This window comes from Melioribacter sulfuriphilus (assembly GCF_052656625.1).
In genome coordinates this window covers 1-57,671 of record NZ_JBQXXK010000009.1, presented here as the reverse complement: position 1 = coordinate 57,671, position 57,671 = coordinate 1, and the positions used below count along the sequence as shown (strand labels likewise).

47 protein-coding genes (1 of these 47 running past the window's edge) are annotated in these 57,671 nt (G+C 37.0%); 13 read left to right on the top strand and 34 right to left on the bottom strand.

Features of this window, described 5'->3' with window-relative positions:
* A protein-coding gene (locus tag ACUN8G_RS12315; RefSeq protein ID WP_437345286.1) for a Dps family protein crosses the window boundary here: on the bottom strand, positions 1-280 show its 5' portion. Its footprint begins 191 nt before the window's first position; 280 of the gene's 471 nt are visible here — the first part of the coding sequence; its start codon is at positions 278-280; its stop codon lies off the left edge, out of view.
* A gap of 186 nt (positions 281-466) precedes the next feature.
* On the opposite strand from ACUN8G_RS12315, the gene ACUN8G_RS12310 reads away from it, so the two are divergent.
* Positions 467-1,951 (top strand): sigma-54-dependent Fis family transcriptional regulator, encoded by a 1,485-nt coding sequence (locus tag ACUN8G_RS12310; RefSeq protein ID WP_437345784.1) that lies wholly within the window; start codon positions 467-469, stop codon positions 1,949-1,951.
* Here ACUN8G_RS12310 and ACUN8G_RS12305 read toward each other — a convergent pair.
* The 9 genes from ACUN8G_RS12305 to ACUN8G_RS12265 form a co-directional block, all read right to left on the bottom strand.
* Positions 1,948-2,418, bottom strand: a complete 471-nt coding sequence (locus ACUN8G_RS12305; RefSeq protein ID WP_437345287.1) for a YciI family protein — start codon at positions 2,416-2,418, stop codon at positions 1,948-1,950. The genes ACUN8G_RS12310 and ACUN8G_RS12305 overlap by 4 nt on opposite strands.
* Positions 2,415-3,464: a UDP-glucose--hexose-1-phosphate uridylyltransferase gene (locus ACUN8G_RS12300; protein WP_437345288.1), complete on the bottom strand. Its 1,050-nt coding sequence runs from the start codon at positions 3,462-3,464 to the stop codon at positions 2,415-2,417. Before ACUN8G_RS12300 ends, ACUN8G_RS12305 begins: the two co-directional genes overlap by 4 nt.
* Complete coding sequence (locus ACUN8G_RS12295) at positions 3,461-4,612, bottom strand: galactokinase (RefSeq protein ID WP_437345289.1); 1,152 nt, start codon at positions 4,610-4,612, stop codon at positions 3,461-3,463. The genes ACUN8G_RS12300 and ACUN8G_RS12295 overlap by 4 nt, the downstream gene beginning before the upstream one ends.
* A 2-nt stretch (positions 4,613-4,614) precedes the next feature.
* On the bottom strand, positions 4,615-4,815 hold the full coding sequence (locus tag ACUN8G_RS12290) for a hypothetical protein (RefSeq protein WP_437345290.1): 201 nt from the start codon (positions 4,813-4,815) through the stop codon (positions 4,615-4,617).
* A gap of 18 nt (positions 4,816-4,833) precedes the next feature.
* Positions 4,834-6,495, bottom strand: a complete 1,662-nt coding sequence (locus tag ACUN8G_RS12285) for a sodium:solute symporter family protein (protein ID WP_437345291.1) — start codon at positions 6,493-6,495, stop codon at positions 4,834-4,836.
* 129 nt (positions 6,496-6,624) lie between these two features.
* Entirely contained in the window at positions 6,625-7,632 is a 1,008-nt protein-coding gene (locus ACUN8G_RS12280; protein WP_437345292.1) for a LacI family DNA-binding transcriptional regulator, read from the bottom strand.
* 116 nt (positions 7,633-7,748) lie between these two features.
* A complete protein-coding gene (locus tag ACUN8G_RS12275) occupies positions 7,749-8,870 on the bottom strand; it encodes a C-GCAxxG-C-C family (seleno)protein (RefSeq protein WP_437345293.1) in 1,122 nt (373 codons plus the stop codon).
* Positions 8,871-8,882: 12 nt separating this feature from the next.
* On the bottom strand, positions 8,883-9,323 hold the full coding sequence (locus ACUN8G_RS12270) for a tetratricopeptide repeat protein (protein WP_437345294.1): 441 nt from the start codon (positions 9,321-9,323) through the stop codon (positions 8,883-8,885).
* A gap of 163 nt (positions 9,324-9,486) precedes the next feature.
* A complete protein-coding gene (locus ACUN8G_RS12265; RefSeq protein WP_437345295.1) occupies positions 9,487-10,785 on the bottom strand; it encodes a sigma-54 interaction domain-containing protein in 1,299 nt (432 codons plus the stop codon).
* Between the two features lie 191 nt (positions 10,786-10,976).
* Between ACUN8G_RS12265 and ACUN8G_RS12260 the strand changes: the two genes are divergently transcribed.
* From ACUN8G_RS12260 to ACUN8G_RS12245, 4 genes are all read left to right on the top strand, one after another.
* Positions 10,977-13,379, top strand: a complete 2,403-nt coding sequence (locus tag ACUN8G_RS12260; RefSeq protein WP_437345296.1) for a TonB-dependent receptor — start codon at positions 10,977-10,979, stop codon at positions 13,377-13,379.
* Positions 13,380-14,417: 1,038 nt separating this feature from the next.
* Positions 14,418-15,113, top strand: a complete 696-nt coding sequence (locus tag ACUN8G_RS12255; RefSeq protein ID WP_437345297.1) for a rhomboid family intramembrane serine protease — start codon at positions 14,418-14,420, stop codon at positions 15,111-15,113.
* A gap of 13 nt (positions 15,114-15,126) precedes the next feature.
* Entirely contained in the window at positions 15,127-15,951 is an 825-nt protein-coding gene (locus ACUN8G_RS12250; RefSeq protein WP_437345298.1) for an SDH family Clp fold serine proteinase, read from the top strand.
* A gap of 66 nt (positions 15,952-16,017) precedes the next feature.
* A complete protein-coding gene (locus ACUN8G_RS12245) occupies positions 16,018-19,269 on the top strand; it encodes a S41 family peptidase (protein WP_437345299.1) in 3,252 nt (1,083 codons plus the stop codon).
* A 16-nt stretch (positions 19,270-19,285) separates the two neighbouring features.
* Here the strand turns inward: ACUN8G_RS12245 and ACUN8G_RS12240 are convergent, their stop codons facing one another.
* Genes ACUN8G_RS12240 through ACUN8G_RS12230 form a run of 3 tightly spaced genes read right to left on the bottom strand, consistent with a single transcriptional unit; the run spans position 19,286 to position 24,865 of the window.
* Entirely contained in the window at positions 19,286-22,387 is a 3,102-nt protein-coding gene (locus ACUN8G_RS12240) for an efflux RND transporter permease subunit (RefSeq protein WP_437345300.1), read from the bottom strand.
* A gap of 9 nt (positions 22,388-22,396) precedes the next feature.
* Positions 22,397-23,503 (bottom strand): efflux RND transporter periplasmic adaptor subunit, encoded by a 1,107-nt coding sequence (locus ACUN8G_RS12235; protein WP_437345301.1) that lies wholly within the window; start codon positions 23,501-23,503, stop codon positions 22,397-22,399.
* Positions 23,504-23,515: 12 nt separating this feature from the next.
* Positions 23,516-24,865 (bottom strand): TolC family protein, encoded by a 1,350-nt coding sequence (locus ACUN8G_RS12230; RefSeq protein WP_437345302.1) that lies wholly within the window; start codon positions 24,863-24,865, stop codon positions 23,516-23,518.
* Positions 24,866-25,260: 395 nt separating this feature from the next.
* Here ACUN8G_RS12230 and ACUN8G_RS12225 point away from each other — a divergent pair, with 395 nt between their 5' ends.
* Positions 25,261-25,863 (top strand): TetR/AcrR family transcriptional regulator, encoded by a 603-nt coding sequence (locus tag ACUN8G_RS12225; protein ID WP_437345303.1) that lies wholly within the window; start codon positions 25,261-25,263, stop codon positions 25,861-25,863.
* Here ACUN8G_RS12225 and ACUN8G_RS12220 read toward each other — a convergent pair.
* Genes ACUN8G_RS12220 through ACUN8G_RS12200 form a run of 5 tightly spaced genes read right to left on the bottom strand, consistent with a single transcriptional unit; the run spans position 25,860 to position 30,326 of the window.
* A complete protein-coding gene (locus ACUN8G_RS12220) occupies positions 25,860-26,165 on the bottom strand; it encodes a thioredoxin family protein (RefSeq protein ID WP_437345304.1) in 306 nt (101 codons plus the stop codon). The two genes, ACUN8G_RS12225 and ACUN8G_RS12220, sit on opposite strands and share 4 nt — an antisense overlap.
* Positions 26,166-26,183: 18 nt before the next feature.
* Positions 26,184-26,666, bottom strand: coding sequence for a hypothetical protein (locus tag ACUN8G_RS12215; protein ID WP_437345305.1), 483 nt, complete (start codon positions 26,664-26,666; stop codon positions 26,184-26,186).
* Between the two features lie 31 nt (positions 26,667-26,697).
* Positions 26,698-27,147 carry an alanyl-tRNA editing protein gene (locus ACUN8G_RS12210; protein WP_437345306.1) on the bottom strand — a complete coding sequence of 150 codons (450 nt, stop codon included), beginning with the start codon at positions 27,145-27,147 and terminating at the stop codon, positions 26,698-26,700.
* Between the two features lie 14 nt (positions 27,148-27,161).
* A complete protein-coding gene (locus ACUN8G_RS12205) occupies positions 27,162-29,327 on the bottom strand; it encodes a S9 family peptidase (RefSeq protein ID WP_437345307.1) in 2,166 nt (721 codons plus the stop codon).
* Between the two features lie 27 nt (positions 29,328-29,354).
* Entirely contained in the window at positions 29,355-30,326 is a 972-nt protein-coding gene (locus ACUN8G_RS12200; RefSeq protein ID WP_437345308.1) for an aldo/keto reductase, read from the bottom strand.
* 103 nt (positions 30,327-30,429) lie between these two features.
* Between ACUN8G_RS12200 and ACUN8G_RS12195 the strand changes: the two genes are divergently transcribed.
* The 5 genes from ACUN8G_RS12195 to ACUN8G_RS12175 all read left to right on the top strand — a co-directional run bounded on the left by ACUN8G_RS12195 (position 30,430) and on the right by ACUN8G_RS12175 (position 34,911).
* Positions 30,430-30,618, top strand: coding sequence for a hypothetical protein (locus ACUN8G_RS12195; protein ID WP_437345309.1), 189 nt, complete (start codon positions 30,430-30,432; stop codon positions 30,616-30,618).
* Positions 30,619-31,063: 445 nt separating this feature from the next.
* The gene (locus tag ACUN8G_RS12190; protein ID WP_437345310.1) at positions 31,064-31,495 is read left to right on the top strand and encodes a DUF5362 family protein; all 432 of its coding nucleotides are present in this window, start codon (positions 31,064-31,066) and stop codon (positions 31,493-31,495) included.
* A gap of 53 nt (positions 31,496-31,548) precedes the next feature.
* Positions 31,549-32,172: a cation diffusion facilitator family transporter gene (locus ACUN8G_RS12185; protein ID WP_437345311.1), complete on the top strand. Its 624-nt coding sequence runs from the start codon at positions 31,549-31,551 to the stop codon at positions 32,170-32,172.
* A gap of 48 nt (positions 32,173-32,220) precedes the next feature.
* On the top strand, positions 32,221-32,733 hold the full coding sequence (locus ACUN8G_RS12180) for a hypothetical protein (protein WP_437345312.1): 513 nt from the start codon (positions 32,221-32,223) through the stop codon (positions 32,731-32,733).
* A 12-nt stretch (positions 32,734-32,745) separates the two neighbouring features.
* The gene (locus ACUN8G_RS12175; RefSeq protein ID WP_437345313.1) at positions 32,746-34,911 is read left to right on the top strand and encodes a TonB-dependent receptor; all 2,166 of its coding nucleotides are present in this window, start codon (positions 32,746-32,748) and stop codon (positions 34,909-34,911) included.
* A gap of 3 nt (positions 34,912-34,914) precedes the next feature.
* Here the strand turns inward: ACUN8G_RS12175 and ACUN8G_RS12170 are convergent, their stop codons facing one another.
* The 8 genes from ACUN8G_RS12170 to ACUN8G_RS12135 all read right to left on the bottom strand — a co-directional run bounded on the left by ACUN8G_RS12170 (position 34,915) and on the right by ACUN8G_RS12135 (position 43,440).
* Positions 34,915-35,307 carry a NifB/NifX family molybdenum-iron cluster-binding protein gene (locus ACUN8G_RS12170; RefSeq protein ID WP_437345314.1) on the bottom strand — a complete coding sequence of 131 codons (393 nt, stop codon included), beginning with the start codon at positions 35,305-35,307 and terminating at the stop codon, positions 34,915-34,917.
* A gap of 1 nt (position 35,308) precedes the next feature.
* Positions 35,309-35,611 (bottom strand): DUF134 domain-containing protein, encoded by a 303-nt coding sequence (locus tag ACUN8G_RS12165; protein WP_437345315.1) that lies wholly within the window; start codon positions 35,609-35,611, stop codon positions 35,309-35,311.
* Positions 35,612-35,725: 114 nt separating this feature from the next.
* Positions 35,726-35,977: a DUF4342 domain-containing protein gene (locus tag ACUN8G_RS12160; protein WP_437345316.1), complete on the bottom strand. Its 252-nt coding sequence runs from the start codon at positions 35,975-35,977 to the stop codon at positions 35,726-35,728.
* 54 nt (positions 35,978-36,031) lie between these two features.
* Positions 36,032-37,486: a sigma-54-dependent transcriptional regulator gene (locus ACUN8G_RS12155; protein WP_437345317.1), complete on the bottom strand. Its 1,455-nt coding sequence runs from the start codon at positions 37,484-37,486 to the stop codon at positions 36,032-36,034.
* 12 nt (positions 37,487-37,498) lie between these two features.
* Positions 37,499-38,980: a sensor histidine kinase gene (locus ACUN8G_RS12150; RefSeq protein ID WP_437345318.1), complete on the bottom strand. Its 1,482-nt coding sequence runs from the start codon at positions 38,978-38,980 to the stop codon at positions 37,499-37,501.
* A gap of 9 nt (positions 38,981-38,989) precedes the next feature.
* A complete protein-coding gene (locus tag ACUN8G_RS12145; RefSeq protein ID WP_437345319.1) occupies positions 38,990-40,297 on the bottom strand; it encodes an extracellular solute-binding protein in 1,308 nt (435 codons plus the stop codon).
* 59 nt (positions 40,298-40,356) lie between these two features.
* A complete protein-coding gene (locus tag ACUN8G_RS12140) occupies positions 40,357-41,415 on the bottom strand; it encodes a glycoside hydrolase family 5 protein (RefSeq protein WP_437345320.1) in 1,059 nt (352 codons plus the stop codon).
* A gap of 15 nt (positions 41,416-41,430) precedes the next feature.
* Entirely contained in the window at positions 41,431-43,440 is a 2,010-nt protein-coding gene (locus ACUN8G_RS12135) for a sialate O-acetylesterase (protein WP_437345321.1), read from the bottom strand.
* A gap of 259 nt (positions 43,441-43,699) precedes the next feature.
* On the opposite strand from ACUN8G_RS12135, the gene ACUN8G_RS12130 reads away from it, so the two are divergent.
* Positions 43,700-45,082 carry an AGE family epimerase/isomerase gene (locus tag ACUN8G_RS12130; RefSeq protein WP_437345322.1) on the top strand — a complete coding sequence of 461 codons (1,383 nt, stop codon included), beginning with the start codon at positions 43,700-43,702 and terminating at the stop codon, positions 45,080-45,082.
* A gap of 63 nt (positions 45,083-45,145) precedes the next feature.
* Here ACUN8G_RS12130 and ACUN8G_RS12125 read toward each other — a convergent pair whose 3' ends face one another.
* The 5 genes from ACUN8G_RS12125 to ACUN8G_RS12105 form a co-directional block, all read right to left on the bottom strand.
* A complete protein-coding gene (locus ACUN8G_RS12125) occupies positions 45,146-46,339 on the bottom strand; it encodes a glycoside hydrolase family 130 protein (protein WP_437345323.1) in 1,194 nt (397 codons plus the stop codon).
* Positions 46,336-47,748 carry an MFS transporter gene (locus ACUN8G_RS12120; protein ID WP_437345324.1) on the bottom strand — a complete coding sequence of 471 codons (1,413 nt, stop codon included), beginning with the start codon at positions 47,746-47,748 and terminating at the stop codon, positions 46,336-46,338. The genes ACUN8G_RS12125 and ACUN8G_RS12120 overlap by 4 nt, the downstream gene beginning before the upstream one ends.
* A 15-nt stretch (positions 47,749-47,763) precedes the next feature.
* On the bottom strand, positions 47,764-49,608 hold the full coding sequence (locus ACUN8G_RS12115) for a sodium:solute symporter family protein (RefSeq protein ID WP_437345325.1): 1,845 nt from the start codon (positions 49,606-49,608) through the stop codon (positions 47,764-47,766).
* A 76-nt stretch (positions 49,609-49,684) separates the two neighbouring features.
* Complete coding sequence (locus tag ACUN8G_RS12110; RefSeq protein WP_437345326.1) at positions 49,685-50,896, bottom strand: glycoside hydrolase family 26 protein; 1,212 nt, start codon at positions 50,894-50,896, stop codon at positions 49,685-49,687.
* Positions 50,897-50,907: 11 nt separating this feature from the next.
* Positions 50,908-52,245 carry a glycoside hydrolase 5 family protein gene (locus ACUN8G_RS12105; protein ID WP_437345327.1) on the bottom strand — a complete coding sequence of 446 codons (1,338 nt, stop codon included), beginning with the start codon at positions 52,243-52,245 and terminating at the stop codon, positions 50,908-50,910.
* A 231-nt stretch (positions 52,246-52,476) separates the two neighbouring features.
* Here ACUN8G_RS12105 and ACUN8G_RS12100 point away from each other — a divergent pair, with 231 nt between their 5' ends.
* Entirely contained in the window at positions 52,477-53,787 is a 1,311-nt protein-coding gene (locus ACUN8G_RS12100) for an MptA/MptB family glycosyltransferase (RefSeq protein ID WP_437345328.1), read from the top strand.
* Here the strand turns inward: ACUN8G_RS12100 and ACUN8G_RS12095 are convergent.
* Genes ACUN8G_RS12095 through ACUN8G_RS12085 form a run of 3 tightly spaced genes read right to left on the bottom strand, consistent with a single transcriptional unit; the run spans position 53,746 to position 56,970 of the window.
* Positions 53,746-55,806 (bottom strand): sensor histidine kinase, encoded by a 2,061-nt coding sequence (locus ACUN8G_RS12095; RefSeq protein WP_437345329.1) that lies wholly within the window; start codon positions 55,804-55,806, stop codon positions 53,746-53,748. The genes ACUN8G_RS12100 and ACUN8G_RS12095 overlap by 42 nt on opposite strands.
* Positions 55,806-56,657 carry an HDOD domain-containing protein gene (locus tag ACUN8G_RS12090; protein WP_437345330.1) on the bottom strand — a complete coding sequence of 284 codons (852 nt, stop codon included), beginning with the start codon at positions 56,655-56,657 and terminating at the stop codon, positions 55,806-55,808. Before ACUN8G_RS12090 ends, ACUN8G_RS12095 begins: the two co-directional genes overlap by 1 nt.
* The gene (locus tag ACUN8G_RS12085; RefSeq protein WP_437345331.1) at positions 56,632-56,970 is read right to left on the bottom strand and encodes a hypothetical protein; all 339 of its coding nucleotides are present in this window, start codon (positions 56,968-56,970) and stop codon (positions 56,632-56,634) included. Before ACUN8G_RS12085 ends, ACUN8G_RS12090 begins: the two co-directional genes overlap by 26 nt.
* Positions 56,971-57,671 lie beyond the last annotated feature (701 nt).

Below are 57,671 nucleotides of genomic sequence, written 5' to 3'. Positions count from 1 at the left end.
AATTTTCAGTTTCGCCGATTTGAGAAAGTCTTAGAAATTCGCTTAATGTCCCGGGCGCATTAACTCCAAGGGCCCGAATTCTTTCAGCCACTTCATCAATATCTTCAGCCAGTTCATCGTACAATTTTTCAAATATTTCATGCAAGCGATAAAAATGTCCGCCGGTTACATTCCAGTGATAGTTTCTCGCTTTTGTGTAAAGCACAAATTGATCCGCCAGAACTGTTTTAAGAAGTTCAGCGGTCTCAACATTAACGCTATTTGATACTTGAGTTTTCATCTTCTTCTCCTTTTGTTTAATTAAAACTAACATTATTAAGTCAATTTGTGTGCCAGAATAATTATCATATTAACTCATTTATTAACAATATCTTAGAATATTTTATTTTCCAGCATTGATGTTGCAACTATATTTAGTTATATTTTGCAACGATTATTCGTAAAACAACTATTATTCGGTGCAATGATGAACGATTTGAAACTAAATACAATCAGTTATTTAACTCCTGCAGTTACGATGGATATCTTGCTTGATGCTATCCAGGAAATAGTCCCTTATGAACTTGCTGTAATTCTAAGTCGTGAAGGAGATGATAAATTGAAGGTCCGTTATGCAAAAGGGCTGCTGGTAACCGATGAAATCTACAATTTTGCAGTTGACCTGAAAAAAAGAACTGACATACGTGATGTACTTATTTCAGGTAATGTTAAATTAGTAGAAGAATCGAAAGATCCCCATCACGAAGACACTTACAAAGGAGTAATCGATCTCCCTTTGGGACATTCGTGTATGTTAGCTCCTCTGAAGATCCATGGAGATATCCTCGGCTTGATGACGCTCGACCACCGTCAGTGCGACATGTTTACTCCTATGAGGGTAAATTTAACAAGCACATTATCCAAATTAATTTCTCTTGCACTTGCTCAATCAATTATGAACGATTCGTTATTGAGTGAAAAACAAACTTTGATTTATGAACGCAATTCTTTATTGGGTGACATTTCATCGGTTCTCAAAGGTCTGGTTGGTAAATCTCAAAAGTGGACTCAGGTAATAGAAAAGATTAAGCTGGTTGCCCCTACGGAATCGCACGTAATGATATTGGGCGAAACTGGTACTGGAAAAGAACAGGTCGCAAAAGCAATCCATGCTCTATCAAATCGTTCTGACAAACCATTTATTACACTCAATTGTTCAGCATTGAATTATAATTTAGCTGAAAGCGAATTATTTGGACACGAAAAAGGAGCTTTTACAGGAGCAATCTCTCAAAGACGCGGAAGGTTTGAACTTGCCGATGGCGGCACTTTGTTCCTGGACGAAATTGCTGACCTGCCTTTCGAAATACAACCGAAATTATTACGTGCAATCCAGGAAGGCACATTCGAAAGACTTGGCGGCGAAATAACTATTAAATCCGATGTTAGAATCATTTGTGCTACCAACGTAGATTTATTCGAAAAAGTAAAAGAAGGAAAATTTCGGGAGGATTTATATTATCGATTGAATGTATTTCCAATAAAACTTCCACCACTGAGAGAACGCAAAGATGATATTTTCTTACTGGCAAATTATTTTATTGAGAAATTAGGAGAAAAATTAAATAAACCAAATATAGCTCTTTCAGAAGCTGCATTAAATAGACTCACAGACTATAGCTGGCACGGAAATGTTCGTGAACTGCAAAATACTCTCGAACGAGCAATTATTTTGTGCAATTACGGAATTATCAAACCCGAGCATATTATTTTTGAATATGAAGAAATTAAAAACAATTCAAATGACGAAGACAACACGGTAGCGCCTTTTGACGAAGAAATCAAAAAAATTATACTCAAAGCTCTCAAAAAATCGAAAGGGAAAATTTATGGTCCAGATGGTGCAGCCTCCCTATTAAAACTTAAACCAACAACTTTGCAAAGCAAGATGAAAAAACTCGGTATATCTTAATCGGCAATGTTGACCTTACTTAACTTCGAATGAATTTCAGGTATCATCATTAGGGCGGCAGATCCATACCATGGCTTTATTTCCATCCTGAGAACCCCTGCTTTAACAGCAGGATCGGATTCGGTGAGTTGTTTCGCTTCCTCCATCGACTCGACATCAAAAATGAAAATTCCTCTCAAATCTCCGTTGTCCAGAAAAGATCCTGCTAAAATTAATTTCTTGTCTTCTCCAAGTTTTGTGATATTTTTCAGGTGAGCTCTTTGAATTTCATTTCGTTTTGCCTCATCTTCAATTTTGACGTCACCTCGAAAGAGAAACACCATAAAATATTGCTTCATACCGTACTGATCGGCACCAACCTGTTTTGCTAATGTTGAATCATAGCTGCCACTTTGAGCTGAAGTCTTTGCCGTTATCATTAATAAAATAATTGCTATAATAACCGGTGAAAGATTTAAGTTTGTCATTGTATTTCCTTGTAATGTTTCACCGGCAAATTACGTAAAATTTCTGAGCTATACTCAGGCGTAATATCTCTTTGTGGTTCTGCAAGCATTTCGTAACCTACCATAAATTTTTTGACCGTTGCTGACCTCAATAATGGTGGATAAAAGTGCATGTGAAAATGCCATTCTTTATGGTCTTTACCATCTGTCTGCGCCTGATGTAATCCTGCCGAATACGGGAACGATATCTTAAATAAGTTATCATACTTGGTTGTAATTGTTTTTAGAATATCGGCAAAGTCTTTTTTTTCCTTTTTTCTGAATTGCAAAATATTTGCAATTGGTCGGCGTGATACAATCAAAGTTTCGTACGGCCATACAGCCCAAAAAGGGACAAGCGCTACGAAGGATTCGTTGCTATAAACCAAACGTTCCTTTTTGCGTAACTCAAGTTTTATATAATCCTGGAGTAAAGTTCTTTTATTTTTATGAAAATACTTCTTGAATTGTTTTAATTCTTTGAGAGGTTCATTGGGAATTTCTTCCTGCGCCCAAATCTGGCAATGAGGATGTGGATTACTATTCCCCATAATTTTCCCTTTGTTTTCGAATATTTGAACGTATTTAATAAAAGGTTTACTTCCAAGAAGTTCAAATTCATTCTGCCAGACAGTTATAACATTTTCAATTTCTTCAATATTCATCTCCGCCAGAGTTAAATCGTGTCGTGGAGAAAAATTAACCACTCTACAAATTCCCTTCTGGCCTCTGGCTACGAGTAAATCTTTTTCATTGAAATTGAATTCAGGAGTTTCTTCAAGGAGTGCAGAAAAATCGTTAGTGAATACAAAAGTTGTTTTATAATCAGGATTTCGCTCGCCATTGGCTCTTACATTACCGGGGCATAGATAACATTCTGGATCATATTCGGGTCTTTTTTCCTCCTGTGTTTCTGATTGTTCACCCTGCCAGGGTCTTTTTGTCCTGTGAGGAGAGCAAAGCACCCATTCACCAGTTAAAATATTCAATCTTCTGTGCGGGTAATCCGTTAAATTTGAATTCTTCATAACTCGACAATTTCCGTTCCGTTGTTTATTGATGTTACATAAACTTCGACGTCAATACCGAATTTTTTTCTATAATTTTCTTTTACCTTTTGAGCGACCGAATCAACATATTTATTTTCTATCAAATTAATAGTGCAACCACCGAAACCGCCGCCCATCATCCTTGCACCGTAGACACCGTTCTGATCTGAAACCAGCTCGACAAGATAATCGAGTTCAGGACAACTTACTTCATATTCTTCACTAAGACCTTTATGAGAATAATACATATACTTGCCGAATTCCTGAAGATTATTTTCACTTAATGCACTGCATGCATTTAACAGCCGTTCGTTTTCTTCAATTACATATTTACATCTCTTATAGATTACACCATCAAGTTTATCGCGGCAATCTTCAAGCATATCGAGAGTAACGTCTCTGAGCGAATTAACATTTTCATATTTTTGTTTAATTATATCGACGCCGGTCGTACATTCTTTCCTTCTTTGATTATACTCGGAAGAGGCCAAAGAGTGTGAAACGTTTGAATTAAAAAGCACAACTGAAACATTGTCAAATTCGAAAGGGAAATAGTCGTAGTCGAGACTTCGACAATCGATTCTCAATACATTTCCTTTTTTGCCGAAAATGTTGATATACTGATCCATGATTCCGCATTGAACTCCGACGAATTGATTTTCAGCTCTTTGCGCCAGTTTAACCAATTCGATTTTTTCGAATCCAAGATTAAATAATTTATCCAGTGCAAAAGCCAGTCCTGCTTCTATTGCAGCCGAAGACGAAAGTCCCGCTCCGATCGGTATATCCCCCCCAAATACACAATCGAATCCCTTAATTTCTTTGCCAGCTTTTTTAATCTGGTCGACAACGCCGATTAAATAGTTTGCCCAACTTTTTTCCGATTTATTTATATCATCCACACTAAATTTCCATTCATCATTTAAATCGTAAGCAAATAGGTTTATCCTTTTATCATTTCTCGGCTTAATTGCGAAATAAATTGCTTTGTCGATAGCTGCAGGGAGTACATATCCCAAGTTATAATCCGTATGCTCGCCAATAAGATTAACTCTGCCGGGCGATCTAATTATGACGGGTTCACCCTTAAAAAGCTCGCTGAATTTTTCTTTAATCGACTCGATCATTTTCAGACACTCTGATTTTTAGTTTTGAAAAACATAACAGCGCCGAATATAATCATCACTGCACCCCACCACAAAGACGGATGAGTTTCTTTCAAAACCGTCTTTACACTTTCCGGATGAAGAGCTTGATAGATGCCGTTTAGAAAAATAATCCCACCCATTATTAATAGTATTAGTCCTACAAAATACCATATCGGTTTCATAATCTTTCTCCTTGGTTTTTACCAAAAGATTACATTTAGAATAATTAAAACGATTAATGAAATGACGGCATAAAACTCAGGTTTTTTTGTAAGAGGAATATTCTGCTCGATTTTTTCATTAGTCAGTCCCTTAACCAAGCCGACTAGTTGTTCTTTTGGTTTCTTTTTTGTAAATAAACTAATAATTACCGTAAGCACTGCGCAAATAAGCCATGCCCACCAGGCTCTCCAGAAATTTGCAGCCATATCGCTCTGAACACTTGACATTGTAATAATACTTTCATTAAACCAATCGAATTTCACTCCCATATACATGAAAAATGAAGAGAGCATTCCGACTACAAGCCCCCAGAATGCACCGTTTGGAGTAATCCACCAGATAAACATGCCGAGCAGCATTGTTGCAAACAGAGGCGCATTGACCCATGAGAAGATTGCCTGCATATAATCCATAATGCTCGGAAAACTTTTTGCCCAATAAGCAGTTCCTAAAGAAATTATCACTCCAACAACGGTAGATACTCTACCCATCCAGAGGAGGTGATTTTCGGAAGCATTTTTGTTAAGTACTGATTTATAAATATCGTAAGTCCATACGGTATTAAAAGCACTGATATTGCCCGCCTGACCAGCCATAAAACCAGCAAGCAAAGCCGTAACTCCAAGTCCCACCAGGCCACTCGGATAGTATCTGGCAATTAAAAGTGGCAGTGCCGAGTCATAGTTTACCTGACCACCGTCTTCAAGCAATTTAAATCCACTTGCTGGATCATTCGACAATGCGATGGCTACAAGTCCAGCTAAAATGACTATGAATGGAAGAGCCATTTTGAAGAATGATGCAAGAATTGGTGTCATACGAGCTGATCTTAAATCTTTAGCCGAAAATGCACGCTGTATAACAAGAAAGTCTGTAGTCCAGTAACCAAACGAAAGGACAAAACCAAGTCCCAAGACAATACCGGCCCAGTGAATAAGCATCCCATTTTGTGTTGGATCACTTGAAGTTGACCAGAGTGTATTCATCGATTCGGGGAGTCTGTTTAAAATGTCGTTCACACTGCCGATTTCAATTATACCCATAACTGAAACAAGGAACAGGCCGAACCAGATTAAGAAGAATTGGATAATCTCCGTGAAGATAGCGGACATTAATCCGCTCAAAGTTACATAAGCTGCCACTGTTGCAGCCGAAGCCCACATACTAACATCCCAATTCCATCCTAAAAATGTATGAAGTACAAGAGCCATTGCGTAGAGATTAATTCCGGAGACAAGGAGAGTCATAATTGCAAAAGAGATGCCGTTAAGAACTCTCGTTTTTTCATCGAAGCGTAATTTAAGATAACCCGGGATCGATTTAATTTTACTACTATAGTAGAAAGGCATCATATAAATACCGAGGAAAAGCATTGCTGGAATTGCACCAATCCAGTAAAAATGAGCGACATACATTCCGTATTTGAAAGTATTTCCAGTCATGCCCATCAATTCGAGAGCGCCAAGATTTGCCGATAAGAAGGCCAGGCCGGCAACCCAGGAAGAATTTTTTCGTCCTGCAAGGAAGAAATCCTCTTCACTCGTGGTAAATTTTTTCAGGTAGAAACCGATACCGATAACAAAGAGGAAATAGATAAGGATAATAAGCCAGTCGATAAAGGAGAGACCAATAGCTTCCATATTATTACCTTTTATTTATTCAATTATTAAATGTAGGTACAGCAAAATATGGAGAAAGAACAAATTCACAAGTCAAAATAAAGTAATAAAATCGAATTATGCAAACGTTTGCAGAAAATGATAAAAATTTTATGTCGATTTTCTCACTATTAATTCGGCATCAAGAACTACTACCGAAGGTTTAATCTCTTTTTCTGGATTTTCGATCAAATCAATCAGTATCTCCGTTGCTTTCTTCCCCATTTCAAAGGAAGGCTGGTCAACCGTTGTCAACGGCGGGTCCACCAGTGTGGTTATTTTGTTGTTCGAAAATCCAACAATCCCAACCTCTTCAGGAATTTTCATTCCCGCCTCTTTAATCCTTTGAAATGCTCCAACTGCCACAGGATCATTGACTGCAAATATTGCATCTGGTACAGTACCTTTTTTTATTAGTTTATCCATCGATGCATAACCGTCATTTTCGTGCATTCCACCGTACATTACAAAATCTTCTTTGAAAGGAATTCCTGCATAAGTTAACGCCTCTTTATATCCTTCCAGACGAGCTTTACAAATCTCAAGAGTTCTGGGCCCTGCCAGATGAGCTATGTTCCTGTAACCCCTCTCGATTAAATGCATAACAGCTTTAAATGCACTCTGTTTGTCATCGATTATAACTTTAAATACATTTAACTCATTTATTACGCGATCGAAAAATACCAATGGTATTCCTCTGTCAATCAATGCCTGAAAATGCTCGCCTGACTTTGTGCTCTGGGATATTGATACAATTAAACCGGCTACCCGCTGCTGTACCAGTGCGGTTGTATTAACCACCTCCCTTTCAAAGCTTTCGTTCGACTGCGAAACAATTATTGTATAGCCCGAATGATAGGCAACTTCTTCGATGCCGCTAATAGCCGACGAGAAAAAGTCGTGCTTGATTTCAGGCACAATTACACCAATTGCATTTGTTCGTTTAGTTTTAAGGCTTTGAGCTATTTGATTTGGTGTATAATTTAACTCGTTGGCAACCTTTCTTACTTTTTTCTTTGTTTCTTCTTTAACGTCGGGATGGTTGCTCAAAGCTCTTGAAACTGTCGAAGGAGAGATTCCTAATTTTCGAGCAATATCGTTAATAGTAGTATGTTTCATTGAAAAGTGATTCAATCATTTTTACAATAATATGTGTTATCGACTTTATTATCAAATGAGAAATAAATTTAGAAATGGAGGCTGCAGACACAATTATCTGCAGCCTGCTGTAATGATTATTTTGCGAGATTCATTTTGCGGGTAAATTGATACTGTCCTGCAGTCATTCGTGCAAAGTAGATACCGCTTGTAACTTTCCTTCCATAATTATCAGTACCATTCCATTCTACTGTATACTTGCCGGGGTTTAGCATTTCATGATCAATTAGTCTTTTAACTTCCTGTCCCATTATGTCATAAACAATAACTGATACTTTTTCATTCTTAGGGATAGCAAATTGAATTTTGGTAGTAGGATTAAAAGGATTAGGATAGTTTTGTGATAATTCATAATCCGAAGGAATTGAACCGTCAGTTTCGACTAATCCAGTTACTTCGTGGGGGTCGCCGTGACATGGTTCGCAATCCATTTGAGTCATTACTGTATTGAAAGCTGCTGGACCGTGGCATGTCTGACACCGAGTGACATAGTCGTCAGTAACGTAAGTAGACGTAAATGTACCTGCGAAATATGCATTCAATATTTCTGCTGTCTTTGCAGCGATATCTCCAGCTAATCTGGCGCATCTTTCTTTTCTTTCAACATCGCTGACTTTTTTCTTTGCTATCATACACCATTGAGATACTGAGGAGTGACATAAGACGCTGCCACTAATTGATTGAGGAAGAACATCGTTATACTTTTTATCGATATATTTACCGTCAACCGCTGCCTGGTTGGCTGCATTAGTAGGAAGTGTCTCAGTAGTGTACCAGCCCCACAATTCATTAATTAATTTTCCCGAATCAGCTTTGGAGACAACAAGACTTATAAGAGCAGCACCACCGTTTGTAACACCGCATAGAGTACCCCATCCAGCACCACCGCCACGACCGTATAGCATGACTTCAATCGGCATATAGTTCCAGGGATCCCCTATTTTTTCTCTCAGTGCTTCTACAAGCCCACCAAATACTCCTGAACTACAGTCCTTGTCGTCCCAGTATAGATGATGTGCCCGGATACGAACGTCTTCTGGATCCAGAGTTACGTAAGGCCAGGGCCATGTTGCTTCTTTGGAATTTGCTAAAATCTTTCCCCCCGATAATGCATTCAATCCAGCCACGCCTGCTATTGCGCCGATTGCATATTTAGACGTGTTCGATAAAAATTCTTTCCTTGTAAGTTCTTTTGGCATATTGGTTCTCCCTTAATTGTTATGTTTATTATATGGTTCAATTAGTTTAATAACATGTAGTATTTTTTCATCGGAGCGATATTTAAGAGCATTTTTGAAATTTTTAATCGATTCCTTTGCATCGCAGTAAAGCCAGAGCATTCCAAGTTGTAAATATTTTTCATACTGATTTTTTACGGGGATTTCATCCTTTTCAATTTTATTTACTAAATGAGGACAAGGGCAATCTTCCCAATCAGGTTTCGTATTTATTATTATTCCGATATCCTCATTTATCAAAGAATAAAAATGGTCAAATGCCTCCTCGACCTTTCCAGCTTGAGTCATGCATATAATCAGTTTTTTTCTGATCAATTTATTTCCGGGATCTTTATCTAAGGCATTTTCCAGTTCACCTAAGGCCGAGTAATAATCCCGAATCAGAAAATGATAATTTCCAAGCATTTCACTCATGCAATAATTCTAACAAACACCATGCCAAAAAAAAATTTTATATAAAACGATAAAAAGGTATTTTTATTTTTAGTATAATTGCTGCATATGCAACAATTATTGATAACTCCTTATTTTATCGTAAATTAAAGAAGTGCAACAAAATGTTGCATTTGCAGCAGCTTTAGATAAGATTACTCTCCTTCATCCAGCGCCATAAGGTTGTACGATTAATACCAAGGAGACGTGCAACTTTCGATTTATTCCAGTGGTTTTCTTCCAGTATCTGAAGTAAACGGGCGGGACTGATACTTTGATGTTGTTTTTTAATGCAGGTCGTCTTTCCCTCGAAAATAAATTCAGGCAGAGCACAAATTTTTATCGCCTCTTGACTTTTCGTTCTGATTACTGCATATTCGATCACATTTTCGAGTTCACGAATATTACCAGGCCAGTGATATGCTGTTAAAACTTCGAGTGCATCTTTGTCGATTTTTTTTATTTCTTTTTTATAAATGAAATCATATTTATTAAGAAAATGAGTAATAAGGAAAGGAATATCCTCCTTACGTTCTCTCAAAGGCGGCACTTCAATTGGAATTACATTTAATCTATAGTAAAGATCTTCCCGAAATTTACCGGCTCTTATCGCTTCTTTGATATCAACATTTGTAGCAGCAATAATTCGTACGTCGACTTTTCGTGTAATCGACTCTCCGAGTCGTTCAAATGTACCTTCCTGAATAACGCGTAGCAGTTGAGCCTGCATTTGAATTGGCATTTCGGCAATTTCATCCAGAAATATGGTTCCTCCGTCGGCTAATTCGAATCTGCCTATTCTATCCTTTACTGCATCTGTAAAAGCGCCTTTGGCGTGACCAAACAATTCGCTCGCCAGTAATGAGGGTGGTAATACAGCACAATTCACTTTTATGTATTTTTCATTTTTTCTTTTGCTTGTAGCTTGTATAGCATTGGCAATCATCTCTTTGCCGGTGCCTGTTTCACCAGTAATCAATACACTTGCATCAGTATATGCAATTTCCTGAATCAAATTAAAAATATTCATCATTACACGGCTACTTCCAACTATTCCGTAAAAATGATCTGAATTTTCGTATTCATTATCGAGAAAATAAGATAAGTCTCTGATTGTAATTACCCCTCCAACGGGATTTTGATTTTCATCTCTCAATATCCCAACATTCAACTTGACATTAACAAAAGAGCCGTCCTTCCTCTTTATTCTCGATCTTAAATCGAACAAATTTTTTCCCTTCGATAAAGCTTCCGCAATGGGACAGTTCCCCATACAAAGGTCAGACTGAAAAATTTGTTTACAAATTCTTCCTTTTACCTCAGCCGTATCGAATCCCGTAATTCTTTCAGCTGCTTTATTGAAGTAATTTACAACAAAGTTTTTATCGACAGTGAAAATCCCTTCTGCAAGAAAATCAAGAATTTCTTCATTCTTTTTAAGCATTATTGACTCAATTAATACTTATAGATAATAAGTGTCTTTTATCTTTTTTTTACAAAAATATAAAATTATTCTATGTAAGTAAATAAAAATCTAAAATGATAATTCATTGCATTAAACTCATAAGAACACTCCTCTGTCAAATGAACGAATATTTTCTGATCAATGTTTTTAATTTCTCGAAAGGAGTTAAAATGAAGAAGTTATTTATTGTGATAATTTTTTTTATTTCTCAAGTTTTTGCACAAAGCGGAGGGAAGTTAACAGGTCGAGTACTCGATGCATCGACGAGAATTCCTCTGGAATTTGCAAATTTAGTTTTATTCAACGCTTCTGATTCCACTCAGTATACTGGGACGGTTACGGATAAAAACGGTAATTTTGTTATCGAAAAAATTAAACCCGGCAAATATTATTTAAGAATTAGTTTTATCGGATACGACAACAGTTTCATAAAAGACCTTAATATCAAGCCGAACACTACTCTTGATCTTGGAATTATTGAACTATCACCCCATTCTGTGGGAATCAACGACGTGGTAGTTAGCGGAGAACGTGCACCCATTTCTTATGAAATTGATAAAAAGGTTATTAATGTGGGTCAGAATATTGTTGCCGCTTCTGGTACAGCAGTCGATATTCTCGAGAACGTTCCTTCAATCACTGTAGACGTCGAAGGTAATGTCAGTTTAAGAGGAAGCACGAACTTTCGCGTTCTAATTGACGGTAGACCCTCGATATTAGACCCTAATGAAACGCTTCAGCAAATACCTGCAAGTGAAATTGAGAACATCGAAATTATTACCAATCCTTCGGCAAAATACGACCCGGAAGGGACAGCTGGAATTATTAATATCGTTATGAAAAAAAATAAGAACATCGGTCTGAGCGGACTAGTTGAACTCAACGGCGGTTTGAAAGATAAATACGGCGGCGAAATTATTACTGACCTCAAAAGCGATAATCTCGATATAAATTTCGGATTAAACTATAATAAAAGAAATTTCGGTATGGATCAGAACCAAAACAACTGGACTAATCGCAACGATATATTTACTTATTATAATTCGATTGGAACATCTAAAAACAACAGAGAATTTTATGGAATACGAGGTTCAATTTCTTACGACTTTGGCAACAAAAAAATTTTAACCCTCGGTGGCAGAGCCGGTAGTCGTTCGTTCGGAGGCAATTCTAATCTTTATTATACTCAATGGAACTCATTGAACACGCTTCCTGAAAGTTACATAAGTAGTTCTACGAGAAAAAGGAGCGGCGATTATTATTCGCTCTCTTTAAATTACATTCACAACTTTGCAGAGAAAGGGCACCAACTTACTGCCGACCTCAGCTTCGACAGCGATAATTCCGAAGAAGAATCGCTAAATAACCTTCTACTAAGTAATACTATTGTGGAAGGAAAAATTAATACAGAATCCGGTCCAGGTAAAGAATTTATTGCTAAAATCGACTACACACTCCCCTTGGGCGGCGACAGAAAATTCGAAGCTGGCTATCAGGGACAAATCGATCTTTCTGACGAAATAATTGGTTTACTTAATTACAATCCCGTTACATACGAATATGATTTTATTGACGAATACAGTCATACAACAAAATATAGCCGAAACGAGTCGGCCATTTATACTTTGTTCCAGGATAAAATCGGAACGTTCGGCTATCAATTGGGACTCAGAGGAGAATATACAGGTAGGTCTGTTGAAATTCCCGACAGCAGCCTTGAGTTTACTCTTTACAGATGGGACTTTTTCCCATCGCTCCATATTTCCTATGAAATTTTCGAAGGCAACGAAATTATGACAAGTTACACGCGTCGTATCAATCGTCCTCGTGGTTGGGAATTCGAACCATTTTATACCTGGATGGACGCATATAACGTAAGAATTGGAAATCCATCACTTCTGCCGGAATATATCGATTCTTATGAACTCGGTTATCAAACACTGATCGGCAATACGATATTTTCGTTCGAAACTTATTACCGCGTCGTAAAAAATAAGATAGAACACGTGCGATCGGCATTCTCCGATAATGTTACTTTAATGAGCGTACAAAATGTTGGTACAGATTATTCACTGGGAACAGAACTCTTTCTGAACTTTGACTTGATTAAAAATTGGAATATTAATCTGATGGGTAATCTTTACGACTACAGAATTAAAGGGCATTTAAACGATATTCCATTCGAAAGAAAAAGTTTTAACTGGAACGTACGATTCAATAATTCAATTAAATTGACAACGAACACAACGCTTCAATTTAATTTGATTTATAACAGTCCAAGCGTTTCTTCGCAAGGCCGACGCGAAGCTTTCATGTTTACAAACCTCGCACTAAAGCAAGAATTTCTCAATAAAATGTTGAGTGTTACACTTCAGGTAAGAGACTTATTCGGCACAGCTGAATTTGAAATGCTGGAGGAATCCCACGATTTTTATAATTACAGTCATTTCAAACGCGAATCCCCAATCGTAATGCTCAATCTCCGATTCAACATAAACAACTACAAAAATAATCGTCGCGAAAATCAAGGCGAAGACATGCCACCTAATGGAGAAGTGTCCGACGAATTTTAATGCTCAGGCTGTCCTGTTAATTCAGGACAGCCTTTTATAATTCTTCCCATTCAATTAGTAGATCAGGTTAGTTGTCGTTAATTTTTTCTATTTGATCTATGATTTTATTTCCCTGAGTAATTCGATACACAAATAGTAAATAAACACTGTTTTCAATTATTTCGTAGATTCGATGTCTCTCTAACTGTGTGCTAAAAAAAGGGGACTCGATATGAGTAGGATTTGCCAACAGGATTTAATGAATATAGATTTTTCCCAAATTTTTGTGAGATGTCCCGTATACCCATCCAGTTTTAAGAAATAATTGATCTCAGCATAACGAATCTGTGGGCAATATCTTTCGTAAAAGTAGCTTCTACTTTTGTCGGGGCAAAAAGGAACCAAGATAAAATTGAAACTACTTTTGATAGCAATTCAACTTAGTTATCGAAATTCTACGCATAACAAAATTGGGCCGAAATCAATAATGCACACTCGTCATTAGCTGAAATATTCTTTGACAAAATTGATAATTTACCTTTAAGAGTGGCACGGTATTCAGACTATTGTCTCCCACATTACTTCACCTGAATCAGTCGTAAATATTTCAGTTTTTTCTATAACGTGTTTCAATAAATTCGCTTCTACATTTTCCTTTTATTTTGACTGAATTAATTTATCCCAGTATCGCCGTAATTTTCTTTTCTCGCATTAAAAATCTGAAAAATTTCTTTAGCAGCATTTACAATTTGAAAATAAATATCGAGCTTTGTTTTCATTGAGTAAAAAAACAATCTTTTTGATTTTCTTCTTCTTTGCTTCTATAATATTATCCGATCTGAATTCTTTCGGCAAAACCCTTAGATTTTCGATGGTATTAAATATTCCCTTGCTTTCCTGCTCTATTAAAATATTTCATAGTATTATTAATTCACTAATATTACAATGCAGACTATCGTCAATTATTAGTTCTTCGCTTGCAGTATGTCATTTCATTTTGTTTAATTTTGTTTTGTAATTTAAAATAATTATAATGCAAATAAAATCAGGACCACTTAAATGATTCCAATATCTGACAATATTCCTTCACGACACTTTCCCATAATTAACTGGACATTAATAACACTCAACATTATAAGTTTTTTTTTCACGTTAAGTTTAGGTGATGAAGCCGAATTATTTGTAAAACTCTTTGGTGTGGTGCCGTATCGTTTTATTAATGACTTTGACATTTACGAAATTTCTACGATATATACATCAATGTTTTTACACGGGGGCTGGGCACACATTTTTAGCAATATGCTGGCTCTTTATATTTTTGGAGACAATGTTGAGGACCGACTCGGTTCGTTCCGATATTTAATCTTTTACTTGTTAAGCGGTACAGCAGCGGCTCTTCTTCACATTTACTTAAATCAGGATTCAGTTATACCAACTGTTGGAGCAAGCGGCGCCATCAGCGGTGTTATGGCCGCATATATATTTCTCTATCCTCACGCAAAAATTATTACTCTCATCCCGATTTTATTCATCCCATTTTTCATTGACATACCTGCATTTGTTTATACGGGCGTCTGGTTTATAACACAATTCTTCAATGGACTGTTATCGATAGTTTCGAACACTGCAACTTTCGGAGGAGTGGCTTATTGGGCACATGTAGGAGGGTTTGTAACTGGTGCTCTATTGTTGCCTTTTATGCTAAAAAACAGGAAAAAAAGAAGAGTTTATATAGACGAATTTTATCCATGGTAAAAAGGAGGGGTAAATGGAGTTCCTTGCACTTTTTTGGCTGTTCATTATTATTTCCTCAATACAACCACTGATAAGGAAAAAGATGCTCGATTCGGCTCGTATAAAATTACTGGAATTAATTGAGAAACGGCGTGGTAGTCGTGTTATAGCACTTATTCATCGCCAAGAAACTTTGAGCATGCTCGGGTTTCCGCTTATGAAATATATCGACATAAATGATTCAGAACAAATTTTACGTGCAATAAAGTTAACTGATAAAGACGTTCCAATCGATATTATACTCCACACGCCGGGTGGACTTGTGCTTGCAACGGAACAGATAGCCAACGCATTGAAAAAACATCCCGCCAAAGTGACAGTTTTCATACCACACTATGCTATGTCAGGTGGCACTATGATTGCTCTTGCTGCAGATGAAATTGTCATGGACGAAAATGCAGTACTTGGACCTCTTGATCCACAAATTGGGACAAAACCCGCAGCTTCAATCTTGAAAATATTGAGTAAAAAACCAATTGATAAGATTGACGACGAAACATTGATACTGGCAGACATTTCTCAAAAAGCAATAAGTCAAGTTAAAAATGTTATTCTCAAATTAATTCAGGACAAAATTAATAATGCTGATGAAGTTGCAGAAAAATTAACTTCGGGAGTTTGGACGCACGATTATCCTATCACTGTGGAGGAAGCAATCAGCCTTGGTCTGCCCGTTACGACTGATATGCCCAATGAAATTTATCAACTAATGGCTCTCTATCCTCAAACTCAACAAAGACGTCCCTCGGTAGAATATATCCCTCTTCCCAGGACAAAGAATGAAAAAACTTCTGAATAGAAAATTCATGAGGACTTCTTCAACATAAAACGTCTAATAAGCCACACAAATTAATAAAGAGGTTCTATGAAAAAAATAATTATTACACTCTCTTTAATGTGCGTTTTTTCAATGGTCGTCTTAGCACAGGTCGACGCACGCATGTTTCAAAATCCCGACGTATCGGAGACGCAGATTGTTTTTTCTTACGGCGATGATCTTTGGATAGTCGATAAAATAGGAGGGACAGCACATAAACTAACTTCACCCAAAGGGTCAGAAATGTTTCCGCGATTTTCTCCCGACGGAAAATCAATTGCATTTATCGCCAACTACTTTGGCAACATCGACATTTTTATAATTCCTTCGACGGGAGGTACTCCAAACAGAATTACTAATCATGGTTATACCGATCGACTGATCGACTGGTATCCGGATGGAAAAAATTTGATTTTTGCTTCGATGATGCACAGTGGGCGGGAAAGGTTCAGTCAATTTTTCAAAGTAAGCAACGAGGGAGGTTTGCCCGAACAACTTCCAATACCATACGGTGAAATGGCTTCAATCTCTCCCGACGGTAAAAAAATTGCTTATACTCCTCGTACTCGTGCATTTAGAACTTGGAAAAGATACAGAGGCGGAATGAATGCTGACATCTGGATTTTCGACCTCGAAAAAAACTCTGCTGAATTGATTATCAAAGGGGATTCGAACGATGAGTTCCCGATGTGGCATGGCGACAAAATTTATTTCCTATCCGATCGAGGAAGCGAAAATAGATTCAACATCTGGCAATATGACATCCCGACCAGAGAATTAAAACAGATAACTTCATTCAAAGAATACGACATTCACTTTCCTGCACTCGGTAAAGACGAAATTGTATTCGAAGCAGGAGGCGCAATCTATCTGCTGAATTTGAAAGACGAATCAACACGAGAAATAAAAATTAAAGTAGTAACCGACAACATAACACTTTTACCCAAAGAAGAAAATGTATCGAAATATTTGAGTAACGGCGATATCGCTCCTGACGGCAGTAGATTACTTTTAGAAGCACGTGGCGAAATTTTTTCTGTACCTGTAAAAGAAGGTGTCACTTACAATCTTTCCAATTCCTCTGCCTCCGCTGAAAGATACCCTGCATGGTCACCCGATGGCAAATATGCAGCATACTGGAGCGATGCTAAAGGCGAGTATAATCTTACTGTTTATGATTTTGTAAATCCTGCTAAAACAAAAATTTTGACCGACTTTCAAGATGGCTACAGATACAATATTTACTGGTCGCCCGACTCTAAAAAATTAGCTTTCATCGACAAAGCTATGCAGATTTATATTTACGATATGGAGAAGGATAAAACTATCAAAGTCGATCAGTGCAACTATCTTTATCAGGGTGAACTCGATAATTTCAAAATAAACTGGTCGCCCGACAGTAAATGGATAGTTTATTCAAAAGATTTGACCAATCGCAGCAGCGCACTGTTCTTATTCAATTTGGAAAACGGAACTGCTTACCAATTAACCTCCGGTTATTATTCCGATTTCAATCCAGTGTTTGATGTAGATGGAAAATATCTTTTCTTTACGACAAACAGGGAGTTAAATCCAATATATTCAGACCTGGACAACACCTGGATTTATTCAAATACCACAAAGCTGGCTGTAGCGACTCTATCGAAGGATACAAAATCTTTAATGCTTCCAAAGAACGATACTACTGCCATTAAAAAAGAAGAAAAAGATAAAAACGACGAAGTAAAAGAGGAAAAGAAGAAAGAGGAGAAGAAAGATGAAAAGCCAAAAGAAGTGAAGATAGACCTACAAAATTTTGAAAACCGTGTTGAACTATTACCTGTAGAAGCAGGAAATATCGTCGGCATTGCAGCTGTTAAAGGTAAACTTATATATCATCGTTACCCAAATACTGGTTCATCGTCGAAAAACAAGCCTTTGAAATATATCGACTTTGAATCACTAAAAGAAAAGGATATCGTTGACGATGCAGATGGTTTCAAAGTAAGCGCCGACGGAAATAAGATATTAATAATTAAAGATAGAGCTCTTTATGTAATAGATACAAAAGAAAACCAAAAACTTAGCGAGCGTATTTCAACAGATAATTTAGTTATGAACATAGTTCCTAAAGAAGAATGGAAACAAATATTTAATGACGTCTGGAGATTCGAACGCGACTTTTTCTACGATCCTAATATGCACGGTGTCGATTGGGAAAAGATGAAAGAACATTACGGTAAATTAATCGACAATTGTATTACGAGAGGAGACGTCAATTATGTAATCGGCGAATTAATTTCTGAATTGAACGCCTCGCATACATATCGCGGCGGCGGTGACATCGATTACCCAGAATCAAAAGATGTGGGTTATCTCGGAATTGACTGGACAATTGATAATGGTAGGTTTAGAATAAAAAAAATAATAGATGGTGCTCCGTGGGATGTTGAAGTTCGCTCTCCTCTCAGTCAACCCGCACTAATCGTTAAAGAAGGTGATTATATTCTTGCTGTAAATGGAATTGAACTCAACACCCGAAATGCGCCCTGGGAAGCATTTACAGGACTGTCAAACAAAACTGTTGAACTAACCGTCAACGACAGACCTACTTTTGAAGGTTCCAGAAAAATTTATGTTAAGACCCTTTCCACAGAAAGTCGGCTAAGGCATCTCGCCTGGATTGAATCCAATCGTAAATATGTCGATAATAAAACAAACGGCAAAATCGGTTATATATATGTGCCCAATACCGGCACTGAAGGACAAACAGAACTCGTTCGTCAATTCCTGGCTCAAATTAATAAGGAAGGATTGATAATAGACGAAAGATTCAATAGTGGAGGGCAAATACCAGACAGATTCATTGAATTACTCGACAGAAAACCATTGGCTTATTGGGCAGTACGAGACGGGAAAAATTGGAAGTGGCCGCCAATTGCACACTTCGGACCTAAGGTTATGTTAATAAATGGATGGAGTGGTTCGGGTGGCGATGCATTTCCAGATTATTTCCGAAAAGCAGGGCTTGGACCATTGGTCGGAACGCGCACATGGGGCGGATTAATTGGCATTACTGGTGCCCCTCAACTAATTGATGGCGGTACAGTAACTGTCCCCACTTTCAGAATGTACGACCCCGACGGTAAATGGTTCCGTGAAGGTCACGGTGTCGATCCCGACTATGAGGTGATCGACGATCCAGCACTACTTTCAAAAGGAATCGACCCTCAACTGGATAAAGCAATTGAAGTCATTATGGATTTAATAAAGAAAAATCCTGTAAAATTCCCTCAGCAACCGCCATACGAGAAAAGATAATTTATGAAATGGCTGCTCAGTTAGCAGCCCTTTTTCTTAATTTATTTTTTATCTTTTCGCCCATCCTTTCGAATACAATATAAAGCACTGGAATTACAATCAAAGTAAGAACCGTCGTCGTTAACAATCCTCCAATTACAGCACGGGCTAAAGGGGACCAGGTCTCGGCTCCGGAACCGAGTTCGATTGCAAGCGGAACCATCCCTAATATTGTTGTCAGTGCAGTCATTAATACAGGGCGCAATCTTGTTTTGCTACCCTCTTCAACGGCTTCAAACAATTCCATTCCTTCTTTTCTTAATTGATTAATGTAATCAACAAGTACAATTCCATTATTAACGGCTATACCTACAAGCATTACTATTCCAACCAACGCCATAACACTTAACGAAGTCCCAGTAATTGCAAGAAAAATTAGCACCCCGATAATCGACAACGGCACCGTAAACATAATAATTAAGGGATCCACGAATGATTCGAATAAAGAGGCCATAATCATATAGACAAGTAAAATTGCAGCAATAAATGCGAGACCCAAATAAAAGTATGCTTCCTGTTGATCTTCTGCAGTTCCACCAATAATAACTTGATATTCCGAAGGTATTGGAGTTTGCTGGATAATTCTATTGATTTTATCGACTGCAGTCGAAAGGTCAATTCCAGATAACGCACATCCGACCGAAACAACCCTACTCTGATTCTCCCTGAAGATTGTAGGAGTCGATTCTTCTTCGGTAATTTCAGCCACGTCCTTCAGTTTAATTCTGCCGCCAGCAGGCAGAACTAATTCCATATTTTCAAGCGCGTCTTTCCTTTTACGATAATTTTTGTCGTACTGAACGTAGATATCGTATTCATCTCCCTTTTCCCGATATATTGCAGCAACTCTTCCCTGAATGGCAGTCGATATATTACCTGCCACCATTAAATTCGTTAGCCCGAAATCATTCAATAGTTCTTTGTTAAGGTGAACCTGCAACTCGGGTGTTGTTTCTTTTGTATTTAAGCTGATATCGACCAGTCCGTCAATTTTTTCCATTTCGGCTTTAATTTGATTTGCAATTGCTTTTGCTCCGTCAATATCGAATCCAATAATCTTCACCTCGATATCTTTTTCGGTAGTAAACGACCCGCCCTGTTGAAAAGCGTAAGTGATGCCGGGAATTTTATCGAACTTTTCTCTCAATCTGTCCTCGATTTCGAATTGAGATACTTTTCTTTCTTCAACAGGCTTTAGTCTAACAAATAGTTCGATGGTATTTGCAGTCGTACCGTATGCGCCAATTCCTTCACGTGTTCCAAAAAAGAGCGATACGGACTCGAGGTCCTCCGGCGCCACAGTTTCCTTGATTATCTGTTCGATATTATGAGCATATCTCCTTGTAACTTCAATTGGTGTTCCCGAGGGAGATTCAATCAAAACATTGATTAAGGCTTCATCGCTTCTAGGCAAAAATTCTCCGCCTAACAAACCCAATAAAGAAAGAGATATAATAAATAAAAGAGTCACGGCAATTAAAACTTTTTTTCGATTATTGATTGACCAGTGAAGCCAGTTTTTATATTTCACCGATAAACTTTCGAGCATTATCCCCACTTTGTTTTTCCAGCTACTTCCATTACTTTTTTTGACTGAGCCGAACTTTATTTTTAGTAATTGGGAAGACATAAGTGGAACAAGAGTTAGAGCTACAAGAAGGGAGACGACCAGACTAAAAGAGATAGTCAATACCATATCTTTAAAAAGTTGTCCTGTAATATTCGGCACAAACAATACCGGTAGAAAAACGCTGACGGTGGTCAATGTAGAAGCTGTAATAGCAATTCCAACTTCTTTAGCGCCAAGTTCAGCAGAAGTTTCCGCATCTTTTCCCAATTCCCTGTGACGGTAAATATTCTCCAGAACCACAATCGAATTATCCACTAACATACCCACAGCCAGAGCCAGTCCTGCCATCGAAATAATATTCAGCGTTAGATCGGTAGCATACATTACAGCAAATGTAGTTACTATCGACACTGGAATCGAAATCCCCATAATTATACTGCCTCGTAAATTTCTCAGGAAGAAATAGAGTACAATAAATGCCATTACAAAAGCAATAAAAGCAGAATTTCGGAGATTATTAACTGCCCTTAATATAAATTCAGACTGATCCCATAAGATTGTAAATTTTGTTTCCTGAGGCAGTCGTTTTGTAATATCAGGCAAAGCTTCTGCAATTCTTCTGCTGGTGAGAACTGTATTAGCATCGGATTGTTTGTAAATCATTACCATAACGCCTTCCGAGTAATCCGAGCGCACTTCAGTGGCATTTTCTTTGTAGCCGTCTATAACTTCTGCCACGTCTTTCACATAAATTGGCTGCCCGTTTTTATATGTAATTATTGTATTTCTTATCTGCTCGATTGATGTATATTCACTGAACACTCTCAGGTTATAACTCTTATTTTCGGTTTCAATATTTCCTGCGGGTTGCAAGCCACTGCCTGTTTGAATTGCCATAAGAACTTCATTCGGAGATAAATTGTATGCGGATAAATAAACTGGATTCATATTTACATTAATTTGCCTTCTCAAGCCACCTTGTGTTACAACGGATGCAACACCTTCCACCCTTTCAAGCAGCGGTTCAATCACATCTTCTGAAAGCTTTCTGAGTTCGGCCGGACCAAGATAGGGCGAGCTGATATTGATAAAACTTACCGGCATCATCGAGGGATCGAACACAAAGACGAGCGGCTCTTCTGCATCGTCGGGTAAATATTCTCTTATGTAGTCAAGATTCTTCCTTATGTCATTTTCGGCCTTGTCCATATCTGTGCCGTATTTGAACTCAAGCGTAACAATCGAAGATCCTTTGAACGATTGTGAATTTACTTTTTCTATATTTTTTACTGAAGACACTGTTTCTTCAATAGGTCGTGTAATCAGGTTTTCTATATCTTCTGGACCTACCCCAGGATAATTCGTAATTACTCCAGCTATCGGGAAAGTAATATCTGGGAAAAAGTCGATTTTCAACTGAGAAAATGAGAACATACTGAAACCAATAATTACGCTGTAAAGCATTACGAGCGTAACTTTTCTTTTTAATGAAAATTTTGTTAACGTCATTTGCAGTCCTTATTTAATTACATTTACTTTTTGACCATCTTTAACTATATTTTGACCAACTACAATAATAGTATCTCCTTCGGTCAATCCGCTGGTTATTTCGGCTCGTCCTGCTTCTTCAATTCCTTTTGTCACTTCTTTTAATTTTGCTTTACCATTTTCGACCACGAAAACGAAATATCTTTTTACTGTATTCTGAAGGCCGGTTTCGAGATTTGTTTGAACAATTGTTTGAGGTATAAGAGCCGTCTGAGGTATTGTAATTACATCCTCCTTTTTTTCTACTTCAATGTTAAATTCTGCAAACATACCAGATTTGATTTCGTCCTTACCGTTAGCCAGTTCAATTTCGACTTCGACACTTTTGGAGAAGTTATCGAGTGCATAGTCGATATTTACAACTTTACCCTTGAACACTCTATCTTTAAGTACGGGAATTTTAATCATCGTCTCCTGTCCGAGTTTAACGCGGTAGATATCACTGCCTGTAACAAATACTTTTGATTTCATTTTATCTGGACCTACAACTCGCACAAGCTGTTGTCCGGCGCCTACCATCTGATTTTTTTCAACATAAACTGATGCTACAATCCCGTCGATAGGCGACCTGACATAACAGAACTGCAACTGTTCTTCTGCAAGTTTTGCCTGGGCCTCGGCCTGTTCAAGCAATAGTTTTGCATTTTTAAACGTAGTTTTAATCTGGTCGAACTGTTGTGTAGAAATTGCATTTTCTTCGTACAATTTATTCTGTCGTTCATACTCTTTCTGGGTTAATTCAAGTTGAGCTTTAGCCGAATTAAGAGCAGCAATAGCTACATTATAATTTTGTCTTTGGATTTTATCGTTCAACTTTATCAACAAGTCACCTTTTCGTACTTTTTGCCCGGGCTCTGCTATTATATCTTCAACAGTCTCATTTACTTTGCTTATCAAAACGGCGTCGTTATTTGATTCAAGAGAGCCAGTAACAATAATATAACTCGATATAGAAGAGGGTTTTGCAACATAGACTTTTACAGGGACGGACTTTTCTTCTACAACTTTTTCTTCTTGAGTACAGCTTATACCCACAAACAAAATTATTGTAGCATATAATAATGATAAATGTTTCATTTCAACTCCAATCTAATTTAATATCTTGGTAAGAATACCTGCCGATTTCAGTATCGACATTTGACTCAAGTTATACTTATAAATACCTTCTAAGTATTCAGTTTTACTTTTGCTATAGAGTAATTGCGCATTAAGGACATCGAGCTGATTGGACATACCCTGCGAATAAAGAAGGCGTGCAATTCTGAGGGATTCCTGTGCGTGATCCAATGCATCTTTCAAATTCTTCAGATTTTTCTCCGATTCGAGATAGTTATAGTAACTTTGTTCGACATCCAATTGCACCGCATACTCCGTCTTTTTTTTCATGACTTCAATTTTATCTGAATTTATCTTAGCAATCTGCCAATCGATAATTCTTCTACCGCCTTCAAACAACGGAACATCCACCGTTAGCACAATCGACTTGGAACGAATGTAATCTTTCCATTGCACTTTAGAGTTCTCCATAGGCGCAGCATGATCGACACTGGCAGCCAGCGACACGACGGGAGCAAATTTGCTAAGAGCAAGTTTTTCACCTGCTATACTTGCATCCGCCTGGTAGTTTGCAATATTGAGCTCCGGGCGATTTTCATTGGAGAGCAATTTCAGACTTTCGAGCGAGATATCTTCCACGTCATTTAAAAAGTTTTTAATTTCGAGTGTATCGTTTATTACGAGAGAGTCGCTAAGAGAAATATTCAAAATGCTTTTTAGCCGTTGCTTGGATAATTTTATATTGGTTAAAGCAGATTCCAGTACTGGTAAAGTTGAAGAATACTGCGACCGTGCTCTTTGTATATCCAGTTCTGTAGCCATGCCAGCATTGTAGAATTTTTTCACCTGTTCGAGATTTTCGTATGCTACTTTGACTGCTTCATCAGCTGTTTTAATTAATTCTTTTGCAAGCAAAACAGAATAATACGTTGCGATAGCATCGTAAATAACCGACTCCTCTTTCCCTTTAAGTTCTTCTTTTAACGACTTCCTGAGCTTTTTTTGCAAATCGTAATTGAACCATCTGGCTCCGCCTGTAAACAAAGGCAACGATGCAACTATCGAATGCTGGAAATTATAAGGTGTTCCAACAGTGAACCTTTGACCCATAAAGACAAAAACGGGCAGTTCAATACTACGCTGAAATATTCCCTGATAATTCAACGACGGCATAAAGCTGGATAATGATTTCCAGGTTTCTAACTCCTGAATATTATAGTCGAGTCTTTTGTTTTGCAGTTCCAGATTATTTACTTTGGTAATTTCAATTACGTCTTTCCAACTCAAGTAGACAACATTTTTACTGCCCTGCGCAAATAAAAGATCAACTGATGATATAACAATAAACAACACTCCTGCGGCAAGGCTAATTACATTTTTCATTCACTTCTCCCGTGTTTTTTAGGATTAATCAAAATTTACATAGGTTAGACGACATAAACTTACAAGAGTTCATTTATAATGACTAAATAGTCAGTCAAAAATATAAATTACCCTCTAGTAATGCAAGTAAAGAAATCATTAAAATTTATATGCTTAACTGAAAATTGAAATTATGTCCCATTTTAAAATTTCTTCTGCTAAAAATAGCTTTCTAAATATTATTTTTGATAGTTTTTTTTTTGCTGCTTATTATTTTTATTTAATCTATCGTGAAAGTTTGTATCTATATTCGAATAACTATAAAAACCCACACAAACTGGAATGCGATGGAAGAAGTTTTGTATTCGTAGAAAAAATAAAATATATTTTTAATTGAAATCTCAGTTAATTATAAAATGCCTAGATCAAAAGAACAAAACGAAATAATTAGAGCCAGGACACAACAACTAATTATTGACAAAGCACTGGCTTTATTTTCGCAAAAAGGATTCGCTGCCACTACTGTAGACGATATCGCCCACACTGCTGGTATTTCGAAGGGTCTTATTTACAATTATTTTGAAAGTAAAGAAGCTATTCTAGATACATTATGGAACGAGGTCTATCAGATTGCAGAAACCATCGATTCAGAATTAAGCAAACTGAAAAATCCCTACGACAAAATAAAATACTTTATTAATTTCACCTTCGATTTTCTCGCAGAGAACGAAAACTTCTGGAAGCTTTATGTATCAATAGCACTTCAGCCTAACATGCTAAAAAAGACCCAGCAAATTACCTTTGAAATCAGCCGAAAAATGATGCCGAAAGCTTTTGAAATTTTCAAGGAAGCCGGATTTAAAAATCCTGTCGAAGAAGCCTATTTTTTTAGCGCAGCTCTTGACGGAATTGCTCTCAATTATTTCTTCGACAAAAAGAATTTCCCGCTCGATAAAATGCGGAAATTTCTCCTCGATTACTATTCTGAAAATTCAATTCGTAAAAGGAACCGGAATTAAAAATAAAGATCGTAAATTCTGCTTATTCTGTCTCTTAATTCATCAAGTCCAACAAACCTCGAGAGACGGAAATTTTCTTTGCCGTCGACAAACAAGATTAAAGTGGGCACGGCAAAAACATTTAATTGTGCAGCCACTTCTCTGTCAACCGATACATCAACATATTGAAATATCACTTCGGGATATTCCTTTTCAAGCAATTCTTTAACTTTTGGCTTCAAGACTTTACATACTTTGCAGTCAGGGGTACTAAAATAGCCGAGAACAATTCCGTTATTTTTAATCAAGTTAACTTCACTCATTATTTTTTTTTGAAATATTCAGGATTTAGTTACCGCAAAAACATCCGCCTCTCTGTAATAAATTACCTCGCCATGGTAAAGAATGGTTTCGCCCAGATTTATTAAATTACCTTTACTGTTGATTTCCTCAAATTCAGCTACCGATTCAATTCTATCATAGCGATTAACATTTATTACAAAGTAGATATGGTTGGTATGGGCAAGATTAAGATATTTTTCGAGCTTGTCGTTACTCTTAATTCTGAGATAACTTATTACACCTTTTCTATTATTGATTATTGCGTTCAAATATTTGCAATGATTTTTTTGAGTGGTGCCAATAAGCGTGGTGTCGAACAATACTCTCTTTCCGAGATAATTTCCCGGCTCTTCCTCTGCGAAAACAATTTCATGAAATTGGAGAGCCGCAAATTTTGAAATCGGTTGTTTATCACTTACCAAATTCATCTCTTTTGAATTAAAGAGTGAAAGCGCAAATAAGGTTATTACGATAATCGGCATAGAATATTTTTTAATAGCAGTGCTAATGATTTTATGCTCCAATTTTAAAACGGACTCTCAATACACCTTCCTGATAGCTCGTCGAAACAATCCGGAAACTTTTAATTTCACTCGTGGAATTTACGTGTACTCCACTGCAGGGACAAGCGTCGTAATCGCCAATTTTAATGATCCTGATTACTTCACCTGCTTCTTCTGGCAACCGCTCTAAATTGAATTGTGTTTCTGCTTCAGACCTGTTCATAAATTTCTCCTCGACTATCAGATCCTCTTGAATCAACTTATTAATAATTTCTTCTATTTTTTTAATTTCATCTTCAGTTAAATTTCTATCGAATTTATAGTCGCACTTGGATTTTTTCTTTTCGATATGTGCGCAAAAAGCTCGGCCGCAGTTATAAATTTTATTCATCGTTCCATTCAAAAGATGCTCTGCAGTATGCATCGGCGGATAATATTCTTTGGGATTTTCGTTATACAAATTCTTTCCTCCTCTTATTCAATTACCAGTTCTTTATTCAATAATTTTTTAAAGATAAATTCTGCAATAGTCTTTTGTGCATGAAAATAATGAGGCGACCTGATACCGTGTCGTTGATTCGGATAGAACATCATTTCAAAATTCTTATTTAACTGCTGTAATTTATCAATGAGTTGAATTGAGTTTTGCATATGTACATTATCATCCATCGTGCCGTGAATTATTAACAACCCCCCTTTATAATTATCCACGTAATTGAGGACTGAAGCATTTTTATAACCATCAGGATTTTCTTCCGGTGTATCCATATATCTTTCAGTATAAACATTATCGTATAATGTCCAATCCATAACTCCAAATTCTGCAATGCCGTAATTAAAATACTCCGGTGCAGATGTAAGAGCGAGAGCTGTTACATAGCCTCCGTAACTTCCCCCGTTAATTGCAATTTTTGTCGTATCGACAAAGGGCAGATGTTTCAGCCATTTCACGGCTTCGATATAATCGTGCATTTCCCAAGTACCCAATTTTCTGTGCATTAAGTCGGTTCCGGATTTTCCAAAATGTCCGCTACCTCGGTGATCAACGCTCAGATAAATAATCCCGTTTTGAGCCAGATAATAAGGTTCCAGTCTATAAGGGAAAGAGTTTCTAACCGTAGGCGAGTTTGGCCCACCGTAAATACTTAATAAAACAGGATATCTTTTTGTAGAATCAAAATCGGTCGGCAAATACCACAATGCAGGCAATTCATAACCATCTTCAGTTTTTATTTTAAATAATTCGGCTTTGGGTAAATTGTATTCGTCAAAAATTTCGGCTTTTGAATTTCCTATTTCTCTTATCAATTCTCCTTCTTTGTTACACAAAAGAAGTACTGGTGGTGTATCAATGCTACTGAATCTGTCAATAAAATATTTACCACTTGGAGAAAGATTGCATACGTGCGTTCCCGCTTCTTTGGTTAATTTTTTTATTTTATTGTTATTTATGTTCACAACATAAAGATGACGCTCAGTTGAGTTATTCGACCATCCATGGAAATAAACCAGTTTGTTTGTTTCGTCTACAAATTCAAGTGATGTAACGTTTATGTTTGGATCGCCTGTTAGTTTCTTTATCAACTTACCATTTCCGTCATAAAGATAAAGACGATAATATCCATCGATGCCGGTGCGAATAATAAAGTCGTTACTATTCTTCATAAAATAGATATCTTCATACCATTCGACCCAGGTTTTCTGGTGTTCGGTATGAAGAAGTTGCTTATTACCGTTGTTCAGATCAATACGATATAGTTTTATTGTATCCTGTTTACGATTCATCCATTGAACAGTAAGTTGTGAATCGTGTGTCCACACTGGCCAGGCGATGTACTGGTCGTTTGTGTCGGGGAAATCAGCCCACACTATATTATTCTTTTCAATATTTACAATTCCTAATTTTACGAAAGGATTTGGGTCGCCTGCTTTAGGATATCTCTGTCTTTCAATTGAGCCGTGCTGTCCGTCTGCTTTGAACAGGATAAATTCAGGGACGGGAGAATCGTCGAATCTGAGGAAAGAAATTTTTTTTGAATCCGGTGCCCACCAGAATGCTGCATAATTTGTCGAGCGGCCGAGTATTTCTTCCATATAAACCCACGAAGCCCAGCCATTGTAAATTAAATCGCTGCCGTCTTCCGTCAGCCTGAATTCTTGTTCGTTTTCTATATCGTAATAATAAAGATCATTTTCTTTTGTGTAAGCTACTTTTTTTCCGTCGGGCGAGAATTTTGGATTTTTTTCTTCAGCTTTGTCTTCGGTCAGTCTTTTAAATACATTTTCTTTCACCGAGAGATAGTAGAGATCATTATCCTGTATGAAGATAAACTTAGTATAGTCGTTGTTATTAGTTAACGCTTCGTCAATATTAAAACCTTCGGGCAAATCAAGTTCTGAATAATCCAGGTACTTCACTCTTTCATTATTCGTTACGTTTACTTTTTCAATTATTTTTTTCCCCTCCTTAACGCTCAATTCCAGATGATATTCATCGTCGAACCATCCTTTAATTTGAGGTAATGATTTTATAAGTCTCGGTTGACCATAATAATACGCCTGTTGAAAAGTAAGGTTTTTATTTTGTCCATAAATTAGAGAAGTAACAATAACAAGAAGTAAAAAATTTTTTGATTTCATTTTCAGCCTCAGAATTTATTAATCAATTTACCAGGCATAAGCTTCAGGAGCTTGATTACCCGGTCCAGGCCATATTTCATCGAGCTTTTTGAGTGTGTCTTGGTCAAGTTTTAAATTCAATGCGTTGTAATTATCTTCAAGTTGTTCAACGGTTCTCTGTCCAATTATGGGCGAAGTTACTGCTGGATTTGACATAACCCATGCTAAAGCAACGTCGGCTGGTCTTTGTCCAATATCTTTACACAATTTTTCATAAGCTTCCAATTGAGAGCGTAATTTTTCGACCGATTTACGCAGTGGCTCTCTGGTTCTTCTTCCCTCTTTAGCATTTTCGAGTACGCCACATAGAATTCCTCCGCCCAAAGGGCTCCATGGTATTAAACCGATGCCAAATGCCTTGCAGGCAGGAATTACTTCTAACTCGATATGTCTATTGCGTAAACTGTAGATGCTCTGTTCTGAAATAATACCCAGGAAATTTCTTTCCTTTGCTTTATAAAACGCTTCGGTTAAATTCCAGGCTGCAAAATTTGAACTGCCTAAATAAATAATTTTTCCTTCTCTCACCAATTGTTCCATTGCCTGATAGATTTCGTCCCACGGAGTATTTCTGTCAATGTGGTGCATCTGATATAAATCAATGTGGTCAGTTTTGAGCCTTCTTAAACTATCCTCGCAGGCTTTTTTAATATGATAGGCAGAGAGACCCGAATCATTAGGACCGTCTCCCATTTTTCCATATACTTTAGTTGCAAGTACAATTTTATCGCGTCTCGAAGGTTCTTCAGAAAGCCATTTACCGATCAATTGCTCGGTATAACCAGTACCTTTATCCCACCCATAAACATTCGCAGTATCAATAAAATTTATACCCAACTCAAGAGCACGGTTCATTATTCTAAAACTATCTTCATCGCTTGTATAAGGTCCGAAATTCATAGTACCAAGACATAATCTGCTTACTTTTAGACCCGACCTGCCTAAGTGAGTATATTCCATAATTCCTCCGTTCTATAACCATTAAGCTCTTTCTAATTTACTAAAGATTTTCTTTTTAGCACAAAAAAATTTATTTTCTTATAAACTTTTTAAGGAAAATAAGATGGGCTCTTTCTCCTGTCAATATATCGATAGTGAAAAAGGTTATTGCCTCAGAATAAAACAAGACTGCATACCGGGTAGACCAGGATGTGTGTTGAAAGGGAAATATGTATTCGCAATACCAATCGAAGAAAGGTTACCCAAAAATAAAGAGAAAAAAGACGATAAAAATAAAAAATCCGGGAAATAATCTGTTATTACTGATTTTTACTTTTTGTTTGTAAAAATCAAAAAACTTGACCAATGAAACGATTTGTCCTCAACTCCCCAAAATATTAGCAGAAATATATGTTCTTGAATATATAAAAAACTACATTTTATATAGCAAGTTGAAAATAAAATCAGATCAGATTATATTCCGAAAAATTGAGGAAGACATAATTTATATAAAGAGACACAGCAACATTGAAAACAACAAACATGCTCCGTAAAATTACTGACAAAATATCGCAACATAGTTTTTCCTGCAGCAGCGAATCCGTTTTTATGACAATAAAAATCTATATGACCTAAGTAAGGAATGGGAAAAATATTATTTGAATTTGTAGACGATACTAATTTGTTCTGGATTGAGGCAAATGCTACATTGACTGATGAATTTTTCGATTATTTACAATTACAATAAAGAGGTAATCATGGATGAATTCAGCGAATTAAATATCGAAGAAACACCACAACCAGTAAATCTATTCAAACTTAATTTCGAAAAGATGATCCGTGATATGCGCTTTGTGGGTATCTTTTTAATCATTTACGGAACATTAACATGCCTTTCGATAATCGGCGCAATAATTGGGATACCGATCATTATAATCGGATTGCGAATTCGCGAATCTGCAGAACAATTCGAAATTTATAAATTGACTAATCAAAGTGCAGCTTTGCGTCTGGGCTTCGAATTACAGGGTAAATATTTTCGTCTTGCTAAGATTATTATCATCGTTTCATTAATATTTACCATTATCTGGTTCGTCATTATTTTCGGATTTCTAATATCGAGTTTTCACACTCTCTATCAACTGGATAAGATGGAATATAACTCGATTAGCCTGTTTGGTAGGCTGTAAAACTCTAATAAATTACCTATATTTAGATAGCATATCTTTAATAACGAAACAATATGAATAAAAACTATAAGGTTGCTTTTCTTTTGACATATATTACAATCGGGTATAATATACTCGAAGGACTAATATCGGTTATCTGGGGTATTGAAGATGAAACTCTCTCGTTACTTGGATTTGGAATCGACTCATTTGTCGAAGTAATGTCGGGTATCGGTTTGCTGCATATGCTAATTCGAATAAAAAACAATAACGGTCAGACAAGCGATAGGTTTGAAAGAACGGCTCTCAGAATTACAGGAGTGGGATTTTATATTCTTTCGGCAGGTCTGATTGTCGGCTCTTTAATAAATGTTTTCTCAAGCCATAAGCCAGATACAACGGTTGTAGGAATTATTATTTCTGTGATTTCTATTTTTACAATGTCAACATTAATTTATTATAAAATGAAAATAGGCAAGGCGCTCCAGTCGGATGCAATAATTGCAGATGCAAAATGTACTAAAACCTGTCTTTATTTATCCATAATACTGCTGGCAGCAAGTGCCGGCTACGAATTAACGGGCATAGGCGGAATCGATTCGATTGGCGCTGCTGCGATTGCCTGGTTTTCGTATAGAGAAGGGAAAGAAGCTTTTGAAAAAGCAAGGGGCAATTTAATTTGTTCTTGTGAACATTGATAACGAGTAAAAATTAGAATAAATAATTACACTAATGTTTAGTCTTCAATGAAAAAGAATCTACTTATAATAGTGTTCTCGGTTCTCTTTTTATTAAAATGCGACGGCGGAATTGAACCAGAACCGGTTAAACCAGAAGGTCCTACCGGCTTCAAAGGCACGATTACATTCACCGGCATCTGGCCTGAAGGTGTAAAAAGGACCCATCTGGTTGTATTTAAGAAGCCTATTGAAAAAACAGAAGATTTTTTCCCGCCTAATCTCAGCTTCGTTTCCGATTCGATACCGTATGGCAGTTCTGTATTCAATTACAGTTCAATAGAAAATAATTTTTTGCCAATACTTCAACTGGGCGAAGGCACATATTCGTATGTTGTTGTGGCTCAGTCGAAAACTGAAACAATCTCATTCGAAAGAAAGGATTGGTACGTGGTTGGAGTTTACTGCAACAACAACAATCAATCGAGTCCAAAAGAACTAAAATTACGTGCCGGTGAAATTACAGAAGGAGTAAACATAAACGTTGACTTTAACAATCCGCCTCCTCAGCCTCCATATTAAAGGAGATAAAACATGTACAGATTTTTTTTATTTATTTTTCTTTTAGGAAATTTATCGCTTGCCCAGAAGGGAAAAATAACAGGCAGAATTGTTGAAGAAGATTCACAACCAATTATAGGCGCTAACATAATTATAAGTGGAACATCTTACGGAGCAGCAACTGACGAAAAAGGAAGGTATGAAATCAGAGGCATTCCCTATGGCCACTATACGATAGAAGTCTCCTGCGTCGGATATCAAAAAGTCAGCAAAAAAATTACTATTAACAAAGAACTAACTGAAATTAATTTTATTTTACAGGAATCAGCCGTTGAAACTGAACAAATATTGATAACCGCCTCAAAGTTCGAGCAAAAGAAAGAAGATTTATCGGTAAGTGCATTTGTAATTAAACCCGATTTAATATCTCACAAGAATTATCTGGCTTTCGATGAATTACTTAGAGATATTCCCGGCATACAAGTAAATCTTGAGCAGGTTAGTATCCGTGGTTCGAGTGGCTACAGTAAAGGAGTTGGTGCAAGAGTACTTGTGGCAATTAATGGAATACCATTTTACAGTGGTGATAACGGAGATATTGTCTGGGAAATGATTCCAATTTCTGATATTGAACGCGTAGAGGTCATTAAAGGTCCGGCAAGTTCACTCTATGGCACATCGGCTATTGGAGGCGTTATTAATATAATTACCAAAGATGTTGCACAAATTCCAGTGACTTACATCAAATCTTATGCAGGTTTTTATGATAATCCTTCTTACGATATTTGGAAATGGAATAATAACCTGCGTACTTTCTACGGCACAGAGATATCTCATTCATCGTCGGTAGCAGGAGTTGGATATACAGTATCCATAAAGAAGTTCGACAACATGAGTTATCGCCAAAATGATTTTCGGAAAAATTATCTCGGATATTTTAAAGTAAACAAGACAATCGACACAAATCAATCGATACTTTTATTTGGCAATTATTTATACATGGACAGAGGTAATTTTTTATACTGGAAAGACTCTCGCAATGCGTTAGTACCGAAAGACGAAGATAACGGCAACACGGTAAAATCGAACCGCTTTTTCAGCGGATTGGTATATAACAACAGGCTAACGGAAAATTTGAATTCAACATTCAAATTGAGTTATTATTATACACGATTCGACGGCTACGGTATCGAAGTAACAACATCAACAGCCAATCTTTATAGAACCGAAGCCATTTTTAATTATTCGAACAAAGGTAATTTTAATTACACTGGCGGAATCGAAATATCCGGGGCGACAGTAAAATCGAATATTTTTTCAGACACACGATTCGGAGGAGGGGCACTTTATTTTCAAACGGAATACCGAGGTATTAAAAATTTAATTGCCACTTTAGGGCTCCGTTACGACTACATTAAACTCGATACAATAAAAGGAAAAAATGCCATAACACCTCGTATTGGATTTAATTACAAAATAACGAGCAATCTAATTTTAAGATCATCTATAGGCACAGGTTTCAGAGCACCAACACCTGCCGAAGTGTTTACAACGGCAGGGATTGCAGGAGGCATAGACGTCGAGCAAAATCCGGATTTGAAATCGGAAACAAGCTTTTCTTTCGAAAGTGGTCTCATTTATAACCCGACAGACTATTTTTATATCGATATGGCTTTTTATCAGACCAATTACAATAACTTTATAGAGCCGAATCTTACAAAAACAGGCGATATAAAATTTATAAACCTAACTAAGGCAAGAATACAGGGTACAGAAATATTGTGCAACTGGACGCCCATTCCTTCATTATTAAACTTAACCGTCGCATACAATTATATGTGGGCAAGAGATATCGAAAAGAACCGACCAATGAAATATCGCCCGCGCAACACTGTTAATTTACATATTGGTCTTACCAAGCAGCCGTTTGAGTTGAGTGCCGATTTCAGGTACTCAAGCAAAGTAGAAGAAATAGACCTCGAGCTGACCGAACCACCATTAGCTCTTATAAAAGACGGTTATAAACGAGTCCCTGTTTATGTAGTTGATTTAGCAGGTGGGGTTAATTTTATTTTTAGTAATATAGCTGCTTCATTAAAATTGAGTGTTAAAAACTTACTCAATTATAATTACGTCGAGTTTATCGGGAATTTAGCACCCATTCGTAATTATTCGATCAGCGCAGAGGTCTATTTCTAATTTTCAGTGCCTGCCGTGATGGCAAACATTATCTTCTCTTTCTATTAATTGACCCGCCAGATATTTTTCAACTGCACTGTCGGCATTTTCTTCGTCAGTCATAAAAGGTTTTATGCCGTTAGCCTCGAGGTCTTCCACCAATCTCCAGCCGCCCGATGTAAAAATTAAAACATCTACTCCTTTCAGCGCTTCTATCAGTCTTTCGTGTCCGTACCTATGACTCTCGCCGTGATGATGCTCGCCCCTGCCTTGACGACCGTGATTAGTAAAAGTGTTCTCGAGATACTGTTTGCCGAGAATTTTCCCTTCAGAGCATTCGTAAATGATAAAACCGTTTACACGTCCGATATGTCCGGACACATGCAAATTGTCGTCTGATGCAACTGCTATTTTCATTTTATTCCTCCTTTAATTTGTTAAAATAATCCTGTTTAATTCTGAGCGCCTTACCGTTGATAATTGCATCTGCAATTTTTCTCCTTGCAGATTTAAGAATTCGACCAAAAGTAGGTCGGGATATTTCCATCTTCTCAGCTCCAGTCTCGTGGTCGTAACCATTATAGTCAGCCCAGTAGATTGCCTCGACCTCGTCTTCAGCCAGTACATTTTCTAATAATTCATACATTGGAATTCCACGCGGTTTGAAATAATATGCTGTCGGATAACACTTTATTCTTCTATTTTTTTTAGGTCTGGGCATACAATAATTATGAGCATATGTTCATAACAAAATTATAAAATACTACTATAATAATCCAGCAAATTATTTGGTGTTTGTTAATCGTGGTTGACGAAATTACGTCAGGATAATAATTTAAGGATTGATATCTTCTTCATGCCTTCTGATGACTTCAACAGTAAAATTTGCAGCCATTCCGGCGAGTGCGCCAACGGCAGCCAATACTGGTGCGAAGAAAGCTCCAAGCACTGCAACAGTTACAGGTATTTCGATATACGTATTCCCTTTTTCATCTTTTATTATTATTCGCCTTACGTTCCCTTCTTTGATTAACTCTTCTATCTTAGCAAGAAGCTCCTTTCCCTTTACTTTGAATTGATTAATCATAATTCTCCCGAAATTTTAATAAATCAGACGCATACAATAAGCCAGAAGTTCTGTTTATTTTAAACCAAGTTCTTTACACATACGATAAAAGTTGGAAGGTGCCAATCCGAGCTTTTCTGCTGCAGCAGAATCCGAACTTGAGATGCTCCTTACATACTTGAAATACCGTATTCTGAATCTCCTTTCCACTTCTTTCAAAGGCAGCACCTGTCCTTCGTATAAATCTTCAAAGCCCGATTCTTCTTTCGACACGATATTATTGCCAAGTATCATTGGATTGCTAACATCCTTAGCAGTGATGCGGTCGGGACAGTTCAGCACCAATCTTTGTACTACATTTCTCAATTCTCTAACATTGCCAGGCCACTTGTAATTCAACAAGATTTCCTTAGCGCTTTCTTCCACCACCGGCCTGGTAAATCCGAGGTCCTGACTGAAGTAGTCGAGAAAATGTTCAAACAACAAAATGATATCATTACCGCGCTGACGCAAAGGGACTATTTCAAGCGGCACAACATTTAGTCGATAATATAAATCTTCCCTGAAGCGATTATTGTTAACTTCGTGAGCAAGATTTTTATTCGTAGCTGCGATTATTCTAACATTAACCGATATTTTTCCAGTTCTGCCAATCTTTTCAATCTCTCCCTCCTGCAACACTCTCAATAATTTTACCTGAGCCGTTGGAGAAAGTTCACCCACTTCATCGAGGAAAAGAGTTCCATTATTAGCAACTTCGAACAATCCAGGTTTTTCTCTGTTTGCACCTGTAAACGAACCTTTTTCGAAACCGAACAATTCGCTTTCTAACAAGTCACTCGGAATGCTTCCACAGTTAATCGGTACAAAATTCTCGTATTTCCTTTTGCTTCTCAGGTGAATATTCCATGCAACCAATTCTTTGCCTGTGCCCGACGGACCGTTGATCAATATATTTACATCACTTTTGGCATACTTTTCAATGTTTTCTTTCAATTGAAGCATCGGTTTCGATTCGCCGATTATTTTTTTTGCTTCCAGTAAATTTTCTATACTCTTCTTAAGTCTTCTGTCGGATTTCAATTTTTGTTTTTCGAGTTTCTTTTTTTCGTATGCGTTGAAAATACTTAGAATAAAATCTGTAGGTTGATAAATGTATTCTTCGATGTTACCCGGATATTTTGTACAATACCAGAAAGCTCCAGCCTGAAGTAACTTATTGGCAAAGTCATAATTGGTAATGTTAATTGTCATTTTTGTTACTACGATAATCTGAATGAGTGGGTCGTAGCTCTTCATTTTTGAAATCAGCTCCTCCCCTTTCAAGCCACCCGATATTTGATAGTCCATAATAACAACGTCGTATTTATCAGGATTATCCCTGATTAAAGACAGGGCAGCCATACCATTTGAAACAGTGTCAAGCAATCTTATTCTGGAGTTGTAGTAGTCGAGCGTATTTTTTACTCTTCTTACATCAAATTCTTCGTCTTCAACAAGTAAAATGTTAATCATATCTTGTTTCTGCATACGATATCTTCCTTAATTTTTTATTTTAATAGTGAATCGGCAACCGCCTTCTTTTATATTTTCAACGTCGAGTTCCCATCCACATTTTTCAACCGCCATCTGATATGCAATATAGCAACCATAACCCGAATTAGTAGCTTCAAGTTTTTTGGTGGAAATATTTTCAAGAAATATCTTTTTAACACCTTTTGAATCGACTTCTAATAATTCGCTTTTTATTCCAACGCCATCGTCTTCAATAGTTATAATCGTTTGGCCTTTATCCTTATCACGTTTTGTTTTTATTTTAATTTTTACCGAATCTTTTTGACTGTGGTCAATACTGTTATGTATCAAAGGTTCAAGAATTTCCCATACCACAAATTCATTAACATTAACCGGAGGAATATCGTCGTCAAGCAATAATTCAAAACTGAACATGTCGTTGCGACTTGAGATTCTAAGGAAAATATTCTCCACTATGAATTTTATTACTTCGTTAATGTTAGTATGGAACATCGGGTTAATAATTGTATTGATTTCCTGGTCGTACCATTTCATGTCATATATAATTCTCGAAATGAAATTCGAATATGTCAGCACTCTCTTTTTCAATTCATCGATTCCTTCGCTGTTCATCTTGCGGACATCTTCCTTGATAAAACCAATTATCTTTTCGGCTTTATGATGAGTATGGTAAATTCTTTTTGTAAAGAGCGACTCCTTTTCGAGTCGGATTTGTTTTTTGATATTTTCTTCGTGCTCCTGGAAAAACTTTTTCTGAGCTTCGTTCCTTTCTTTTACTGCCTGTGAAGAAATGTAAAAGATAATCACAAGTCCAAGAAAAATTAAGGACGTATAGATTACAGCAACTTTATCGAAATTCGAAGTTACTTCATTTGTAAGAAACGTAAAGTCAGGTGTAATCTTCATATACATTACACCGAGATATTCGCCGTCGGGTACGAAGGGCACAAGTATTTTAAAGGTTTTATTATTTTCCAGAATCGAATAAATGGTTTCCGAAGCCCTTATTTCATCTCTATAATCGAGAAATAGTTTTACCGCTTCGGAATGACTGTTAACGCCCGTTTCGTAGGGTGCGAGTTTGTTCGTAAGGAATGCGTAGAGTTTTTGTCCACTGTCAATAACATATATGCGATGGTTCTTTAGAAGAATCAGACTTATATCTTCCACACTTTTCTGGATTAACTGCTGTTTGAAGATTACGTTAAACGAGTAAGTGATTTTCCTCTGGTCGTACTCGGACATTGGTTTTTCCATAAAGAGATTTTCATAAAGCAATTCCATACTAGTCGTAGTAATAATAGCCAGCCGTTCGGTGGAATATTTTTGATACCAGTCCTGAGTTTCATTTAAGAAATCGCTAAGCGATGATTTTTGAACAAAAGCCATTACGAGCTGAAAAATAATAAGTACGAACAGGAACGCCGAGATATGCCTGATTTCGAATCGATATTTAGTAAACTTATTTTTTAATTTTTGTCGTACCATAAATTTAAGTCATCGCTCCTGTAAAATATTTTTCTCAAGTTGAATTGCATTGGTAGCTTTGATGAGCGCTTCTTTAACGGAGATACGATTTTTTAAAGCCTCGTCGATATAGTACGACATAATTTTAGAAAATCTCGTATAGTCAGGATGTGCTGGTCGATGTTTTGCCGTTTTGAGATATTCTTTGATTTTCGGTATTTCAGGATATTTACTCAAATACGACGGATCTTCATAAAATCTTTTAATTACAGGATAATGCCCACTTAATTTATAAAAAATTTCCTGGGCTTCGTCGCTCAGCAAAAATTTCAGGAAATCGATTGTCTCTTTCTTCTTCGTAGAAAATTTAGAAACCATCAAATCCCATCCACCTACGATCGATGTAGGCACGCCGCCCTTAAAATACGGTATCCACATTTTTTTGAGTCTCGATTGCTTCTCTTTATCGTAAGCTTCATTAATAAAGTCCATATCGTAAGTGGGCCAGCCGTGAATTACAAAACCGTCATTATTAATAAAGTATTCGTAACTTGATATCTCGGTAAACTTAGTGACATCGGGCGGTGTCGCATTATATTTATAAATCAGGTCGACCATAAATTGCAAAGCCTTTTCGGCTTCAGGTCTATCGAGGTTAAAACCATATTGTTGAAAGTAATTTGGATTCTGGCTTAAAAGGAATTCCATAAAATTACAAATCATACCTTCGTAATCGGCGGCGGGGAAAATATAAAACGGTTTATCACCTTTATATTGGCTTCTGTAGTCAAGGAATTCTTCCCAGGTAATATTTGTACTATCGAACTTGTTTATCATTTCTTTACCATTGGGGAGCGTTTCGACCAGATCTTCCCGATAATAGCAGATACTGTTCACAAGAACTAACGGGACAGCAACAAGTTCGCCGTTGTAATAACACGATTCGACTGCCAGAGGCAGCAGTCGCTTTTTTTCTTCTTCGGTCAGATATTTGTCGAGTGATTCTCCCCATTTTGCAAATCTTTGCACCCAGATAATATCAACGGCAAAGAGATCAATCCCGTCGCCAGTGCCTCGTAACGAACGAGCCAGCACTTCCTTTCTTTCATTCGTACTAAAATCAAAATTGGGAAAGTCGATTGGTACAATGCGTACTTTCCCTTTATTCCTCTCGTTATAAATTTCAATTAATTTTTCATGAGCGGCAGTAATTCTGTCGGCAAAATAAATTTCGATTACCTCATCGCCTGCACGCCGATTAACATAATAGTTAATCGCATAATAAGCGAAGACCGAGACAATCAGTATACCAAGCGCCCATTTAAATTTAGTATTCATAAGTTATCTGTTCTGCTTGCATTCGTAAAATAATATTCGCAGCACTTTTATTCATCGCATTATTTTTTCTCTTGCATTACTGCTTTATAAAAGTTACCGCTGTCGGTGAGTTCATATGTGTCCCACGACTTGAACATTTTCGGATGCCATTCCGGATCAAATACCCACCAGACCCAGCTAATGCCTCTGGATTCAAGATAATTAATAATTGCCTCACCATATTCGCCGTTTGAATTAATGGATTCATTATCCATTGTAAAACCAATTTCAGTTGCAATAATTGGATATTTCTGAGCGGCAAAACCAAAATTTTCTTCCCATTTCGGTTCCCACGGTTTCGTGCGCTTATGAGGATATGGGTGCGTTACGTATCCGATATTTTCAGCTTCAACTGGTTCAATTAATAAAGGAGTAAGGTCATAAGCCCAATCGAATCCAGCTACCAATGGAATCGTTTCGTTATCATAAGCTCTGATCAACGTAATCATTTTTTCATTGAGTTCTTTCCATTCTGCCCACGACATCGTTCCGAGCTGATTAAAAAAGAGAGTCGGTTCGTTGAACAATTCATAAAAAGCCACCGTATTATTACCACTGTATCTTCGTGCAATAGTTCGCCAGAATTCGAACGTTTCTTTTTTAGTTGTCTCGTACATGGGATCCTGAAACAACTCCATACCGAGATTTCCTATTGTATGCCAATCAATAATAACATACATTCCCAATTCTGTGCACCAATCGATGGCCTGATCGAGCAGCTTCAAATAATTTTCGGCTCCTCGTTCCCGCCAGGCAACTGGATGAACTGGAATACGGATAATCATTGTACCAAGTTCTTTAACTTTTTCGAAATGCCTTTTATTCCAGTGTCCTTGTTTTTCAATTTTATCGGGATCGGAAATTGAAACACCTCTGAATAAAATTGTATCACCAGTTTCATCTACAAAACGATTGCCTGCTACTTTAATCAGAGGGAGTTTTTTCTTGTTGGGGGTTTCGAATGTTTCTCTTAAATATGTATCGTGCCACCAGGCATGATACTCGGTTTTTTGTGCATTTGTAAAATTGATTCGACCGATTAATAGAAACAACGCAATTAACTTAATAATACTTCTCATTTTTATTCCCATCTCTTAATCCCAGTTGTCTGTTCTAAATGAAGAAGCAGGCAGTCCCGCTTTGTTGAAAAGAGTGGCTTCGGAAATATTATCCCAGCAATAACGCACCGCCACAGGATTTTCAATACTTTCAGAGAAGACAATTAATTTATCATCCTTAATTTCTACTCTGGCTTTTTTAAATACTTTGTCGTTACCTGCAATAAGGAAATTGTTCTCACCGTTGATTTCTTTAATAATCAAGCCGCCGTCAGTATGATCGAACGACAGAATTATTTTATTACCTTCCCTTTGCATCGATTTAAAGATTGGACCTGAAAAATCGATTTTCTTGCCGTAATTTTTCGCCAGCGCCCATCTTGCAAGTCGTTCGCCTACCTCTTTTTTGTTTGCTGGATGAATATTATTCGGATTGCCAATGTCGAGTGTAACGGCCATCCCTGTATTGGGTACCGAAAGACTCATTAATTGAGCTTCCCTTAACTTCTGGGATTCAGCGTTGGGACCATAGTTGTATGGAGCAATTTGAACATAGTAAAATGGGAAATCGCCCAAACCCCATTCTTCTCTCCAATTTTTAATCATCAATGGGAAGAGTGTTTTATACAATTCGGGATTTCCAACATTTGATTCTCCCTGGTACCAGATGGCGCCTTTTATTCCGTATGGTATCAACGGGGCAATCATTCCATTAAAAAGTAAAGTGGGCGTATAAGATGAATATTCAATGGACAATTTCGGGCGACTATTGTATTCTGCATTCTTTACGTCAAACAAATATAATTTTCCGCTGTAATATTCGGCAACCGGCAGATATTTCCACGCACCTGTGAGAGAAATTGATTCTTGTGAGTCAAGCGGATGAATTTTCATTTTCTCAGAGGATCCCCAAATTCCTCCACCGCCCTGAGTATCGATAACGCGTACGGCAATTGAAAGATTTTTACCTTTAACCAAATCTGCAGGTACTTTGTAAATTCGGTCTGTCTGCCAGTAGCCGCCTTCTTCGTAACCTCCCAATTTAACTCCGTTAACATAAGTCACATCCATGTCGTCTATCGGTCCGAGTTCAAGTACAAGTTCTTTATTAATCCATTCTGCTTTAATTGTCACGTTTTTTCTGAACCAAACGACACCGTCAAAATTACCTATTTCAGTCGATTCCCATTTAACAGGTAAATCCATAGTTTTCCAACTCGAATCGTCAAAGTCAGGTTTAGAACATTCGGAATCGTTTAGGTCAAGACCTTTCCAGGGAGTTGGCGATTTAATTGAATTAATATCAATAGTCGGTTTTTCTGAAAGCCATGCTCTAAGGTGATCAATTTCTTTCCGTGCATCTTTTAGCTTTTCAACAATGTCTTTGTATTCATCGACAGAGGAAATATATTTAGCTCCTGTCCATGCTTCCACTGGAGTTCCTCCCCAGCTCGAATGAATTAATCCAATGGGTATTTTCAATTCGTCGTACAATTTTTTTCCGAAGAAGTAAGCCGTTGCGCTGAATTTAGCCGCAGTTTCAGGATTCGATTCCTCCCAGTGTCCGATACAATCGTATTCCGGATTTTCCGAAAGTGCTCTGCTGACGGTAAAGAATCTAATATTTTTATTCGTTGCACTGGCAATTACTTCCTTGCTGTTTGAAACAGTATCGCTCGGAGGCCAACCTTCCAGCGGCATTTCCATATTCGACTGCCCCGAACAGAGCCATACTTCTCCTACCATTACGTTTTTAAATTCTACATTGGATTTTCCGTCTGTCACCTTTAATACAAAAGGTCCTCCAGCTGAAGGTGTTTTAATGTAAGCTATCCACTTTCCATTCTCGCCTGCTTTTGTAATTGCCGATTCATTCCAGGAAGCCTTGATAGTAACTTCAGCCCCCGGTTTGCTCATACCCCATATTGCAACTTTTGAATTCTGTTGCAATACCATATTGTCCGAAAAAATAGAAGGCAAGTTTAATTCTTTTTCATTTCCAGCTAAGGCTAAAGAAGCCATCAAAAAAAACATTAAGATTCTCATTAATATCCCCCTTATTTAATAGAAGTTGTAAAAATCAGTCCATTATATTATATCTTTTAATAGCAAAAACTACGCCTGGAGAAATAATTTTTTTAATGTCAAAATTAAGTGATGACTTTCTCTTTTTTTATCAATTTGATAAAAATATATCATTATTGTAAAAACAAATATAATTTTTGCGTCAATAACAAACGAAAAAAATAGCATAATATTTGCACTACAAAATTATCAATCAATTAAGCGTTAAAGTGAATAATATATGGGTATCATGGCCGATATGCTAAATGAATTCGAAAATAATTTAATCTACAAATGGTATCCTCTGGTTATCGATAAAGAATACGGGGGCTACTTCACAAATCTTGCATACGACCTCAGTTTAATGCCCGAGCAGGAGAAGATGATTGTAACACAATCGCGTCATGTGTGGACGACATCCAAAGTGGCAAAATTTTTAAATAGTAGCATGTTGTACGAAGCGGCACTACACGGACTGGATTTCCTTAAAAATAAAATGTGGGATTTGCAGTATGGGGGTTTTTATCAGATCCGAAGTCGAGATGGAAATTTATCCGATGTAGAAGGTTGGTTCGATGAAAAGCGAACATACGGCAATGCTTTTGCAATCTATGGTTTATCGGCTTTATATGAATTGACTAAGAATAACGACGCACTCGAACTTGCAATTGACACATTCAACTGGCTGGAAGAACACGCCCATGACCCTCTTCATAAAGGTTACTTTCAATTTTTGAGACGTGACGGAAAAACCATAGAAAGAAATGATTCATACAGAACAAAAGCAACAGATGCTGTCGAAGTAGGTTTTAAGGATCAGAATTCTTCGATCCACTTGCTGGAAGCCTTTACCGAACTCTATGGTATATGGCCAAATGAAAAATTACGCGAACGTCTGGAAGAACTATTAATTCTTATAAGAGATAAGATCACACATCCAAAAGGTTATCTACAATTATTTTTCGAACGCGACTGGACACCTGTTTCTTTCAGACATGCACAACCTGAAATACGTGAGGCAAATTATCGATTGGACCATGTATCATTCGGTCACGATTACGAAACTGCTTTTTTGATGCTCGAAGCTTCATATAAACTCGGTATAAAAAACGACATCGAAACATTAACAATCGCAAAAAGAATGCTTGACCACGCAATTGATAATGGTTGGGACAATTCGAGTGCTGGATTTTTCGACGAAGGTTATTACTATTCAGAAGACGGCGAGTGCAGCATAATTAAAGATACAAAAAATTGGTGGGCTCAGGCCGAAGCGCTGAATGCACTTTTACTCTTTTCAAAAATTTTCCCGAACGAAAAGCGTTACTATAAACTTTTTCTTCAAGAATGGGAATATGTTAAAAGATACCTGATAGATCATCAACACGGCGACTGGTACTGGGGCAGTCTGGAAAAAGAACCACATTATAAGACCGCTCCAAAAGGGACGATCTGGAAAGCCACTTATCATAATGGCAGGGCACTGATGAACTGCATCCTTATGCTTTCCGACGAAGATTCTGACATCTATCAAAGAAATCCAAATTTCAGGAAGTTAAAATTGGAATTCGACCTTTTCATAGACCACTGGCAAAAAGTTGCCGTGCAAACTGTGGAAAAATAAAAAAGCCATGCTAAACTGAGAAATTAATTTTAGCATGGCTTTAGGAGGCGTCGTAGCTAAGAATCAGAGTTTAAGCTTTTTCATTATCTCCAGATTTTTATTTATCAATTGATATCTCTGCTTTACGCATTCTGCGCTTCTTAAGCCGTCTTCAGGAGTGTTAAGAACATAATCGAGCAGCCTATCGACGGTTGAACGAGCAACATGCATACGTGTATCTGAGGAAGCATAATAAATCAATACATCGCCGTTGTCTTTTTTAACCCAGCCGTTACTGAAAACAACGTTAGAAACATCTCCCACTCTTTCTTCTCCTTCGGGAGCAATAAAGTATCCACCTGGCCGTGCTATTACCTTCGATGGGTCATTTAAATCGGTAAGGAATAGATAAAGTACATATCTGAGACCCGCAGCTGTATTTCGAACGCCGTGAGCTAAGTGTAGCCAACCCTTCTCGGTTTTAATTGGGGCAGGCCCCAAACCATTCTTAACTTCTTTGATTGTATGATAAACCCTTTCGTCGATAATTTTTTCTTCTTCTATAACAGGATTTTCAATTGATTCCGTCAAGCCCCACCCGATACCGCCACCTGTGCCTGTGGTAATAAAACCATCTTGAGGTCGAGTATAAAAGGCATATTTCCCGTTTACAAATTCGGGATGTAGCACTACATTCCGTTGTTGCGGGGATTTTGATTTTAAATCCGGTAGTCTTTCCCAATTAACGAGATCCTTCGTTCTGGCAATTCCCGCCTGAGCAACTGCAGCTGAAGTATCAGTTTCCGGGGCTTGTGGATCTTTTCTTTCAGTACAAAAAATTCCGTAAATCCATCCATCTTCATGCTTAACCAAACGCATATCGTATATATTTGTATCGGGATTTTCAGTTTCTGGCATTTTAACCGGATAATCCCAGAATTTAAAATTATCGATACCATTCGGTGATTCTGCAATTGCAATAAACGATTTTCTGTCGACACCTTCGACTCTAACGGCTAAAATTATTTTCCCGTTGTATTCCATTGCCCCTGCATTAAAGGTGGCATTTATTCCCATTCTCTCCATTAAATACGGATTGGTTTCATAATTTAGATCGTATCTCCAGAACAAGGGAGTATGTTCTGCGGTAAGAATTGGATATTTGTAACGGTTAAAAACGCCGTTTGTACTGGGAAGTTGTCTGTTTTTTCTTTTAATTAATCTCTCATGTTCTTCGAACAACTCTTTCAATCTCTTATTAAATGCACTTTTAGTCATTTTATCTCCTCGTTATTGTTTCTTTTTTGTTCGAGTTCAATTTCAATTTTTTTCATAAAATCTTCGGACAATGGATAGAAGAAAATAAACAATGCAGCGAGAAGTGCGCCCAAACCCGCAAAAACACTGATTATAAGACGTATACCCAGTAAAGATTGCGGAGTCTGATCGACATTAGCCTGGAATCCAAAGAAAGCCAGTAGCCATCCTGTTAAAGCGCCACCAAGTGTCCAGCCAAATTTTTGTGACATTGAAGATGACGAAAAAATCAATCCGGTTGCGCGCCTACCATTTTTCCATTCCGAATAATCAGCGATGTCTGCATACATCGACCAGATTAAAGGTAGCACAATGCCCGCGCTAATACCAATAAATATATTGAGCACAAAAATCGAGATCAATTGCTCTGGCTTTAGAAAAAAGAGGAGAAAACTGAATCCCGCAGAAAGGAGAGTTGCAACAATAAATGTTTTTTTCTTACCGATTATTGACGAAACAGGCTTTGCCAATACAACACCAACAATATTAGTAGCAAGCCAGAGAGTCATGTATACAGAAGCAAGTTCAGCCTGGTTAAAATTGTATTGCGAACCGAATAATTCTACTTTTTGGTCCTTGATAAAATATTTAAAGTAATAAAGAATTGAACCGTCACGGAGCGAATTAAAGATTAGAATCGATACACCCGAAGCCAGCATAATAAACCATGGACCATTCTTCAATATATCTTTCAAATCATCTTTAAGAGATGAATTCTTAATCGTTGTGGACTTAAGGCGCTCCTTTGTGCCTGCAAATGTGAGCAGGAAGAAAATTGCAGCAAGTATTGCATAAATACTTACCGCCAATTGATAACCCTGTGCTGGATTTGCCACTCCTCCAAAATATTCCACAAGATATGAAGCAGTTGCTGTTACAAGAATGCCACCCGAAAATGCTCCCACGAATCTGAAGGAAGCAAGTGAAGTTCTTTCCAATGGATTATTGGTCATTACTCCCATCAGCGAGGAATACGGAACGTTAACAGCAGTGTATACCATCATCATTAACGTGTAAGTAACGTATGCATAGATTAATTTACCAGAAGGACTAAAATCCGGGGTACTGAAAGTAATTATACCGAGAATTGCAAAAGGGACAGCACCGAATAAAAGATAAGGACGAAATTTGCCCCAACGGGTTTCTGTACGATCGCATATCATACCCATCATCGGGTCGTTAATTGCATCCCATATTCTCGTAACAAGAAACATTGTTCCCACAGCTGCAGCAGAGATTCCAAAAATATCTGTATAGAAAAAAAGCAGGAACATCGAAAAGAGTTTCCAGAACATCGAAGATGCAAAATCCCCACAGCCATATGCTACCTTTTCGATCAATCTTAGTTTAATACCATCGGTGTTATTCATATTTCTCCAGCATTATCATTCAATTTTCGATGCCATTTCTCTATACATTTTTTCCGATTCCTCACCACAAATTTCATCGAGTTTATTCCACCATGTAAATTTGAGTATTAATGACGTTATAGCAGTAATGCAGAGAGTAATCGCAAAGTATAGATATTCATGGATTACAAGATAAATGGGCGCAGCAAGCAGAGTTGTTTGCCAGATAATACCTATTACAACGTTGAACATATCTCTTTTGAAACCGAAATTTGGATTGAATTCCGGAAAGCGAGCTTTAACTTTTTCATGAATTGGTTTCCATAATCCCCATGGGCGAACCGTTATATAAAATTTCATCAATACATTATCGGGCTCTGGTTCACTCAAGTAACTACCAAGTATAGAGCCGAGAATTGAAATGGCGAGTACATAAGGAAATGCATTGAGTGTCGGCAACGAAGGGAAAAGCAGAGGCATAATTAAAGCAGCCGCTATACCGATAACCATTCCCCAGAAGTATCCATAACCATTCATCCTCCACCAATACCATTTCAAAACATTTGCCGCTGTGTAACCACCCCAAAGTCCATTTACAATCCAGAGTGTTACTTGATTAACCGATTGCGCCATGATGCCGAAAATAAAGCCTAGTATAACAAAAAAGATAGAGACAGCTATACTCATGTGGACATATTTTTTCGGATGTGCGTTTGGATTAATAAATTTCTTATAAATATCGTTGACAACATAAGCAGGAGCTGCATTGATTGTGGCTGCGTATGTTGACATAAAAGCAGCAAGAAGACCTGCCAGTAAAACGCCTACCAGTCCAACCGGAATCAGTTTCCTTAAAGCCAGTGGCAATATCATTTCGAAATCGACGTTTGGCCCCATTGCATTTAATTCTGGCATCAGAAAAGCGAGAGCCAGCACAGTAAGACCCGCTATCATCATATATCGGGGGAAAAAGAGAACGAGCGAAACCAGCCAGCTCATTTTCGAAGCTTCTTTAGGATTCCTGGTAGCTAAAATTCTCTGCATATCATAATTAGGCGCTGGACCAGCTGCACTTACAAGTATACCCTTAAATAATACCATCATCATAAAAATCATAAATAATTCGTAACCGTCTTCAGTAATTTTGGCATTAACCGATTCCATTATTCCCGACCAGTTTAAATTCAAATGCCATCCGAAAAAAAGTTCTTTCCAACCTTCTGGTACAACGGCATTTAGCGCTCCAGGCGCAACGGCATTCATTGCAACAATACCCACTGCAATTGAAGCTACGGTCATTACAAGAAATTGAAGCACTTCCGTTGCAACCACGCTCACCATCCCCCCTTTGACAGCGTAGATAGCTGTAATACTCATTAAAATTATTGCATACATATCGGGCGACAGATCCCACGGTAAAAATATTTTAGCAAACTTTCCAATTCCTTTAAAGTCATAAGCTATAAATCCCACAACGCTAACAAGCGCAAAACAAACAACAATAATGTGTGCAAGGCGGGCGCCTTTGCCGTTTCCAAATCTGGTCTCGATCCACTGCGCTCCAGTCATAACATTTGACCTTCTCAACCAGATCGACAGATAAGCAAAGAGAAACACTTGATTGAATATTGGCCAGAGCCACGGAATCCAAACGCTTTTCATCCCGTAGACGAACAATAAATAGACAAGCCACATGGTGCCGGTTATGTCGAACATTCCCGAGGCGTTTGAGATACCAAGCATCCACCAGGGCAATTGATTGCTGCCAAGGAAATACGAATCGATATCTTTTATCGATCTTTTTGATACTAGTATCCCAATGGCAAGCACTACAGCAAAATAGAGTATTATGATTACCAAGTCGATGATATGTATCTGCATAATTTTCCTGTAAATTTATTTTCAATATTTTTCATTACAGTCCAGAATTCCTTCGCTCCTAATTTTTTATCATTTGTTACATAACTGGATAAGTCAATACAGCTTTTAGTAATTCAATCTTTTGTTTCTGATTGACTTGCTTAATAATTTCTTCGTTAATTGGCTTTGAATACAAATCCGGTAAATCTCTTTCAAGCAAGACTTTTTCGGTTAGTGTAAACTTTACAAAATCATCTTCGCCCGGATGACCTTTATAAGGAACATAGTAATGTTTTTCATTTGCATTCCGCCATACCATCAGATATGCGATTTTAACGGAATCTCCCCCAATGGTTTTATAGAGACGACCAGTCCACCAATTAAAATCGACAATTCCTTCCAGGCCGGTTTCTGTAAATGCAGCAATTTTGTTTTTCCGTTTTGCAATGGAAGTGACAATAGCCAGTTTCTTTTGAATCCACTGAATACCGTCGCCATCGGGCATAAAGTCATAATAGTCGTCAAATCCAAGAATATCTACATAATTGTCGCCAGGATAACGTTCCAGATATTCTTCTTCTGAATAAAAATTTCTATCCGGAGAGTATGCATAAAGAATATTTCTCAATCCCCTTTTATCTCTGAGGTACTCAACAGTAGTTTTCCACAATTTTTTAAATTCATCGGGAGTACAGAAATTTTTTCCCCACCAGAACCAGCTGCCGTCGAATTCATGAAATGGACGAAAGATAATTGGAATTGGCTTGCCCGCTGTATCTTTCAGAGTTGCAACGAAATCGGCAATCTGATCGAGCATCCTTAAATACTTTAAATAATATCCTCCTCCTGGCAATATTTTGGGAACAGCGATAGTAGTATCATAAAACGATTTGTCGGTTACGGGATTAGGTGCATGCCAGCAGAATGTATTTACTCCTCCCCTCGAATAAGCTTTGCGTACAAGCCTCGTTATATTTCTGTTTTCATTTTTAATGTTAGGCTCCCATATCAATTCTCCGAAGTCCCATCCGTATAGACCGGGATAGGAGCCGGTTATATCTTTAACGTCTGATCTTCCTTCTTTACCGTACCAGCCAATACCATAAGCTGTTGCGTCATGATGACCAAAAATTGTGTTTGTATTAGATAGCATTTTCAAATTATAATAAAGCATTGCTGTCTCTTTTGTTGCACTTGTATCGACGAGTTTTATTTCATTCCTTTTAAGAAATTCGACAGTATTGAATTCCATCATGCATGCATTTATTGTTATTACAATTATCGACAATAGACTGAGTTTACGTATCATAAAAGGTTACTTTAATTGCGTACAAGGAGTTTCATTTTTCGGATACGATTCATATCCGCAGCATGTTTCGAAATTATTTCAAGAGTCGATCCATCCGAAATAAAAACAGAATTAAGACCTTGCGGTTCTTGTGGGGGATCACCTGTAAACGGATCCCCTTTTTTCCAGATATAGTCATCGTTGTTGCGTTTTCCTTCGCCGCCCCAAGCCCAGAAATTGGTTCCAGCAATTGGAGCTCCTGCCTTAGCACTGTCTGCTACCAACTCGAATATTTTCAAAAAATATCTGTCCCTTGCTGTTACTGGTGAACCAGGCCTATACTCTTCGTAGTCTCTGGGTATTCCGAATTCTTCAAGTGTAATTGGTTTATTGAGTCGTCTCGCAAGTAACATGTGTGCATTAAAATAGTCGATTGCTTTTTTTTCTGTTGATGGATAGGTTTCTTCGATTTTTTTAGCATCAAACCATCCCCAATTTTTTGCCCAGAGATGGAATGTGGCATAGTCAATATTTGGACTTTTATGGGCATTTATAAAAATCGTATCAGAATCGAGACATCCGCCGAGACCTTCGTTGCCTGTTGTAATAAGATGATTGGGATCAATCGAGCGGATAAAGGCTGCCGTTTCATCGATCCATTTATAAAAATTTTTTGCATTTCGAAAACCCTCTTCGCCCCAGCCTGGTCTTGGTTCGTTTGCTAATTGCCAGGCCATTATTGTTGGATCCTCATAATAATAATCACCTGTATATTTATTCTTCCTTGTTACTATATGCACAATGAAATTTCGGTAATATTCATTTGCTCTTTCGTTCGTATAAAACTTCGCTGAATAGTTCATAAATTTAGTCCAGCCCTGTTCTGGATTATGCGGATCAACATAATTCGAATCACCCGACCATTTATTATAGACGGCAAAACCCCCCGACCATTCCCAGTAATTGCTCAAAAAAATTACGGCGAACATTTTCCTTTTACGCATTTCGTAAAGCAGAAAGTCGAGCCCGTCAAGCAAATCTTCATTAAATTTACCCGGCTCTTCCTGAATAGATGGATCGAGCGAAGCTTGAATGTACGACTTTTCGGATGCCGCCAGTATCCTTAAATTTGTAATTCCGAGTTCTTTTAGATAGTCGAGTTCACGCTTTAAGCGTTCTCTGTCGCCGTCTCGACCTTCACGTCCCAGATAACATCCGTACCAGAAGTTCGTCCCGACAAAATAATACGGCTCGCCCTTGTATTCAAAATGAGTATCGACGACTCGAACATATTCAGTTTTAGTTAATAGAGAAGTGCTGCATGCCGAAAAAATTAATAACGAAATAAAGAACAACGCATATTTTTTCATTAATATTCGAACTCCGTTTTGAGAACATAACCACCAAAGTAAGTGTACAGAAATTATGCCACTTAATAAATCAGATATCCGTGTGTTAATCGCTCCTTTTAATACTAATTATTTATAAGGATAATAAAATTTTATCAAAATGATAAATGCTACAATTAATTCTATTTTTTTTGCAGCGTTTTGAATTTCCTTATTTTTCCAGTATTAAAATTGGTATTAATCTAATTACGAATGAAAAATACGTTCAATCATACTATCAAATTCATTATTCTTGTTCAGCTTGTTCTGTATTTTTATTTATTCATTCATTACGACATTATTCATTTCAATTATATTTCCCTTATTTCCTCTTTACTCTATATTCCATTTGCCATAATAATACTTAAGTACGAGATTGACAGGAAAACAATTTATTTCGGACTGACGGTAGCTATTTTAATCAGAATATTGTTCATTAATAACTTTCCACTGGGAAGCGACGACATTTATCGATATATATGGGACGGCAAAGTTCAATACAACGGGATTAATCCATATCTATACCCTCCAGATGCAAGTCAGCTGAGTCACCTTTCGAGCGAGATGCTTCCAGACAAAGTCAACTTTCCGGATATGAAAACAATCTATTTCCCGCTAAGCCAGTGGCTTTTCTATACAGCATATTTAATAAGTGGAGAATCTGTCTGGGGATTAAAGCTTCTCATGATACTTTTTGAAATAATAACTATGGCAAGTACTTTATATCTTCTAAAACTAAGGGGATTAAATTTCAGTTTCGTTTTACTCTATGCATTGTGTCCACTAATTTTAATTCACATTGGAATTGATGCACACCTGGACGGATACGGATTTACATTTTTCGCGCTTTTTCTTTTTTTCTATTTACAGTCAGCTCAAAAGAATAGATGGTGCAAAATAATTTCTTTAATATTTTTAGGTTTTGCGCTGTCGATTAAACCCGCTTTCTTGATTGCGTTACCAGCAATTTTTTGGTATGAAACGGATGTCAAAAGAAAGATTATTTATCCATTAATCCCCGTGGCAATTTTAGGTATTCAATTTATTCCTTATTTATCCACGCCCGACTTATTCCAGGCACTGCAAAAATTTGCAAGAAACTGGACATTTAACGGAAGTATTTTCAACATAATAAATGCTTTCCTCGAACACAATCAAAAATCGAGACTGATTTGTTTAATCCTCTATGCAATTTCATTTGCAGCTTATTATCTTTTTATGAAACGAAGAAAAATAGAAATTGATCTTTATTATACGTACTTATTGTTGTTGTTATTTTCTCCTGTGGTGCATCCCTGGTACATTGGCTGGTTAATTGTATTATTGCCTGTTGTACCGAGATTGAGCGGAATTTTCTATGCCTCTTTAAGTAGCACAACGATTATTACTGTAATGAACTATCAGCTTTACGGTTACTGGAAGGAATATCCTTTGTTGCTTGTTGTAGAATATCTTCCAGTATTAATTTTTCTGATGCATGATTTAATTTTCGTCGACGGCAGGAATATAGATAGTAAAAATTGAGCCTTTCCCTTTAACGCTCTCAATTGATATATACCCATTCATAAATTCAATCATCTTTTTTGCTAAAGTAAGTCCCAGACCCGTACCTTCATAATTTCTCTTATGCCCTTCGCTTCCCTGACGGAATTCTTGAAATATTAATTCAAAATCTTTTTCGTCGATGCCAATTCCGGTGTCGGATATTTTAATAGCATTCCAGTATTTTTCATTGTGATTAACATTTTCCGCACTAACTTCGATCTCCCCTTTTGGAGTGAATTTAATAGCATTGTCGATAATAAAAGCCAGTGCTTTTGAAAAAAGATCGTCATCAATTTCAGAGACCAATGAGATAGTCGGTAAATTTAGTTTAAATTGCAGACCTCTTGAAACAGCAAATGGTAAATATTGTTCATAAGTATCACGTATTAATTCATTTAAAGAAGCTTTCGATAATTTAAGATATTCTGAAAGCGACTCTAATTCCGAAAGTTGAAGGACACTATCGAGCGTATTCAAAAGTCGTTTTCCAGCAGAATTAATATCAGCAATTATTTCTTTGGCTTCCTGGCTTAAGTCGTCTTCTAAAAGAAATTCGGTAAAGCCGAGAATGCCTATTAATGGTGTACGGAATTCGTGACTCATATTTGCCAGTAAAGAAGATTTCAAACGTGCTGCCTCTTCAGCTTTTTCTTTAGCTTTGATGATTTCTTCTTCGGCTTTCTTTTTAAGCGATATATCCTCATAAACTGCAAGGTAATGAGTTAGTTTCCCTCTATCATTAACAATTCCAGATACAGACGCCGACACCCATATAAATTCACCACCTCTCTTTTTAATCCTGATATCTTTCTTCCAGATTTTTTCCTGTCTGATCATCTGGGCAATTTCTTTAATGTAATATTCATCATTATCTGAGACTATTACATTTACTATTTTTTTTCCAAATACATCATCGAAATAAAAACCGGTCAATTCACTGAATTTTGGATTTACATACTCGATAAAACCCTCCTGGTCAACAATTACCATAGCCACTGGGCTCTGATAAATGGCGTAATAAAGCTTTAGTTTTTCTTTTTCTAACTTTGTTCTGGCATCAACTTCAGCTTTTAATTTATCGTATGCCTTTTTTAATTCGTGCGTTCTTTCTTCAACTTTTTGTTCCAGGTTGAATTTGAACTCAAGCAGTTCAATTTCCAGATTTTTTTGCTCGGTTATATCCGAAAACGTAGAAAGAATAAATTGTTCATTGCCGAGTTTAATTTTTTGCTCAGTTAATAATATTGGAAGTACATCACCATCTTTTTTATTAAGTAACGACTCGGAACCTAAAAGTTTTCCAAATTCTTTGTAATCCCAAGAATTTAGAAGAAATAGTTCTTCTCTTCGCATACCAATTATATCATCTTTCTTCCAGCCCGATAATTTCTCAGCCATCTTGTTGGCATCTACGATCTCTTGAGTTTCTGGATTGATTATAACAATGCCAGCCTGTATCGAATCTAAAATGTTCCTCAAATTTTTAATGCCTTCTAGTAAATCCTTACTATGCTCCTGGTTATACTCTACAAAATTTTTTTTGAATAAATTTTCTTTCCTTCGTTTATTATACTTAAACCAATTACTTATCAATTTCCCTACTGCAGTATAAAATTCAAGTAGAATTTCGTCAATTGTATTTTCCGAATCGTATCTTATTATCACAAAACCATAAATTTCCTCACTTGAAGAAAATCTAATAAATCTACTTTCACCCGAACAATAAACTAAAGAATTAGCATTCAAAATTTTTGCAATAGTACCGTCTTCGATCAACAGTTTATACTCAGTTTCTATTAAATCATTATGATTTGTAGGATGCGACGCTACAAGATGAAATTCATAATTACGATTGTTTAGTAGATAAATTGCGATCCACTTTATGGCATTATCCACTTGCATTAATGAATTAATGACAGAATTTAGTATCAACTCATCATCTTCCGAGTCGATCGCATTTATTATTTCGGATAGTATGTGTAGATTCAATGTGTTCATTAATTAATCATTAACATCTTAAAAATATGTTCGTATTCATGAATAATTTTTTTACGGTTAATTGTAAAAAATTTTTCAGACAGTTTTATTTTTTGCCAGACTGAATTTGTAGGCTTTTTAACAATATTATCGCCCGAATAGCCCAGAGCAAGTAGTTTAGATACAATATCTGCAATATGAACGGCTGCTACTAAAAAATCATTATTAGAATTGTTCGATCTACCTTTGTGATGGTTCCTTAGAGTATCAATTATAATATCCGGTAGTTTCCATTTTTCTGCTAATTTAGCTCCCAATTCCGAATGAGTTATACCTAATTTATCTGATTCAACAACGGATACCTCAACATTAGTATTCTGAGAAATCTCAAGTACTTCTGCATATTCTTTATTAAAATATTCGATCAACAGAATTTTACCGAAATCGTGCAACACACCCGCAAGGAAAAAATTTTCTATCTGTCTGTCATTAATTTCTGCACCAATAATTCTGGAGATAACCCCCGTAGACACTGAATGCGCCCATAAATCGGCGGGTTTCAGTTTAGTAAGTATTTTGCTGCCGGGCATTATTTTTAGCAATGATATTGTAAATAAAATGTTCTTAACTTCATTATGTCCAAGATAAAAAATTGCTTGTGATATCGTATTTATTTTTCCTCTAAATCCAAAGAATGGTGAATTTGCCACTCTCAATATCTTAAAAGAAGAAGATTGGTCGGCTGATATCAATTCAGCTATTTTTTCATTGGTTATATATGGATCATCCATTGCCCTGGATACCGTTGTATAGATTGTTGGTAAAGTAGGGATAGAATGAATCTGTTCAAGAATTTTTTCTTTTGTTATCATAAAATTTTATTTGTTCTAATTTGTGTTCGACCACCATATTTATTAAATCTTCTTCATATTCATTTTCAATTGTCCAGTTAATTTGTTTGAGAAGTTCTTCTCTTTCTGTCTTCTTCTCTTCTTCTGTAAAAGTAATTTGCTCATCCTCTGATTTGATTGAAACTACAGTTATCCCCCAGGTTTTAAGAAGTAGTTTATGCTTCTGGCTTAATACTGTTTCGGCAGGGATCAATAAATGGCCGTATTTATTTTTAACATCTTCTGCCAGTACCATTCCATCTTCTATCCCTTCTATAGATACAATTTCTCTCATTACTCGCTCACTCAACTTAGGAGAAGAAATAAGTCACATATTATTATCGTATTAAATCATTATTTATTAAAGACTTTTTTCATTTTGGGAGAATATCATTAAACTTCTGAAATATTTTTTGAATTTCTTCCAGGTTATCATTTGTAGTACTAAATATATTTTAATTCAGCGGGGTTGGATGTTAATACTAAAAGTGTGAAAATGAATATTATTAACATGAATTTTATTTTTAATTATGGATAGGAATAAGAGGAGATTCTTATAGTGAATATTTTTCACGAATCATAAAAATACTATCTAAAGCAGTTACAATATGCAAAAGTTATTCCCAAACTTCGACTTACTGACAAAATGGAAATGGAATGATTACTTCTTTGACATTCGATGGATTTTGATGTGCTTGCTTAGTTTGCATGCAAAACATGGAGATGTCAAAAATTTGCTTCGGAGGCCCTTAAAGACGAGTGTGTTGTGTGTATAGAGTTTGCTTCGCTCACTCCATTCGCTCGCAAAGACAAGTAAGTAAATGTCATCACGAGGAATCACTCCGCCTTTTGGGGGATGACGAAGTAATTTAAGAAAGCATTTGTTAGAGTTTACTTCGTTCGCAAAGACAGGGTGATTCATTCTGTCATTGCGAGGTCCAGCGAAGCGGGGAGGAAGCAATCGCCCGAAAAGCTCGTCTCGATTAGCACTTCGTG

Bases quoted from the DNA above. Each gene is read 5' to 3' on its own strand.
- ACUN8G_RS12215 (WP_437345305.1), bottom strand. From the start codon at position 26,666: ATGCCGATTATCGTAATAACCTTATTTGCGCTTTCACTCTTTAATTCA.
- ACUN8G_RS12145 (WP_437345319.1), bottom strand. From the start codon at position 40,297: ATGAATACTAAATTTAAATGGGCGCTTGGTATACTGATTGTCTCGGTC.
- ACUN8G_RS12265 (WP_437345295.1), bottom strand. From the start codon at position 10,785: ATGCTTAAAAAGAATGAAGAAATTCTTGATTTTCTTGCAGAAGGGATT.
- ACUN8G_RS12115 (WP_437345325.1), bottom strand. From the start codon at position 49,608: ATGCAGATACATATCATCGACTTGGTAATCATAATACTCTATTTTGCT.
- ACUN8G_RS12225 (WP_437345303.1), top strand. From the start codon at position 25,261: ATGCCTAGATCAAAAGAACAAAACGAAATAATTAGAGCCAGGACACAA.
- ACUN8G_RS12100 (WP_437345328.1), top strand. From the start codon at position 52,477: ATGAAAAATACGTTCAATCATACTATCAAATTCATTATTCTTGTTCAG.
- ACUN8G_RS12205 (WP_437345307.1), bottom strand. From the start codon at position 29,327: ATGAAATCAAAAAATTTTTTACTTCTTGTTATTGTTACTTCTCTAATT.
- ACUN8G_RS12295 (WP_437345289.1), bottom strand. From the start codon at position 4,612: ATGATCGAGTCGATTAAAGAAAAATTCAGCGAGCTTTTTAAGGGTGAA.
- ACUN8G_RS12110 (WP_437345326.1), bottom strand. From the start codon at position 50,896: ATGATACGTAAACTCAGTCTATTGTCGATAATTGTAATAACAATAAAT.
- ACUN8G_RS12160 (WP_437345316.1), bottom strand. From the start codon at position 35,977: ATGATTAATCAATTCAAAGTAAAGGGAAAGGAGCTTCTTGCTAAGATA.
- ACUN8G_RS12090 (WP_437345330.1), bottom strand. From the start codon at position 56,657: ATGATAACAAAAGAAAAAATTCTTGAACAGATTCATTCTATCCCTACT.
- ACUN8G_RS12220 (WP_437345304.1), bottom strand. From the start codon at position 26,165: ATGAGTGAAGTTAACTTGATTAAAAATAACGGAATTGTTCTCGGCTAT.
- ACUN8G_RS12095 (WP_437345329.1), bottom strand. From the start codon at position 55,806: ATGAACACATTGAATCTACACATACTATCCGAAATAATAAATGCGATC.
- ACUN8G_RS12180 (WP_437345312.1), top strand. From the start codon at position 32,221: ATGAAAAAGAATCTACTTATAATAGTGTTCTCGGTTCTCTTTTTATTA.
- ACUN8G_RS12285 (WP_437345291.1), bottom strand. From the start codon at position 6,495: ATGGAAGCTATTGGTCTCTCCTTTATCGACTGGCTTATTATCCTTATC.
- ACUN8G_RS12105 (WP_437345327.1), bottom strand. From the start codon at position 52,245: ATGAAAAAATATGCGTTGTTCTTTATTTCGTTATTAATTTTTTCGGCA.
- ACUN8G_RS12175 (WP_437345313.1), top strand. From the start codon at position 32,746: ATGTACAGATTTTTTTTATTTATTTTTCTTTTAGGAAATTTATCGCTT.
- ACUN8G_RS12200 (WP_437345308.1), bottom strand. From the start codon at position 30,326: ATGGAATATACTCACTTAGGCAGGTCGGGTCTAAAAGTAAGCAGATTA.
- ACUN8G_RS12250 (WP_437345298.1), top strand. From the start codon at position 15,127: ATGGAGTTCCTTGCACTTTTTTGGCTGTTCATTATTATTTCCTCAATA.
- ACUN8G_RS12230 (WP_437345302.1), bottom strand. From the start codon at position 24,865: ATGAAAAATGTAATTAGCCTTGCCGCAGGAGTGTTGTTTATTGTTATA.
- ACUN8G_RS12240 (WP_437345300.1), bottom strand. From the start codon at position 22,387: ATGACGTTAACAAAATTTTCATTAAAAAGAAAAGTTACGCTCGTAATG.
- ACUN8G_RS12170 (WP_437345314.1), bottom strand. From the start codon at position 35,307: ATGAAAATAGCAGTTGCATCAGACGACAATTTGCATGTGTCCGGACAT.
- ACUN8G_RS12275 (WP_437345293.1), bottom strand. From the start codon at position 8,870: ATGCCAAAAGAACTTACAAGGAAAGAATTTTTATCGAACACGTCTAAA.
- ACUN8G_RS12085 (WP_437345331.1), bottom strand. From the start codon at position 56,970: ATGAGAGAAATTGTATCTATAGAAGGGATAGAAGATGGAATGGTACTG.
- ACUN8G_RS12120 (WP_437345324.1), bottom strand. From the start codon at position 47,748: ATGAATAACACCGATGGTATTAAACTAAGATTGATCGAAAAGGTAGCA.
- ACUN8G_RS12190 (WP_437345310.1), top strand. From the start codon at position 31,064: ATGGATGAATTCAGCGAATTAAATATCGAAGAAACACCACAACCAGTA.
- ACUN8G_RS12310 (WP_437345784.1), top strand. From the start codon at position 467: ATGAACGATTTGAAACTAAATACAATCAGTTATTTAACTCCTGCAGTT.
- ACUN8G_RS12255 (WP_437345297.1), top strand. From the start codon at position 14,418: ATGATTCCAATATCTGACAATATTCCTTCACGACACTTTCCCATAATT.
- ACUN8G_RS12150 (WP_437345318.1), bottom strand. From the start codon at position 38,980: ATGGTACGACAAAAATTAAAAAATAAGTTTACTAAATATCGATTCGAA.
- ACUN8G_RS12235 (WP_437345301.1), bottom strand. From the start codon at position 23,503: ATGAAACATTTATCATTATTATATGCTACAATAATTTTGTTTGTGGGT.
- ACUN8G_RS12300 (WP_437345288.1), bottom strand. From the start codon at position 3,464: ATGAAGAATTCAAATTTAACGGATTACCCGCACAGAAGATTGAATATT.
- ACUN8G_RS12270 (WP_437345294.1), bottom strand. From the start codon at position 9,323: ATGAGTGAAATGCTTGGAAATTATCATTTTCTGATTCGGGATTATTAC.
- ACUN8G_RS12260 (WP_437345296.1), top strand. From the start codon at position 10,977: ATGAAGAAGTTATTTATTGTGATAATTTTTTTTATTTCTCAAGTTTTT.
- ACUN8G_RS12165 (WP_437345315.1), bottom strand. From the start codon at position 35,611: ATGCCCAGACCTAAAAAAAATAGAAGAATAAAGTGTTATCCGACAGCA.
- ACUN8G_RS12290 (WP_437345290.1), bottom strand. From the start codon at position 4,815: ATGAAACCGATATGGTATTTTGTAGGACTAATACTATTAATAATGGGT.
- ACUN8G_RS12195 (WP_437345309.1), top strand. From the start codon at position 30,430: ATGGGCTCTTTCTCCTGTCAATATATCGATAGTGAAAAAGGTTATTGC.
- ACUN8G_RS12130 (WP_437345322.1), top strand. From the start codon at position 43,700: ATGGGTATCATGGCCGATATGCTAAATGAATTCGAAAATAATTTAATC.
- ACUN8G_RS12125 (WP_437345323.1), bottom strand. From the start codon at position 46,339: ATGACTAAAAGTGCATTTAATAAGAGATTGAAAGAGTTGTTCGAAGAA.
- ACUN8G_RS12305 (WP_437345287.1), bottom strand. From the start codon at position 2,418: ATGACAAACTTAAATCTTTCACCGGTTATTATAGCAATTATTTTATTA.
- ACUN8G_RS12245 (WP_437345299.1), top strand. From the start codon at position 16,018: ATGAAAAAAATAATTATTACACTCTCTTTAATGTGCGTTTTTTCAATG.
- ACUN8G_RS12155 (WP_437345317.1), bottom strand. From the start codon at position 37,486: ATGCAGAAACAAGATATGATTAACATTTTACTTGTTGAAGACGAAGAA.
- ACUN8G_RS12280 (WP_437345292.1), bottom strand. From the start codon at position 7,632: ATGAAACATACTACTATTAACGATATTGCTCGAAAATTAGGAATCTCT.
- ACUN8G_RS12135 (WP_437345321.1), bottom strand. From the start codon at position 43,440: ATGAGAATCTTAATGTTTTTTTTGATGGCTTCTTTAGCCTTAGCTGGA.
- ACUN8G_RS12140 (WP_437345320.1), bottom strand. From the start codon at position 41,415: ATGAGAAGTATTATTAAGTTAATTGCGTTGTTTCTATTAATCGGTCGA.
- ACUN8G_RS12185 (WP_437345311.1), top strand. From the start codon at position 31,549: ATGAATAAAAACTATAAGGTTGCTTTTCTTTTGACATATATTACAATC.